Source organism: Mesorhizobium sp. B2-4-15 (assembly GCF_006658505.1).
Classification (GTDB): domain Bacteria; phylum Pseudomonadota; class Alphaproteobacteria; order Rhizobiales; family Rhizobiaceae; genus Mesorhizobium.
The window spans coordinates 229450-283889 of record NZ_VFUZ01000003.1 but is presented as its reverse complement, the minus strand read 5'-3'; the positions used below and the strand labels follow the sequence as shown (position 1 = coordinate 283889).

General features: G+C 62.2%; 60 protein-coding genes and 1 tRNA gene (2 of these 61 only partly in view). 29 read left to right on the top strand and 32 right to left on the bottom strand.

Annotated features, from left to right (window positions below; translation table 11 throughout):
* From FJ930_RS05600 to ptsN, 5 genes are all read left to right on the top strand, one after another.
* On the top strand, positions 1 to 516 hold the 3' portion of the coding sequence (locus tag FJ930_RS05600; RefSeq protein WP_141835704.1) for an LptA/OstA family protein. The gene continues 75 nt to the left of window position 1, outside the view; only the last 516 of its 591 coding nucleotides appear in the window; the start codon falls outside the window, past its left edge; the stop codon is at positions 514 to 516.
* A complete protein-coding gene (lptB, locus tag FJ930_RS05595) occupies positions 516 to 1334 on the top strand; it encodes an LPS export ABC transporter ATP-binding protein (protein ID WP_141835701.1) in 819 nt (272 codons plus the stop codon). Before FJ930_RS05600 ends, lptB begins: the two co-directional genes overlap by 1 nt.
* A 298-nt stretch (positions 1335 to 1632) precedes the next feature.
* Entirely contained in the window at positions 1633 to 3165 is a 1533-nt protein-coding gene (gene rpoN, locus FJ930_RS05590) for an RNA polymerase factor sigma-54 (RefSeq protein ID WP_141835698.1), read from the top strand.
* 266 nt (positions 3166 to 3431) lie between these two features.
* Positions 3432 to 4016: a ribosome-associated translation inhibitor RaiA gene (raiA, locus tag FJ930_RS05585; RefSeq protein ID WP_140744888.1), complete on the top strand. Its 585-nt coding sequence runs from the start codon at positions 3432 to 3434 to the stop codon at positions 4014 to 4016.
* 82 nt (positions 4017 to 4098) lie between these two features.
* Positions 4099 to 4563, top strand: a complete 465-nt coding sequence (gene ptsN, locus FJ930_RS05580; RefSeq protein ID WP_140744887.1) for a PTS IIA-like nitrogen regulatory protein PtsN — start codon at positions 4099 to 4101, stop codon at positions 4561 to 4563.
* Positions 4564 to 4636: 73 nt separating this feature from the next.
* Here ptsN and FJ930_RS05575 read toward each other — a convergent pair whose 3' ends face one another.
* Complete coding sequence (locus FJ930_RS05575; protein WP_140609171.1) at positions 4637 to 4894, bottom strand: DUF1150 family protein; 258 nt, start codon at positions 4892 to 4894, stop codon at positions 4637 to 4639.
* A 121-nt stretch (positions 4895 to 5015) separates the two neighbouring features.
* Positions 5016 to 5441, bottom strand: a complete 426-nt coding sequence (locus FJ930_RS05570; protein WP_096450220.1) for an Hsp20 family protein — start codon at positions 5439 to 5441, stop codon at positions 5016 to 5018.
* Positions 5442 to 5813: 372 nt separating this feature from the next.
* Here FJ930_RS05570 and FJ930_RS05565 point away from each other — a divergent pair, with 372 nt between their 5' ends.
* Positions 5814 to 6755 (top strand): nucleoside hydrolase, encoded by a 942-nt coding sequence (locus FJ930_RS05565; RefSeq protein WP_140744886.1) that lies wholly within the window; start codon positions 5814 to 5816, stop codon positions 6753 to 6755.
* Positions 6756 to 6895: 140 nt separating this feature from the next.
* Here FJ930_RS05565 and FJ930_RS05560 read toward each other — a convergent pair whose 3' ends face one another.
* The 8 genes from FJ930_RS05560 to FJ930_RS05525 all read right to left on the bottom strand — a co-directional run bounded on the left by FJ930_RS05560 (position 6896) and on the right by FJ930_RS05525 (position 12994).
* A complete protein-coding gene (locus FJ930_RS05560) occupies positions 6896 to 7510 on the bottom strand; it encodes a LysE family translocator (RefSeq protein ID WP_141835695.1) in 615 nt (204 codons plus the stop codon).
* A 112-nt stretch (positions 7511 to 7622) separates the two neighbouring features.
* A complete protein-coding gene (locus tag FJ930_RS05555; protein WP_141835691.1) occupies positions 7623 to 9065 on the bottom strand; it encodes an amidase in 1443 nt (480 codons plus the stop codon).
* A 9-nt stretch (positions 9066 to 9074) separates the two neighbouring features.
* Positions 9075 to 9977 carry a ribokinase gene (locus FJ930_RS05550; protein ID WP_140744883.1) on the bottom strand — a complete coding sequence of 301 codons (903 nt, stop codon included), beginning with the start codon at positions 9975 to 9977 and terminating at the stop codon, positions 9075 to 9077.
* A gap of 87 nt (positions 9978 to 10064) precedes the next feature.
* A complete protein-coding gene (locus FJ930_RS05545; protein ID WP_141835688.1) occupies positions 10065 to 10544 on the bottom strand; it encodes a hypothetical protein in 480 nt (159 codons plus the stop codon).
* Positions 10519 to 11046, bottom strand: coding sequence for a hypothetical protein (locus FJ930_RS05540; RefSeq protein ID WP_141835686.1), 528 nt, complete (start codon positions 11044 to 11046; stop codon positions 10519 to 10521). The genes FJ930_RS05545 and FJ930_RS05540 overlap by 26 nt, the downstream gene beginning before the upstream one ends.
* Positions 11013 to 11405, bottom strand: a complete 393-nt coding sequence (locus FJ930_RS05535) for a hypothetical protein (RefSeq protein ID WP_141835683.1) — start codon at positions 11403 to 11405, stop codon at positions 11013 to 11015. Before FJ930_RS05535 ends, FJ930_RS05540 begins: the two co-directional genes overlap by 34 nt.
* Positions 11406 to 11425: 20 nt before the next feature.
* Positions 11426 to 11896 (bottom strand): hypothetical protein, encoded by a 471-nt coding sequence (locus FJ930_RS05530; protein WP_141835679.1) that lies wholly within the window; start codon positions 11894 to 11896, stop codon positions 11426 to 11428.
* A 219-nt stretch (positions 11897 to 12115) separates the two neighbouring features.
* Positions 12116 to 12994 (bottom strand): bifunctional helix-turn-helix domain-containing protein/methylated-DNA--[protein]-cysteine S-methyltransferase, encoded by an 879-nt coding sequence (locus FJ930_RS05525; RefSeq protein WP_141835676.1) that lies wholly within the window; start codon positions 12992 to 12994, stop codon positions 12116 to 12118.
* Between the two features lie 113 nt (positions 12995 to 13107).
* Between FJ930_RS05525 and FJ930_RS05520 the strand changes: the two genes are divergently transcribed.
* Positions 13108 to 13923, top strand: a complete 816-nt coding sequence (locus FJ930_RS05520) for a class I SAM-dependent methyltransferase (RefSeq protein ID WP_141835671.1) — start codon at positions 13108 to 13110, stop codon at positions 13921 to 13923.
* Positions 13924 to 13970: 47 nt separating this feature from the next.
* Here FJ930_RS05520 and FJ930_RS05515 read toward each other — a convergent pair whose 3' ends face one another.
* Entirely contained in the window at positions 13971 to 14465 is a 495-nt protein-coding gene (locus FJ930_RS05515; RefSeq protein WP_140744876.1) for a DUF2244 domain-containing protein, read from the bottom strand.
* 22 nt (positions 14466 to 14487) lie between these two features.
* On the opposite strand from FJ930_RS05515, the gene nth reads away from it, so the two are divergent.
* Entirely contained in the window at positions 14488 to 15294 is an 807-nt protein-coding gene (gene nth / locus FJ930_RS05510; RefSeq protein WP_141835668.1) for an endonuclease III, read from the top strand.
* Here nth and FJ930_RS05505 read toward each other — a convergent pair.
* A complete protein-coding gene (locus tag FJ930_RS05505; protein WP_141835665.1) occupies positions 15288 to 15743 on the bottom strand; it encodes a DUF2214 family protein in 456 nt (151 codons plus the stop codon). The genes nth and FJ930_RS05505 overlap by 7 nt on opposite strands.
* A 288-nt stretch (positions 15744 to 16031) precedes the next feature.
* On the opposite strand from FJ930_RS05505, the gene FJ930_RS05500 reads away from it, so the two are divergent.
* Positions 16032 to 16571 carry a GNAT family N-acetyltransferase gene (locus FJ930_RS05500; RefSeq protein WP_141835662.1) on the top strand — a complete coding sequence of 180 codons (540 nt, stop codon included), beginning with the start codon at positions 16032 to 16034 and terminating at the stop codon, positions 16569 to 16571.
* 7 nt (positions 16572 to 16578) lie between these two features.
* On the opposite strand, the gene FJ930_RS05495 is transcribed toward FJ930_RS05500, so the two are convergent.
* The 3 genes from FJ930_RS05495 to FJ930_RS05485 all read right to left on the bottom strand — a co-directional run bounded on the left by FJ930_RS05495 (position 16579) and on the right by FJ930_RS05485 (position 20328).
* Positions 16579 to 19071: an EAL domain-containing protein gene (locus FJ930_RS05495; RefSeq protein WP_141835660.1), complete on the bottom strand. Its 2493-nt coding sequence runs from the start codon at positions 19069 to 19071 to the stop codon at positions 16579 to 16581.
* A gap of 364 nt (positions 19072 to 19435) precedes the next feature.
* Positions 19436 to 19912 (bottom strand): NUDIX hydrolase, encoded by a 477-nt coding sequence (locus FJ930_RS05490; RefSeq protein WP_141835657.1) that lies wholly within the window; start codon positions 19910 to 19912, stop codon positions 19436 to 19438.
* Positions 19913 to 20040: 128 nt separating this feature from the next.
* A complete protein-coding gene (locus tag FJ930_RS05485; RefSeq protein WP_246676810.1) occupies positions 20041 to 20328 on the bottom strand; it encodes a hypothetical protein in 288 nt (95 codons plus the stop codon).
* 84 nt (positions 20329 to 20412) lie between these two features.
* Between FJ930_RS05485 and FJ930_RS05480 the strand changes: the two genes are divergently transcribed.
* Complete coding sequence (locus tag FJ930_RS05480) at positions 20413 to 21276, top strand: invasion associated locus B family protein (RefSeq protein WP_246676809.1); 864 nt, start codon at positions 20413 to 20415, stop codon at positions 21274 to 21276.
* An 81-nt stretch (positions 21277 to 21357) separates the two neighbouring features.
* On the opposite strand, the gene coaBC is transcribed toward FJ930_RS05480, so the two are convergent.
* The 6 genes from coaBC to ubiE form a co-directional block, all read right to left on the bottom strand.
* Positions 21358 to 22590 carry a bifunctional phosphopantothenoylcysteine decarboxylase/phosphopantothenate--cysteine ligase CoaBC gene (gene coaBC, locus FJ930_RS05475; RefSeq protein WP_141835651.1) on the bottom strand — a complete coding sequence of 411 codons (1233 nt, stop codon included), beginning with the start codon at positions 22588 to 22590 and terminating at the stop codon, positions 21358 to 21360.
* Positions 22591 to 22615: 25 nt separating this feature from the next.
* On the bottom strand, positions 22616 to 23023 hold the full coding sequence (locus tag FJ930_RS05470) for a type II toxin-antitoxin system VapC family toxin (RefSeq protein ID WP_348642709.1): 408 nt from the start codon (positions 23021 to 23023) through the stop codon (positions 22616 to 22618).
* The gene (locus FJ930_RS05465) at positions 23020 to 23274 is read right to left on the bottom strand and encodes a hypothetical protein (protein ID WP_141835648.1); all 255 of its coding nucleotides are present in this window, start codon (positions 23272 to 23274) and stop codon (positions 23020 to 23022) included. The genes FJ930_RS05470 and FJ930_RS05465 overlap by 4 nt, the downstream gene beginning before the upstream one ends.
* A gap of 2 nt (positions 23275 to 23276) precedes the next feature.
* The gene (locus tag FJ930_RS05460) at positions 23277 to 23486 is read right to left on the bottom strand and encodes a plasmid stabilization protein (RefSeq protein ID WP_141835645.1); all 210 of its coding nucleotides are present in this window, start codon (positions 23484 to 23486) and stop codon (positions 23277 to 23279) included.
* A 73-nt stretch (positions 23487 to 23559) separates the two neighbouring features.
* On the bottom strand, positions 23560 to 25134 hold the full coding sequence (gene ubiB, locus FJ930_RS05455; RefSeq protein WP_141835642.1) for a 2-polyprenylphenol 6-hydroxylase: 1575 nt from the start codon (positions 25132 to 25134) through the stop codon (positions 23560 to 23562).
* A 70-nt stretch (positions 25135 to 25204) separates the two neighbouring features.
* On the bottom strand, positions 25205 to 25981 hold the full coding sequence (gene ubiE / locus FJ930_RS05450; protein WP_141835638.1) for a bifunctional demethylmenaquinone methyltransferase/2-methoxy-6-polyprenyl-1,4-benzoquinol methylase UbiE: 777 nt from the start codon (positions 25979 to 25981) through the stop codon (positions 25205 to 25207).
* Positions 25982 to 26115: 134 nt separating this feature from the next.
* On the opposite strand from ubiE, the gene FJ930_RS05445 reads away from it, so the two are divergent.
* The 4 genes from FJ930_RS05445 (at position 26116) to FJ930_RS05430 (ending at position 29310) form a co-directional block, all read left to right on the top strand.
* A complete protein-coding gene (locus FJ930_RS05445; protein WP_141835635.1) occupies positions 26116 to 27090 on the top strand; it encodes an adenosine deaminase in 975 nt (324 codons plus the stop codon).
* 159 nt (positions 27091 to 27249) lie between these two features.
* Positions 27250 to 27879, top strand: coding sequence for a uracil phosphoribosyltransferase (gene upp, locus FJ930_RS05440; RefSeq protein WP_095199484.1), 630 nt, complete (start codon positions 27250 to 27252; stop codon positions 27877 to 27879).
* 83 nt (positions 27880 to 27962) lie between these two features.
* Positions 27963 to 28616 (top strand): hypothetical protein, encoded by a 654-nt coding sequence (locus FJ930_RS05435; RefSeq protein ID WP_141835632.1) that lies wholly within the window; start codon positions 27963 to 27965, stop codon positions 28614 to 28616.
* Between the two features lie 130 nt (positions 28617 to 28746).
* Positions 28747 to 29310, top strand: coding sequence for a TIGR02281 family clan AA aspartic protease (locus FJ930_RS05430; protein ID WP_141835629.1), 564 nt, complete (start codon positions 28747 to 28749; stop codon positions 29308 to 29310).
* Here the strand turns inward: FJ930_RS05430 and deoA are convergent, their stop codons facing one another.
* From deoA to FJ930_RS05400, 6 genes are read right to left on the bottom strand one after another with little or no spacing between them, the layout of a single operon-like run.
* Complete coding sequence (deoA, locus tag FJ930_RS05425; RefSeq protein ID WP_141835625.1) at positions 29311 to 30630, bottom strand: thymidine phosphorylase; 1320 nt, start codon at positions 30628 to 30630, stop codon at positions 29311 to 29313. It lies immediately after the preceding gene.
* A complete protein-coding gene (locus tag FJ930_RS05420) occupies positions 30630 to 31439 on the bottom strand; it encodes a purine-nucleoside phosphorylase (RefSeq protein WP_141835622.1) in 810 nt (269 codons plus the stop codon). The genes deoA and FJ930_RS05420 overlap by 1 nt, the downstream gene beginning before the upstream one ends.
* A gap of 46 nt (positions 31440 to 31485) precedes the next feature.
* Positions 31486 to 31878: a cytidine deaminase gene (gene cdd / locus FJ930_RS05415; protein WP_141835619.1), complete on the bottom strand. Its 393-nt coding sequence runs from the start codon at positions 31876 to 31878 to the stop codon at positions 31486 to 31488.
* A gap of 59 nt (positions 31879 to 31937) precedes the next feature.
* Entirely contained in the window at positions 31938 to 32909 is a 972-nt protein-coding gene (locus tag FJ930_RS05410; RefSeq protein WP_140749413.1) for an ABC transporter permease, read from the bottom strand.
* A 1-nt stretch (position 32910) separates the two neighbouring features.
* Complete coding sequence (locus FJ930_RS05405; RefSeq protein WP_141835616.1) at positions 32911 to 34050, bottom strand: ABC transporter permease; 1140 nt, start codon at positions 34048 to 34050, stop codon at positions 32911 to 32913.
* Entirely contained in the window at positions 34047 to 35576 is a 1530-nt protein-coding gene (locus FJ930_RS05400; RefSeq protein ID WP_141835613.1) for an ABC transporter ATP-binding protein, read from the bottom strand. Before FJ930_RS05400 ends, FJ930_RS05405 begins: the two co-directional genes overlap by 4 nt.
* A gap of 213 nt (positions 35577 to 35789) precedes the next feature.
* Between FJ930_RS05400 and FJ930_RS05395 the strand changes: the two genes are divergently transcribed.
* Both FJ930_RS05395 and FJ930_RS05390 read left to right on the top strand, forming a co-directional pair.
* Positions 35790 to 35999 (top strand): SlyX family protein, encoded by a 210-nt coding sequence (locus tag FJ930_RS05395; RefSeq protein WP_140609592.1) that lies wholly within the window; start codon positions 35790 to 35792, stop codon positions 35997 to 35999.
* 14 nt (positions 36000 to 36013) lie between these two features.
* On the top strand, positions 36014 to 36430 hold the full coding sequence (locus tag FJ930_RS05390) for a hypothetical protein (RefSeq protein ID WP_141835610.1): 417 nt from the start codon (positions 36014 to 36016) through the stop codon (positions 36428 to 36430).
* 120 nt (positions 36431 to 36550) lie between these two features.
* Here FJ930_RS05390 and FJ930_RS05385 read toward each other — a convergent pair whose 3' ends face one another.
* The 3 genes from FJ930_RS05385 to FJ930_RS29975 all read right to left on the bottom strand — a co-directional run bounded on the left by FJ930_RS05385 (position 36551) and on the right by FJ930_RS29975 (position 38391).
* Positions 36551 to 37540, bottom strand: coding sequence for a BMP family ABC transporter substrate-binding protein (locus FJ930_RS05385; RefSeq protein WP_140749425.1), 990 nt, complete (start codon positions 37538 to 37540; stop codon positions 36551 to 36553).
* 206 nt (positions 37541 to 37746) lie between these two features.
* Positions 37747 to 38070 (bottom strand): hypothetical protein, encoded by a 324-nt coding sequence (locus FJ930_RS05380; protein WP_141835607.1) that lies wholly within the window; start codon positions 38068 to 38070, stop codon positions 37747 to 37749.
* A 150-nt stretch (positions 38071 to 38220) separates the two neighbouring features.
* Complete coding sequence (locus FJ930_RS29975) at positions 38221 to 38391, bottom strand: hypothetical protein (protein WP_181763289.1); 171 nt, start codon at positions 38389 to 38391, stop codon at positions 38221 to 38223.
* 273 nt (positions 38392 to 38664) lie between these two features.
* On the opposite strand from FJ930_RS29975, the gene FJ930_RS05375 reads away from it, so the two are divergent.
* From FJ930_RS05375 to FJ930_RS05355, 5 genes are all read left to right on the top strand, one after another.
* Positions 38665 to 38754 (top strand) — tRNA-Ser (locus FJ930_RS05375).
* Between the two features lie 423 nt (positions 38755 to 39177).
* Positions 39178 to 39825 (top strand): hypothetical protein, encoded by a 648-nt coding sequence (locus tag FJ930_RS05370; protein ID WP_141835604.1) that lies wholly within the window; start codon positions 39178 to 39180, stop codon positions 39823 to 39825.
* Positions 39826 to 40055: 230 nt separating this feature from the next.
* A complete protein-coding gene (locus FJ930_RS05365) occupies positions 40056 to 41318 on the top strand; it encodes a hypothetical protein (RefSeq protein ID WP_141835601.1) in 1263 nt (420 codons plus the stop codon).
* Complete coding sequence (locus FJ930_RS05360; RefSeq protein WP_141835599.1) at positions 41318 to 42400, top strand: hypothetical protein; 1083 nt, start codon at positions 41318 to 41320, stop codon at positions 42398 to 42400. The genes FJ930_RS05365 and FJ930_RS05360 overlap by 1 nt, the downstream gene beginning before the upstream one ends.
* A 386-nt stretch (positions 42401 to 42786) precedes the next feature.
* Entirely contained in the window at positions 42787 to 44112 is a 1326-nt protein-coding gene (locus tag FJ930_RS05355; RefSeq protein WP_246676808.1) for an acyltransferase, read from the top strand.
* Positions 44113 to 44506: 394 nt separating this feature from the next.
* On the opposite strand, the gene FJ930_RS05345 is transcribed toward FJ930_RS05355, so the two are convergent.
* Positions 44507 to 44743: a hypothetical protein gene (locus FJ930_RS05345; RefSeq protein WP_141835596.1), complete on the bottom strand. Its 237-nt coding sequence runs from the start codon at positions 44741 to 44743 to the stop codon at positions 44507 to 44509.
* A 220-nt stretch (positions 44744 to 44963) separates the two neighbouring features.
* On the opposite strand from FJ930_RS05345, the gene FJ930_RS05340 reads away from it, so the two are divergent.
* From FJ930_RS05340 to FJ930_RS05305, 8 genes are all read left to right on the top strand, one after another.
* Complete coding sequence (locus FJ930_RS05340; RefSeq protein ID WP_141835593.1) at positions 44964 to 45683, top strand: Crp/Fnr family transcriptional regulator; 720 nt, start codon at positions 44964 to 44966, stop codon at positions 45681 to 45683.
* Positions 45684 to 46107: 424 nt separating this feature from the next.
* Positions 46108 to 46197, top strand: coding sequence for a K(+)-transporting ATPase subunit F (kdpF, locus tag FJ930_RS05335; RefSeq protein ID WP_081609884.1), 90 nt, complete (start codon positions 46108 to 46110; stop codon positions 46195 to 46197).
* 33 nt (positions 46198 to 46230) lie between these two features.
* The gene (gene kdpA / locus FJ930_RS05330) at positions 46231 to 47934 is read left to right on the top strand and encodes a potassium-transporting ATPase subunit KdpA (RefSeq protein ID WP_141835590.1); all 1704 of its coding nucleotides are present in this window, start codon (positions 46231 to 46233) and stop codon (positions 47932 to 47934) included.
* 13 nt (positions 47935 to 47947) lie between these two features.
* Entirely contained in the window at positions 47948 to 48163 is a 216-nt protein-coding gene (locus tag FJ930_RS05325) for a hypothetical protein (RefSeq protein ID WP_246676807.1), read from the top strand.
* On the top strand, positions 48160 to 50253 hold the full coding sequence (gene kdpB, locus FJ930_RS05320) for a potassium-transporting ATPase subunit KdpB (protein WP_141835584.1): 2094 nt from the start codon (positions 48160 to 48162) through the stop codon (positions 50251 to 50253). Before FJ930_RS05325 ends, kdpB begins: the two co-directional genes overlap by 4 nt.
* 11 nt (positions 50254 to 50264) lie before the next feature.
* The gene (gene kdpC, locus FJ930_RS05315; RefSeq protein WP_141835581.1) at positions 50265 to 50828 is read left to right on the top strand and encodes a potassium-transporting ATPase subunit KdpC; all 564 of its coding nucleotides are present in this window, start codon (positions 50265 to 50267) and stop codon (positions 50826 to 50828) included.
* A 57-nt stretch (positions 50829 to 50885) separates the two neighbouring features.
* Positions 50886 to 53618, top strand: coding sequence for a sensor histidine kinase KdpD (locus FJ930_RS05310; RefSeq protein ID WP_141835578.1), 2733 nt, complete (start codon positions 50886 to 50888; stop codon positions 53616 to 53618).
* Entirely contained in the window at positions 53615 to 54304 is a 690-nt protein-coding gene (locus tag FJ930_RS05305; RefSeq protein ID WP_141835575.1) for a response regulator transcription factor, read from the top strand. Before FJ930_RS05310 ends, FJ930_RS05305 begins: the two co-directional genes overlap by 4 nt.
* A gap of 24 nt (positions 54305 to 54328) precedes the next feature.
* Here FJ930_RS05305 and FJ930_RS05300 read toward each other — a convergent pair whose 3' ends face one another.
* Positions 54329 to 54440, bottom strand: the 3' end of a protein-coding gene (locus FJ930_RS05300) for an MFS transporter (RefSeq protein WP_141835572.1). 1325 nt of this gene lie beyond the right edge of the window; 112 of the gene's 1437 nt are visible here — the last part of the coding sequence; its start codon lies beyond the right edge, outside the window; it ends in the stop codon at positions 54329 to 54331.

Genomic DNA, 54440 nt, shown 5'->3' with positions numbered 1-54440 from the left:
GCGCAGTCCAGTGCCACCAGTCAGGTGTCAGGCCTCAAACTGGCCGGCGACAAGCCGATCCAGATCGAGAGCGACAAGCTTGAAGTGCGGCAGGCCGAGAATGTCGCCATCTTCACGGGCAATGTCACGGTCGCCCAGGGGCCGACGCTGATGAAGGCCGGCAAGATGATGGTCTATTACATCAAGGATCCCAACGCGGCGGCCAAGGGCACGGAAGCCGCGGGGGCGGCGATGACCGGCTCCGCCAACATCGACCACCTGGAAATCTCCGACAAGGTCTACATCAAGTCGGATCAGCAGGTCGCGACCGGCGATCAGGGTAGCTTCGACATGAAGAGCCAGGTGCTGGTGCTTTCGGGCAAAAAGGTCGTTCTGTCGCAAAACGACAATGTCCTGGTCGGCTGCAAGCTGACCGTGCAGATGAAAAGCGGGCTGGCCCAGGTCGATCCATGCGCTGGGCAACGTGTCCAGATGTCGATCACGCCGCCGCCGAAATCGGGAGCGACGAACCCCTGATGGCCAGCCTGTCGTCGCTGACGGCGCGTCTTCCGGGACGGGCCGCAGGCAAGATTTCGGCTCCGGCCACGATCACTGTCGACAAGGCCAAGTTCAAGGGAACCTTGATCGCCAAAGGCCTGACCAAGAGCTATAAGGGCCGCAAGGTCGTCAGCGGCGTCACGCTGGGCGTGCGTGCCGGCGAGGCCGTCGGGCTGCTTGGCCCCAACGGCGCCGGCAAGACAACCTGTTTCTACATGGTCACCGGCCTGGTGCCGGTGGATGAAGGCACGATCGAGATCGACGGCTTCGACGTCACCTCGATGCCGATGTACCGCCGCGCGCGCCTCGGCATCGGCTATCTGCCGCAGGAGGCCTCGATTTTCCGTGGCCTCAACGTCGAGCAGAATATCCGCGCCGTGCTGGAAGTGGTCGAAAAGGACCGCAAGGTGCGCGAACGCAACCTCGACGAACTGCTCGAGGAATTCCACATCAGCCATCTGCGCAAGGCGCCATCCATGTCGCTCTCCGGCGGCGAGCGGCGGCGCCTGGAAATCGCGCGCGCTCTGGCGACGCGCCCGGCCTACATGCTGCTCGACGAGCCTTTTGCCGGCATCGATCCGATCGCTGTCGCGGATATCCAGCAACTGGTGCGCCATCTGACGGCACGCGGCATCGGCGTCCTCATCACCGACCACAATGTGCGCGAGACGCTCGGTCTGATCGACCGCGCCTATATCATCCATGCCGGCCAGGTGCTGACCCATGGCCGCGCCGACGAGGTGGTGGCGAACCCCGATGTGCGGCGGCTTTATCTGGGCGAGGGTTTTACGCTTTAGGGCTGTTCGGCATCGGTGGAATCGATGAACCGCTCCATCTTCTTTTTCACGCAATTCCGGACGGAAAACCGTTGCACGCTTTTCCTGGAATTGCCTTAGGCGTGAAATTTGTTTGCTGGCCGCGATTTTTGCGTGTGACCACGTGTTTTTCCGCGATTTTGCGCCGGGCTAACGGTCCGGTAAGCGGGTTTTGCTAGCCTTCGCCTTGACAAGCAAAAGCCGGGCCAGTTTCTATGGCCGACCGCGAAATTCATTTCCGGCAGTCCGGACGCGTATAGGAGGCGTTTGAAACCGAACCATGGCGTTGGCGGCGAAACTACAGCTCCGACAGTCGCAGTCGCTGGTGATGACGCCGCAACTGATGCAGTCGATTCGGCTGCTGCAGTTCACTCATGTCGAGCTCGAGCATTTCATCGACGAGGAGATCGAACGCAACCCGCTGCTGGAGCGCGCGGAGCCGCAGGACGACGCCGTCGGCGACCAGGCGCAGAAGAACGAGACGGAGCCGCAAGCGGCCGCCGACGGCGACTGGTTCGAGAACGAAGCGGGATGGAGCGCCGAGGCGATCTCGGAAAAACTCGATACGTCGCTGGAGAACCTCTTTCCCGACGATCCCGGCACCAGCGAGCGGCTCGGACCCGACCTGACGGCACAATGGAAATCGGCCTCGGGCAATGGCGGCGGCTCCGGCTCTTCGTCGGAGGGGCTCGACGCCGGCGACATGGCGGCAAGCGCCATCACGCTGCGCAACCATGTCGGCGAACAGATCGCACTCGCCTTTACCGATCCCGCGGCCCGACTGATCGCCGGGGAACTCGCCGACGGCCTGGATGAAACCGGCTATGTCAGGGTCGATCTCGCCGAGATCGCCACGCGTCTGGGCACTGACGTCGCGGCCGTGGGAAAGGTGCTGGCAGTGTGCCAGACCTTCGAGCCGACCGGCCTGTTCGCCCGCGATCTTGCCGAATGCCTGTCGCTGCAGCTTGCCGTGCGCGACCGTCTCGATCCGGCGATGAAGGCCCTGGTCGCCAACCTCGAACTCCTGGCGCGCCGCGATTTCCACACGCTGAAGCGGATCTGCGGCGTCGACGAGGAAGACCTGCTCGACATGCTCGCCGAGATCCGGGCACTCGATCCGCGCCCGGGCATGGCTTTTTCAGGCGGCGCCAGCGACGCCATTGTCGCCGATGTCGAGGTGCGCGCGGCCAATGACGGCAGCTGGGCGGTCGAGCTCAACGCCGAAACGCTGCCGCGCGTGCTGGTCGACCATATCTATTTCGCCCAGGTCTCGCCGCACGCCAAGAACCAGGCGGAAAAGGACTTCCTGGCCGAGTGCCTGCAAAACGCCAACTGGCTGACGCGCAGCCTCGACCAGCGGGCAAAGACGATCCTCAAGGTGGCCTCGGAGATCGTGCGCCAGCAGGATGCCTTCCTGGTCCACGGCGTGCGCCAGCTGAAGCCACTCAACCTGCGCACGGTGGCTGATGCCATCGGCATGCACGAATCGACGGTCAGCCGGGTCACCGCGAACAAATACATGCTGACCCCGCGTGGCGTATTCGAATTGCGCTATTTCTTCACCGCCTCGATCGCCGCGTCGGGCGGCGGCGACGCGCATTCCTCGGAAGCGGTACGTGACCGCATCAGGCAATTGATCGACGAGGAGAAATCTGTCGACGTGCTGTCCGACGACGCGATCGTCGACATGCTCAGGGAAAGCGGCGTCGATATCGCCCGGCGCACGGTCGCCAAGTACCGGGAAGGCATGAATATTCCGTCTTCCGTGCAGCGCCGGCGCGAGAAGCGGGCGCTCGCCAGCGCCGGCCGTTAAGCCCCTGCGATTTTCCACAGCTTTCGAGCTTTATTGACAAGCCGCGGTGAAGTGGCTAGAAGCCCGCCCGCATGAGACGGGCCCGATGCCCGCTAGCGGATGGTCCGTCACGACAATGGCCTCGGGATGGTCAAGAAGGCGGCTTGTGATCAACCGGAAAGTTCGGATTTAAATCGGCGCGAGCGACGCCGCAAAGCTTGTGCGCACGGACCACGAGTATAAACTCGGGACAGTTTGAAGCCTGAGCAAGGAAGGTCAGTTTTCAGATGAATCTGCGCATATCGGGAAAACACATGGATATCGGCGATGCGTTCCGCACACGCATCAACGATCGTGTCGGCGAAGCGATCGGCAAATATTTCGATCGCGGCTTTGCGGGACACGTCACGGTCATCAAATCGGGTTCGCGCTATTCGGCGGATTGCATGATCCGGCTGGATTCCGGCGCCTCGCTGCAGGCCACCGGCGATGCCCAGGATCCGACGCTCGCCTTCGAGGCCGCGGCCGATCGGCTGGAGACCCGGCTTCGGCGTTACAAGCGCCGTCTCAAATCGCACAATTCGGGCAATGGCAATGGCGAGTTGACCGACATCGCCTATACGGTGATGGCGCCGCTTGCCGACGACGACGAAGAGATCCCGGAGGATTTCGCGCCGGCCATCGTGGCCGAATCAACCATGACGCTGAAGACCATGTCGGTGGCCTCGGCGGTCATCGAACTCGATACCAAGGACAGTCCGGTGTTCGTTTTCCGCAACGCCGGAACCGATCATCTCAATATCGTCTATCGCCGGCCCGACGGAAACATCGGCTGGATCGACCCGTCAACGACCAAGGTCGCACAAGCGTGACGACCGAAGTCGCACAGGGATAAAAGCCGGCCGCACGAGGGGTGGGGACTGGTGACGGCAGGCGAACAAGGGATTTTCAAGCATGGATCTGAGCGATCTTATCAGCGTTCCGGCGATTTTGCCGGCGTTGAAGGCGAACTCCAAGAAGCAGCTTCTGCAATTGCTATCCGAACGGGCAGCGGCGATCTCGGGCATTCCGGAGAGGGAAGTGTTCGACACCATCCTGCAGCGTGAGCGGCTGGGCTCGACTGGCGTCGGCAACGGCATTGCCATCCCGCACGGCAAGCTCGCCGGCGTGAAGCGCATCGCCGGGGTTTTCGCCCGGCTGGAGACCCCCGTCGATTTCGAATCGCTGGACGACCAGCCTGTCGATCTGGTGTTTCTGCTGCTGGCGCCTGAAGGGGCGGGCGCCGATCACCTCAAGGCGCTGTCGCGCATCGCGCGCGTGCTGCGCGATGCCGACACGGTGGCCAAGATCAGGGGGACGCGTGACGCCACGGCGATCCATGCGCTTTTGTCGGACGCGCAGGCCTCGCACGCGGCTTGAGTCTTTTCTGTAGGATTGACGTTTGCGAAGGGCCGCCGGGAGCGGCCCTTTCCAATTGGGACGACGGCCAGGCTCAGTGGATAGCGACCGTGGTCAGGTCGTTTTCCATGGCGCCGGCCAGCGCGCGGTCACGCGCGTCGGAAAGCAGGATCGGCTGGCCGTTGGCGGCAAACAGGGCCCACAGCTCCAGGCCGGGCGCGATTTCACCGATGTTGGGGAAGCGGCCGAGCAGTTCGTCGCTCGAGACCTTGCGCAGGTAAGCGACAGAGCCTTCGCCGAGATGGGCGAATTCGCCGCTGGTCATGGTGATGGTTTCGTCAGTTCTGGTCATTTCAAGCCTCCTTGGCGCGAGGACGCCGCTAAAGGCCATCCCGCATGAGAGCCATTCAAGTTGGTGCATCGTGCTTTCGCAAAATCGGTGCCGACTCTTTCGGCCGATGCAGTGGTAAGGATCAGTCTTTCACCGATATATTTATTTTCCGTACCAGCCGTTCGGACTCCGGCCGATCGAGGTCGATCGACAAAAGGCCGTTCTTCAGCTCCGCCGCGATCACCCGCATGCCGTCGGCCAGCACGAAACAGCGCTGGAACTGGCGCGCGGCGATGCCGCGGTGAAGGAATTCGCGCTCGGTATCGTCGGTCTGACGGCCGCGCACGACCAACTGGTTTTCCTCCGTTGTCACATCGAGATCGCTTTCGGCGAAACCGGCGACGGCGAGCGTGATACGCAGCCTTTCGGCTTTGCCGTCGGTGCCGCTGAGGCGCTCGATGTTGTAGGGAGGGTAGCTGTCACCGGATTTCGCCAGACGCTCCAGGGTCTTTTCCATGGCGTCGAAACCCAGGAGAAGCGGGCTGGAGAAAGGCGTCATTCGGCTCATGTTACACTGTCCTCTCAAGAGCGACATAAACTGGAAAAACCCTGATGGCATTTTTCCCGATGGCCTTGATATGGTCCGCCCCGCGACCAAGTTCAAGCCATCAAAAGACCCGCCCAAAAAGACCAAGTCGTGAGCTCACAGGAACAGCCCAAAAGACCAGGTCGTGGACTCACAGGGGTAGCCCAAAGGATCAGCGTCCTGGACTCACAGGAATAAGCGACATGGCGCTTGAAACGACGCGCGGATGCAAGGAGAAGCGCCAAGGTCGGGGCCATTCCCGGCCAAGCGGTTCGGCAGCTTGCAGCCGGTTCGGCGTCTCTCTGGCGTGCGATCGGTGCAATGAGCTCATGGCCAGCCAAACAAGGAATTGAAATGCCCCAACCACGCAAGATCATCATCGACACGGATCCCGGCCAGGACGACGCCGTCGCCATTCTGCTGGCGCTTGGCAGCCCCGAACTGGAGGTCGTCGGCATATCCGCCGTTGCCGGCAACGTGCCGCTGAAGCTTACCGAAAAGAACGCCCGCAAGATCTGCGAACTGGCCGGGCGGCCGGAGATCAAGGTTTATGCCGGTGCCATCCGTCCCCTGGCGCGCGAACTGGTCACCGCCGAGGAAGTGCATGGCAAGACCGGCCTCAACGGGCCGCAACTGCCCGAACCGACGATGAAGCTGCAGGAGCAGTATGGCGTCGACTTCATCGTCGAGACGCTGATGAGGGAAGAGAGCGGCACCATCACGCTCTGCCTGCTCGGGCCGCTGACCAACATCGCGCTGGCTTTGATCCGCGAACCGCGGATCGCATCGCGCATCAAGGAAATCGTGCTGATGGGCGGTGGCTTCTTCGAGGGCGGCAACGTCACCCCGGCGGCCGAGTTCAACATCTATGTCGATCCGCAAGCCGCCGATCTGGTGTTCAAGTCCGGCATCCCGATCGTGATGATGCCGCTCGACGTCACCCACAAGGCGCTGACCACCGCCAAGCGCATCAAGGCCATTCGTGATCTGGGCAGCAAGGTTGGCATTGCCACCGCCGAGATGCTGGAATTCTTCGAGCGCTACGACGAGGGCAAATACGGCACCGACGGCGGGCCGCTGCACGACCCCTGCGTCATCGCCTATCTGTTGAAGCCGGACCTGTTCAAGGGCCGCAACTGCAACGTCAGCGTGGAGACCGCCTCGGAACTGACCATGGGCATGACCGTCATCGACTGGTGGGGCGTGACCAAGCGGCAGAAGAACGCCATGGTGATGCGCGACATCGACCATGACGGCTTTTTCGCTCTGCTGGTGGAAAGGCTGGGGCGGCTGTAAGTCTACCCCTTCTCCCGTTCACGGAAAGAAGGTCCGGGCAGGGGGTGCAAACTTGATGTTTGCCCGCGCCCTCGGCGCTGTCCTCACTCGATCGCTTCGAGACCACCCTCTCCCCGTAAAAGGGGCGAGGGCAGGGGCGCCTATTTCGACCGTGAAAACGCCAGCCACAGGCCGCCGCCAATCATGAAGCTACCGCTGATCCTGGACAGGAGCTTGATGCGGCTGGCCGAGAGCATGCGGCCGGCGCGGCCGGCGGCCAATGCATAGGTCGAGTCCGACATGGCGGCGAAGATCATGGCGGTGAGGCCCATGACCAAGATCTGCAGCGAATAATTGCTCTGCGGCGCGATGAACTGCGGAAAGAAGGCGCCGAAGAAGATCAGCGTCTTGGGATTGCTCAGCGCCACCAGCAGGCCCTGCAGGAAGAAGCCGCCACGCGGCTTCCTCGCCGTTCCGTCGGCGTTCAGCGTGCCCTTGGAGCGGAACATCTGCACGCCCATCCAGATCAGATAGGCGGCGCCGATCAGCCGCACCCATTCGAACCAGTGGCCCATGCCCGAAATCAGTGTGTTGAGACCGATGCCGACTATGGCGATCATGACGGCAAGGCCGGCCTGCGTGCCGGCGACATTGGCGAGGCCGGCGCGGGAGCCATGGCGGATGCTGTTGGCGATGATCAGCGTGACCGTCGGGCCGGGCACCAGGATGATGACGATGCAAGCGAGGACATAGGCTGCGTAGAGTTCCAGTGACATGATTGTCCCTCAGAATGCCGCTGATGCGGCGCAATGGACGACGATCAATGCATGGCCGCGAAAACGACGCAAGCCGGCTCGCGGGGTGGTCCGCTACGCCGACGCAGCCGGTTCAGGCGCCGGCTGGCCAGGGCAGCACCGCCTCATAGGCAGTCGCGGCCTTGAGCACGGCGAGGTCGCCGCGCGGCCTGCCGATCAACTGCATGCCCATCGGCCTCCCCCTGTCGTCGAAGCCGACCGGAACGTTGACCGCCGGGCAGCCGCCCAGCGTGGCGAAGGCTGAGACCTGCATCCAGCGGTGATAGCTGTCCATCGCGCGTCCCGCGACCTCGCGCGGCCAGTGCATGCCGACTGCGAAGGGGAAGACCTGTGCGGTCGGCAGCGCGATCAGGTCGAAGCGGTCGAAGATCGACAGCAGCGTGCGATGCCAGGAGGTGCGGATGACCGAGGCGGCGCGAATCTGCGGCGCCGTCAGCCGCATCGCGTTTTCCACCTCCCAAATGGCTTCCGGCTTCAGCAGGAGGCGCTTCGAGGGGTCGTCGTAATGGACTTTGAGGGCGCAGCCGCTGCTGGCCTGGCGCAACGTCACGAAAGCCTGCCACAGCGCTTCGAAGTCGAAATCCGGCCGCAAGGGTTCAGCCGGGAAGAATGCTTCGGCGAACCGGCCGAGCGCCGCCTCGCAGAGATCGAGAATGCCCGGCTCGAGCGGCAGGTGACCGCCGAGATCGCCGAGCCAGGCGATGCGGCCGCCGGTTGCTGGTTCTGCAAGCCCTTCGAGGAACGAGCCAGGTTTTTCATAGGATAGCGGTGCCTGCGGATGATACCCCGCCTGCACGTCCAGCAGCAGCGCCATGTCGGCGACGTTGCGGCCCATCGGCCCCTCGACACCCATCTGCGTGTGGAAAACCTCGAAGTCCGGCCCGCCGGGGACAAGCCCCTGGGACGGGCGGAAGCCGTAGACATTGTTCCAGGCCGCCGGATTGCGCAGCGAGCCGCCGAAGTCGCTGCCGTCGGCGACGGGCACCATGTCGAGCGCGAGCGCCACCGCCGCGCCGCCGCTCGACCCGCCGGCGGAGAGCGCCGGATCGAAGGCGTTCAGCGTCGGCCCGAATACGTTGTTGTAAGTGTTTGAGCCGAGCCCGAATTCGGGGACATTGGTCTTGCCGATGATGATGGCGCCGGCGTTGCGGATACGCTCGACGAAGAAATCGTCTTCCTGCGGCACGAAATCAGCGAAGATCGGCGAGCCGAAGGAGGTGCGCAGCCCCGTGGTCGAGGCGAGATCCTTGATGGCGATCGGCAGGCCGAAGAGCGTTTCGGTTTCGGCCGCTTGCCGGCTATCGGCTGCATCGGCCTCGCGCAGGAGATCCGCGCGCTCACGCAACGAGACGATGGCGTTGACCAGCGGGTTGACCGCTTCGATGCGGTCGAGGAAGGCCGTCACCACCTCGCGCACGGAAAGTTTCCTCCGGCGGATCGCGTCGGCGAGGTCGACGGCGGACAGGCGGCAGATGTCGCCGGCCGGCGGCACGGCATGTTTGGTCCGGGGGCGCATTCTTCTATCTCAATGGGATTTCAAGGCTTGGTCGACATCGGCGGCCAGCGGGATCGCCGGTTGGGCGCCGGGCTTCAGGCAGGCCAGCGAGCCGGCCGCGCTGGCGCGCGCCAGCGCCTTGTCGAGCGCGAGGCCGGACGAGAGACAGGCAGCGAAGTACCCGCAGAAGGTGTCGCCGGCGCCGACCGTGTCGACAGGTATGATCTTCATTGCCGGGACGGTCAGGAAGTCGGTCGGCGTTGCTGCCATCACGCCATCGCCACCGAGTGTGACCACGACGGTGCGCCCTGTCTTGCCGGCAAAATCGCGCATGCGCGCCGCACGGTCGCGCCCGCCGAGCGCCAGTGCCTCGCCATAGAGATCGAACTCGGTCTCGTTGGCAACAACATAGTCCGCCTTGCCGAGCAAGGCCGCCGCCTCGGCGTGGAACGGGGCGGTGTTGAGCACCGTGACGGCGTCGGCCGCGCTTGCCTGGTCGAGCGCGGCTTCGACGGTCGCCAGCGGAATCTCGTGCTGCAGGAGCACGACGTCCCCCTTTTTCACAAAGGTCTTGGAAAGGTCGCCGGGCACGACGGAGGCGTTGGCGCCGGGCACCACGGCGATGATGTTCTCGCCGTCGTCACCGACCATGATCAGGGCCGTGCCGGTGGACGCAAAGGTTTCACCCACGCCCGACAGGTCGACCTTGGCGTCGCGCAGCAGCGCCAGCGCCTCGGCGGCGAAATTGTCCTTGCCGACGGCGCCGACCATGCGCACCGCGACACCGGCGCGCGCCGCGGCCAGTGCCTGGTTGGCGCCCTTGCCGCCGGGCGCCGTGGTGAAGCCGGAACCGCTCACCGTTTCGCCGGGGCTCGGCAAGCGGTCCACATTGGCGATGAGGTCGAGGTTGATCGAGCCGACAACGATAATCAAGAAATGCCTCCCTGCTGAATGCGGAAAGCTATCCTGCCAAGCCGTTCGACGCCAGACCACGCGAATGGTCCAGCGCTATTTGCCGCGTCACTCACACAGCACTGTGACCATGCCCTGATAGTTGCCGGCCGGGAAGATGCCGCTCGACTTGGTGGCGGTGAGATCGACCTGAACGGTATGGGTGCCGTTGACCAGCTTCTGCGCCGTGCTTCCTGGCGTGCTGACGCCAGAGTCGAGACGATAGGCCGTTGCGAAGGTGACATTGGTGCCGCCGCCGCTCGGCGAAGAAGTGAATGCGGCGGGTGCTGGCGCCGATACCGAATAGCAGTCCAACAAGTTGAGCAAGGAGCACAGCACCGAGTTCGCGGTGATGGTGGCTCCGGCGCTTTGACCGCCGGCCTGCGTGGACCCCAATATGCCAATGGTGGGATTAGCGGTCATCGTTCCCGATGTCCCGATCGTGATGGTGCAGGTGCCGACAATTGCAGCCGGCGCAGACTGGCAGAGGCCGGCAAATGCCGCCATCGTCAGCAGCGCGCGGTTATTTCTTCTTCTTTTTCTTGCCATCGCCGTTTCCGGTCCTGAGGCTCCAGCCTTCGTCGGCCCATCCGGGTGATGCCGCCGCTGGAGCGGGAGCGGAAGCCCTGGCGGTTACGCTCGCCGTCTGGCCGTCGGCGCCGAGGCCCATTTTGAGGAGTTTCAGCTCCATCTGCAGGCGCTCGACCTCAAGCTCGTAGAGACGGCTGCAATCGAGGCGCTTCGGCGTACGCCCGATCGGGATCACCACGCGGCCATAGGTGGCGACGCCATTGTCCGTCTGGTTATTGCCCCTGATAACGCCGAGGTCGAGATAGGCGCCGCTGCCGGAGACCGCCGAGCGGCAGGTGGTGCCGTCGGAAGCGTGGACCTCGTCCTGCCCTTGGGGCAAGGTCACGCCAGGCAGATTGAAGCCGTTCTCGTTCTGATTGAGATTGTAAATCTGTTCCTGGGCCGCGGTTGGAGCCGTGCTTGCCGCGGCAATCGCAAGCGCGATTGTCAGGGCTTGCGGTGCGCAAAAAACTTTCCGCATATCTGTGCCCTTATCTGCGTCTGTTGATTGGGGAAGGGGATGCTCTCGGTACAGATACGCACTTTACGCTCGACAGCGCCCCCGAAGGGCACGACCACAAGGACGGGACGGGAAGCCTGGGAAGCGAGTTGGAAGACACTTGGAGAGATCCTGGCGTCCACCGGCTGAAAATCCTGATCGTAGACGTGGATTTCGACCTTGATCTTCTGGTCGTATGGATTGGCCGGGAAGACGCGGATCGCGAAGGCGTCGGTGAAGCTGTTGACCTCACCCCTCATCGGTGACATCGACTGAGCCGCGGCGGCAACAGATATCAGGCCGGCGGCCAGTGCCGCCGCCAGGGTTCGAAAAAGTCTCAAGGATGCCTCCTTCCCGAGGGCTACTCGCAGCGCAGCGTTACCGTTGCCTGATAATTTCCGGAGGCGAAGCGATTGCTGCCGCCCTTTGTGCCGGCGAGGTTGACCGCGACGAGGTCGGCGCCGGGGACGGTGAGGGCGGTGGCGGACCCCGTTTCCGCGATCGTGTGGGCGCCGCTGGCCGAATAGGTCGGCGTCCAGGTGGTGGCCGTGCTATCGGCGGCCGGCACGGTGGTGGTGGTCACCGGATCGACGCTGAGCGAGACACCTCCGGTGGTGGTGAGCGTGACCGTTCCCGCCGAACCGCCGCTGTTGTGTGAGCTCAGCGACTGAAGATCTGGGCTCACCGTCATCGTGCCATTGGTGGCGACAACAAGCGCGCAGGTCGCGGTGATCGTGCCATTGAAGATGACATTCTGCGTCGTGGCCAATGCGGCCCGGTCGAGGCACGCAACCAGCACTGCCGCGCCGAAGACGGGGCGAAACAACTTCATCGAGACCCTCCTATTAAGTCGGATCACCCGAATTAACTGGAGTCATCATCACTTTACCATAGTTAATTTAGAGTTAACTTAAATAATCGCGCAGAAATAATACCGTTGAAGACCGAAGGTTGTCCTCGGTTGTATCCAATAATACGGTAAGGCTGAACGGAATACTTTCTGTCTCCGGGATTTATATATTTTCGGGCCAGAAATTAAAAAATCGATATTTCAGGACGACACTTGCCCGGCTTCCCAGCCCAGGATGGCGCGCTTGCGGGTCAGGCCCCAGTGATAGCCGGTAAGGTCGCCGGACTTGCCGATCGCGCGATGGCAAGGCACCACGAAGGAGAGCGGGTTGGCGCCGTTGGCGGCGCCGACCGCCCGGCTGGCGCTTGGCGAGCCGATGCTGGCGGCGATGGAGGAATAGGTGCGAGCCTTGCCCATGGGTATCTTGAGCAGCGCCTCCCAGACACGAACCTGGAAGTCGGTGCCGATCATCACGACATGCAGCGGCTGGTCCGGCCGCCACAGCGTCGGATCGAAAATACGGGCGGCGTAGGGACCGGTCGCGGCCATGTCCTCGACATAGAGGGCGTTCGGCCAGCGGCTGGACATGTCGGCGAAAGCGGCGCGCTCCTCGCCGGGGTCGCTGAAGGCGAGGCCGGCCAGCCCACGATCGGTGGCCATGATCAGGGCGGTGCCGAAAGGCGAGGAGTGATAGCCGTAGCGGATGGTCAGGCCTGCGCCGCGCGTCTTGTAGTCGCCGGGCGACATCGCTTCATGGGTGACGAACAGATCGTGCAGCCGGCCGGGACCGGACATGCCCAGTTCGAACGAGGTTTCGAGCAGCGGCATGCCGGAATCGAGCAGTCGGCGCGCGTGGTCCAGCGTCACCGCCTGCAGGAAGGCCTTTGGCGAAAGGCCGGCCCAGCGGGTGAAGAGTTTTTGCAGGCCGGTCGGCGTCTCGCCGACCTCTTCAGCCAGTTCTTCCAGCGATGGCTGATCACGGTAGTCGAGGCTGATCTTCTCGATGGCACGGCGAACGATCTCATAATCGCTGCCTTCGGGCGTGATGTCCTTTTTGAGGACTGCTGTCTGTGTGCTCATGGAACTGTCTCCTTGGCTTGGAATATCGCCCCTTGGGGCGCCGACCGCCACCCGAAACTTGCTTTCTCGCCACGCGTCCCAGATAGACTCGCATGTCCTGCCTGGAGGCGCAGATGGCTGGTGAAAAAGTAAATCTGACGGGGGCAAGAGAGACCCTGCTGATGACGCTCTACGGCAAGGCGCTGGAAAGCCGGCTGCCCAATTCGCTGCTGGACGATCATTTCGCCGACGAGGCGGTGCGCAAGATCGATTATGATTTTTCCAGGCTCAAGGTCGATGACAATCTCGGCATCGGCCTGGCGATCCGGGCCAAGACATTGGACGTCCGTGTCGAGGATTTTCTGGCCAGAAATCCTGGTGCCATCGTGCTGCATCTGGGCTGCGGACTTGATACGCGCATCTTCCGTGTCGACCCGCCAGCCGGCGTGGACTGGTTCGATGTCGACTATCCGGAGGTCATCGAACTCAGGCGGAAACTCTATCCGTCCCGAGACCATTATCATCTCATCGCTTCGTCGGTGATCGAGCCCGGCTGGCTGGCCGAAGTGCCCCGCAACCGTCCGGCCATGGTGGTGGCGGAGGGGCTGACGCCCTATCTCCCCGCCGACGAAGGGCTCCGCCTGCTTTCGCGGCTTGTTTCGCATCTTGCCAGTGGCGAACTGATGTTGGATGCCTACAGCAGTTTCGGGCTGAAGCTGCTTCGTCTCCATCCATCCCTGAGGGCGACTGGCGCCGAGGTTCACTGGTCAATAGAGGATCCGCACGAGTTGGAACGGGCGGTCCCGAAGCTGCGGTTCGTCGAGGATATTTCCGCCTACAAGCCCGAACACGCCGCCCGCATGGGCTGGTCAGCCAAACTGTTCGTCCGCCTTTGGAGACACATTCCGGCGTTACGCAAGATCGGCAGGCTCCTGCGGTATCGCTTTTAGGGCATGATCCCAAAAAAAACGGGAACCGGTTTCGCAAAAAGGTGGGTTCAGCGCGTCTTGGCGGTCGCCAGCGCCCGCGAAAAGGCGGTGGCAAAACTTTCGCGGGAATCGGGATCGAGGAAGCCGCCGATCGCCACGTTCTGGCCTTGTGCTTCCACCGTCATCCTGGTGATGCCGATTTCCGCGTGACGGGCGACCGAAAACCGCGCCCAGAACGGGTTGAAGCGATGCGCTTCCGATTTCCCCGAAGGGGCTGTCTTGCGGATATCGAGGCTGGTGCGGGAGACCGAAACCTCTTCGCGGGCGCGGGCGGCCCGGTAGTTGACACGGAAGGCGATATAGACGGCGACCACGTCAAGGCCGAAGAAGCCGAACACCGGCCAGGCGCCGCGTGACAGGAAAAACGCGCCTGTCACCAGCCAGCCGAACAGCAGGGCGCCCATCAGAACGAAGAAGCCTGTCCTGCCCAGCGACCGGTGTGGTGTCAGCAGCGCATGAAAGAACGGCTCGTCGGCCTGGAATGAGGCGTTTGTTTCGCTCATGGCTGGATATTATAGGAAGGGAATGGCGAGCCCCAAGTCCAAAGAGTCTCCAATGCCGAAAAAAGAGCAGCCGGCCGGCCGGCGTGACGGCTCGAACACCAAGCCGCGCCCCAGAACGGCCAGGTCCAGGTCACTCTACAGCCCGGCCGAGGTGCACGAGATTTTCCGGCGCTTTTCGGTGCAGCGGCCGGAGCCGAAGGGCGAGCTCGAGCATATCAACGCCTTCACGCTTCTGGTGGCGGTGGTGCTTTCGGCGCAAGCGACCGATGCCGGCGTCAACAAGGCGACGCGGGCGCTGTTCAAGGTTGCCGACACGCCGCAAAAGATGCTGGCGCTCGGTGAAGCCAAGGTCGGCGACCATATCAGGACCATCGGGCTCTGGCGCAACAAGGCCAAGAACGTCCTCGCGCTATCGGAGGCGCTGATCCGCGACCATGGCGGCGAGGTGCCTGATAACCGCGATGAGCTGGTCAAGCTCCCTGGTGTGGGGCGCAAGACCGCCAATGTCGTGCTCAACGTGGCGTTCGGCCATCATACGATGGCGGTCGACACGCATATTTTCCGCATCGGCAACCGGCTGGGCATGGCGCCCGGCAAGACGCCGGAACAGGTCGAGCAGGAACTGCTGAAGATCATCCCGGACGAGTATATGCGCCACGCGCATCACTGGCTGATCCTGCATGGCCGTTACGTCTGCAAGGCGCGCAAGCCGGATTGCCCGGCCTGCGTCATCGCCGATATCTGCAAGGCGCGGGAGAAGACCACCAGCATTCCGGCACCCCTGGTGCCGATCGCTCCGCTAGGGACCGTGGCCGCCGAGGATCAGTAGCCGTAGCCGCGCGCCATCGCCGCAGCGAAGACGGGGATCAGCAGGAAGACCAACGCCTCGGCGCGGACATAGGTCTTCACCGAGGCCAGTTCGCTCGTCGGCACGGCAAAGGAGGGGTTGGCGCTGGCCTGCCTGTTCCAGGAAATGAAGCGCACGGTCGGGATGATCGACAGCAGCCCGACAATGCCAAACGCTGCCATCTTGGCCCAGAACACCCAGTTGTGGACGTAGAATTCCCAGCCCTTGAGGCCCCAGACGACGCGGCCGATGCCGACAATGATGATGAGTGCGGCGATGGCGCCATAGTGGCGGTCGATGCCGGCGAGCCGCTTGAGCGTGCCGGCGGGCAAGTCGCCACGGATCAGCACGAATTCCGCGCCGATGATCCCCGCCAGGGAAAACACCAGCAGATGATGGCCCATTGCCAGCACCAGGTCAGTCGTGTCCATGCTCTTTCCCTTTGCTCGAGCGGCGCCGCTTGCGAGAGAGATCCGCTGGCCGCATAGCTAAACCGGTACGCCGCTACGGTAGCATCCTTGACGGGAAATCCCATGCCAAAGCAGGCTGGGCGAATTGCAGCGCGCCGGCGTATCCATGAATATGACCTGGCACGGCTGGAGTTCGGCTCAGGTCACCGTGGAACATTGCACGACGCCCCAGGATGATGGCGCGTGTCGCGCTGGCCCTTGCAAACCGGGGGCGATTTGCTAAGCGCGGACAACATCAGTGAGGCATCCATGGACAACCCGCAAGCGACCGTTGCCCCCGTGATCGAGACGCAGCGAACCATTCTGAGGGCACACCGACTGGAGGATTTCGACGCCTATGCGGAGATGTGGGCCGACCCGGGCGTCACCCGCTTCATTGGCGGCAAGCCGCGCACGCGCGAGGAGAGCTGGATGCGCTTCCTGCGTCACGCCGGCCTGTGGTCGCTGCTCGGCTATGGCTTCTGGGCCATCGAGGAGAAGGCGACCGGCCGTTTCATAGGCGAGGCCGGGTTCCACGACCTGAAGCGCGATATCGAACCGTCGATCGAAGGCATTCCCGAAGCGGGGTGGGCGTTGGCTCCGGCCGCCCACGGGGCCGGCCTTGCCTCCGAAATCGTCAGCCGCGTCCACGGCTGGGGTGATGAGACGTTCGGACGGGCCAAGACCGCCTGCATCATCGATCCACAAAACACCGCCTCGTTGAACGTCGCGACAAAGTGCGGCTACCGCGAAGTGACGCGTACCACCTATCACGACACGGCGACAATTTTGCTGGAACGGCTGACCTGAGGTGTTTTCAGCCGGCTCTGCGGTGCAGTTTCTGCGCTAGATCGGCCCACGGATCTGTCGCAGCCGCCGCGGCTGAAGCGATGCCCGGGCCACGCAGCACTGTCGAGCTGTCGAAAGGCTGCGGCCTGGCGATCCCATAGCCCTGGGCATAGTCGACGCCGATCGTCTTCAGGGCCGCGACGATGCCGTCGCTTTCGACGAACTCGGCGATGGTGCGCTTGCCCATGACCTTGCCGATGTGATGGATCATCTCGACCATGGCGCGGTCGATGCGGTCGTCCAGCATGTCCTTGACGAAGCTGCCGTCGATCTTGAGGTAGTCGACTGGCAGGTGCTTCAGATAGGCGAAGGACGACATGCCGGAGCCGAAATCGTCGAGCGCGAAACGGCAGCCCAGACCGCGCAGATCGGCAATGAAGCGCATGGCATTGGTGAGATTGGCGATGGCGCTGGTTTCGGTGATCTCCAGGCAGATCATCGCAGGCGAGATGCGATGGACGAGGAACTGCTCGCGTAGGAAATCGAGGAACGTTTCGTCGCCGAACGTCTGTCCGGAAAGATTGATGGCGCATGTAGCGATCGGCGCCATGCGCGCATCGGCTTGCCGTGCGGCCAGAATGCGGAACGTGTTGCGCACCACCCAGCGGTCGATCGACGGCATCAGGCCGTAACGCTCGGCCGCGGGAATGAAGTTTTGCGGGGTGACGAGGCCGCCGTCTTCGTCGGTCAGCCGCAACAGGATCTCGATATGCGCGCCAGCCTCGGCGACGTCGTCGTTGAGCGGCCAGATCTCCTGGGCATGAAGCCTGAAGCGATTTTGCTCCAGGGCGGTGTGCAGGCGCTGCACCCAGGCCATCTCGCCAAAACGCTCGCGCAAGGCCATGTCACCGTCGCTGTGGATCTGGACACGGTTGCGGCCTCTCTCCTTGGCCATGTAGCAGGCGACATCGGCGGCCCGCAGAACCTCCTCGATCGTCACTTGCGCATTGGCGATCTGCACCATGCCGACGCTGACGCTGGTGTTGAAGGGCCTGTTATCCCAGGCGAAATGCAGATCCTGCACGGCAGCACGCAGCCTTTCGGCGATGTCGGCCGCACTGTCGGCCTCGCAATCGATCAGCAGCACGCCGAATTCGTCGCCGCCCAGCCGGGCCAGCACATCGCCGGACCGCAATTCGTTGGTCAACAGCGCGGAAATCTGGCGCAGCAACTGGTCGCCGGCGGCATGACCACAGGTATCGTTGACCAGCTTGAACTGGTCGAGATCGAGATACATCAAGGCGTGCTGCCGGGCCTGCCCTTGCAAGTCGACGATGGTCCTTTCGAGCCGGCTTTCAAAAGCGCGACGGTTGGCGAGCCCGGTCAGTGCGTCATGCGAGGCCTGCCATGAAAGCCGCTCGATATAATCCTCTTCCCGCGTCATGTCGTGGAAGGCGAGCACCGCGCCGACCACTTCGCCGGAAACGAGCAGGGGCGCGCCGGTCAGTGCGACGGGAACGACGGAGCCGTCGGGCCGCCGCAGCAATTGCGGACGGGCGCTGGAACGACGCAGTTCACCGGCCAGAAGGTGCTCGATCAGTTGGGATTCTTCAGCGCTGGTGTCCTTGTCCACCAGACGAAACAAGGATGCGATCGGTTTGCCCTTGGCTGTGCCCAACGGGCAAGCCAGCAGCTTCTCGGCAACCGCGTTCATGTAATCCAGCCGCCCGTCAGGGCCGGTGCTGATGACGGCCTGGCCAATCGAAGCCAGGGTGATCTGGGCGCGCTCGCGTTCGGTATTGAGCGCCAGCTGGAAGGCCTGACGCTGCGCGAGCAGTTTGCGCGTGCGCCACACGGCAAGCAGTATCAACAAGGCGGCGGTGACGAGATTGGCAAAGGTGAGCAGCATCTTGATGAAGCGCGAACCTTCGCCGAGGCTGTCCGAAAAGGCCTTGGAAAGCGGGCCGATCTCACGGTCGAGCTGGTGGATCTGCGTTTTCCAGGCGCTGATCTCGGCCAAAGATGCCGGCCCCTTGCTCAGCGTCTCATGCATCGTGTCACCGAGCCGCTGTATGGCGAGGATCATGGTGTCGGCGGCCGTCCAATGGCGGATGGCGGCATCGAGATAGCTGAAGCCACGGAAATCCCGGAACAGCCAGATCAGTCCGGGGACATCGTCGACGTGATTTCCACCCTGCAGGAAGCCGGCGCGCGCCGCCTCGATATCGGGCTGAGGTTGCTCGAGTGCCAGGCGGGCCGACCGATCAGCCAGCGGAACGGCGACCGCCGCGCGATACTCGCTGAAGAAGTCTTCGTTGCCGGTGTCGGCATAAAGGCTGAGAAAATAGATGGCATGCTTTTGGCCCTTCGACCACTGGCTCTCGCCGCCGACATAAGCACGAACCGCCGAAAGGGTGTAGAGGCTGAGGCTGGCCACCAGCGCCTGGATGAGCACGACGGCGACGAAGGGCCATACGAGTCCGAGAAGACGGGAACTCGCATCAATGGATGACAGCTTCATCGAATCCTCATGGGCTTGCCATGATCCTGTCAGCGCCTGTCCGACTTTTTCATCCACCGGTTGAGACGATGTTGTTTCCCGCATATCGCTCGGCTGGCGACAACGATCCGGTTATCATGGCGGGCTTAACAGCAAATAAATACTTTCGCTGTTTGTGGCCGCGATTCTTGCGACGGCGGCCGAATATTACGCAACGTCAGGCAACTGCTTCGAATTGAATCAGTTTGTATTTGAGGCTTATCGGGCTTCTTGCCTGGGTCGCACCGTACGACCTAGGCAGAGCCTCCGCCGCGAGGCTGGCTTGGCTTATGCCGGCACACCGGCGCGGCCGTTTCCGGAGGAGGACGCGACTGGCGCGTGAAGCCTATACCTGGTCGAGTGGCGCGGGCTCGGGAAGCTTCAAGGCCTTCACCAGCGTCGACAGATCCGGTTCATCGATAAGCATCGCCGCGTCGGCCGGCGCCAGCCATGCCCGTTGCCGCCGCTTGGCTTCCTGCCAGTGGGCAAGCTCTTCCGTCACTTCAAGCAGGTAGACGATGACGTCGACCCGGACAAAGTGGCTGGCCAGCCGCTTCCAGTAGGAATAGGTGCCTGCCGGCTCTCTCAGCGTCTTGCCGAGCACGCCGGCTTCCTCCTGCGCTTCGATGGTGGCTGTCTTGCGTCCGCTCTTGCCTTTCATCGGCCAACCCTTGGGCACGATGAAGCGTCTCGTCGTTCTCGACGTGACCAGCATCACCTCGATATCGCCATGCGCGTTCCGCCGAAAGGGGACCGCGGCGACCTGGCGGATTCTCTCGCCTTTCTTGGCCTTGCGCACGGCCTTTTTCTTGGTGGCTGCCATTCGTAAAAATCCAGTCGGTGCAGTGCCCCATAGCGTGATGCGGCGCCTTTGCAAAACCCAAACTGCCGCAGGGGCACTAGAACGCCCCTATCATGTAAGTCGGCTAAGTAAAGGGAGATGCCGGCCTGTCAGCGGCAAGTGCTCACGGCTGTGTTGCCGATTATCTGCGTCTGGCAGGTCGGTCCGACCTTCGGCACGACCGGCGGCGGCTGCTGGACGATTACGCGGTCCTGGGCCCGATACTGCTGTTGCTGCTGCTGAAATTGCTCCCGCTGAACCCGGTTCTGCAAGATCTGCAGATCGTTCTGCTGGATCAGCGCATTGCCGTTGGCAGCGGGGTTGAGTGCTTGCGCGGAAGCAGGCACGGCAATGCCGGCCAACACCGCTGCGGCCAGCACCGCCGATGCAAAAACCATCGATGGTCGACGTACTGACATCCGCTCATTCCTGCCAAAGATGCTATTCATCCCTTGTATATAGGACGTTTGTCCGGCGATGCCATGGCCGGGGTGGAGTTCTCGAACAAGGAATGGGAGATCGAAGGCCGCTTTGCCGCGGCGGAGAATCTGCCCGGCAACCCCGCATTGCACTTGACGGAAGCGGTCGATTCGCCGCTCTATCGGGCCGGCGCCGGCCTCGAACTGAATGGCGTCAATGGCGTCGGCCTGTCCGTGAGATACAACGGCGCCTTCGGCGAAACGGTGAAACAGAACGCAGTCAGCGCGTCTCTCAAGGTCAGTTTCCAGGCTGGCTCGAGACGGGGCCGGGCGGGAGGGGTCTTGATGAGAAAGTACGCTTATCTTGTGGCGATGCTGGGTGCGGCCTGCATCGCTGGTCTGCCGGCCATGGCGGCGCAAACGAAGGGCGACAAGGCAGCTCCGGCAGCAAATGCCGCCGCCAGTGCGCCGCAACTGCCTGGCGGCGCGTCGGCCTTGTCTGAAACCCATGGCGACTGGACGGTCAATTGCCAGATATCGGGCACCGCCAAGGTATGCAGCCTGTCGCATCAGCAGTTCAACAAGCAGAGCAACCAGCGTCTGCTGGCGATCGAGCTGTCGAGCAAGAGCGGCGACGACGCGAGCGGAACCCTTGCCCTGCCATTTGGCCTCGCTCTCGCCAAGGGCGTCACATTGACCGTCGACGACCAGAAACTCGATGGCAGCCTGCCGTTCAATACATGCCAAGTGGTCGGTTGTCTGGTCCCGGTGGCGTTCGACGCCAGTGTCACGCCGCTGCTCAAGTCGGGCACGACGCTCAAGATCGACGCTTTCGCGTCCGACACGGGACAGCAGGTGAGCTTTTCCATTCCGCTCAACGGCTTCGGCGGGGCGCTTACCCGCACCGCGGAGCTTTTGGCCAACTGAACGTAAAAGTTTTCCGCCGGAGAAGCCGAAGCATCGCCTGGCCACCATCGAGCGGCAGGCAATGCGTGCGTCGCGTCCTGGTTAGACGACGATCGTTGTGAGGCGTTCGGCGATCAGGGCGGCGAGCCGTGCCGCCACCTCGTCCTTGGTCATCTCGGGCCACTCATCGACGCCGGTCTTGGAGACGATCCGGACCCGGTTGCGATCGCCGCCCATGACGCCTGAAGGGCCGATGCCGCTTTGGTGCGAGACGTCGTTGGCGACGATAAAATCGGCGCCTTTCTTCTTCAGCTTGGCCTCGGCATTGCGCAGGAGGTCCTGCGTCTCGGCGGCGAAGCCGACGACCAGGCCGGGCCGGTGCTTGTGGTGGCCAACCCCGGCAAGGATGTCGGGGTTCTCCACCATGCGCAGCATCGGCGGGCCTTCGCCCGCCACCTTCTTGATCTTCTCGCCGGCCGAATTTTCGGTGCGCCAGTCGGCAACAGCGGCGACGAAGACCGCGGCGTCGGCAGGCAAAAGCTGTTCCACCGCGTCGCGCATCTCTTGCGCGCGCTGGACGTGAATGGTCTTCACGCCGGCCGGATCGGCAATGCCGACCGGGCCGGAGATCAGCCGCACATCGGCGCCCAGTCTTGCCAGTGCCGCCGCGATGGCGTGGCCCTGCTTGCCGGACGAACGGTTGGCGATGTAGCGCACCGGGTCGATCGGCTCGTGCGTCGGGCCGGAAGTGACGATGATCTTCCTGCCAGCCAGCGGTTTCGGGCCGGCATCGACCAGTGCCTCGATCGCGGCGACGATCTCCAGCGGTTCGGCCATGCGGCCTTCGCCCGCTTCGTTGCTCTCAGCCATCTCGCCCTTCGCCGGGCCGACAAAGGCAACGCCGTCCTTGGCCAGTGTGGCGCGGTTGCGCCGGGTTGCCGGATGCGACCACATCCTCGGGTTCATGGCCGGGGCCATCAGCACCGGTTTGTCGGTGGCGATCAGCACGGTGGATGCGAGATCGTTGGCATGGCCATTGGCAAGCTTGGCCATCAGGTCGGCGGTGGCGGGAGCGACCACCAGCAGGTCGGCTTCACGCGACAGCCTGATATGGCCGACATCGTGTTCATCATTGCGGTCGAACAGTTCGGTGAAGACATGATCCGCCGAAAGTGCGCCGACCGACAGCGTGGTGACGAACTCCTGGGCGGCTGACGTCATCACCACCCGCACCGCGGCACCGCGCTCGCGCAGCCGCCGGATCAAGTCCAGCGCCTTGTAGGCTGCAATGCCGCCGCCAATGATGAGCAGGATGCGCTTGCCGGAAAGGATCATGCCCGAGACCAGTTCTTGTCCAGTGTCATGCCAGCTTCAGTGCCGGTTCGATGTCGGTATGGATGAAATCATCCCCCTTGAAAAGCAGCGGCATGTTTCTGGTCTTGGCCAAGGCATAAGCAAAGCAGTCACCCATGTTGAGGTTAGCCGGATGGCCAGTGCCGCGTCCGTAGAGTGCATAGGCCTCAATTCCAGCCTGCGCATGTTCGGCCGAGAGCGCGACGATCGTGACTTTCAGTCTGGCGAGAAGACCCGTCAACTCGGCCATACCGGCGGCGCCGTAGCGCCTGACGATAACCGTGCCGCATTCCATCAGAGTCGCGGCGCTCATCAATATCAGCTGTTTTCCGGCCAGGCGTTCGGCGATTGCCGGCGCTTCAGGTTCCTGCTTCAGGATGGCCACAATCGCTGAGGTGTCGACCACCACGGTCATTCATCCTCTATGAAGGACCAGAGATCATCAGCGACTTTCTTCTGATCGAAATCCACTCTTTGTAAGCGTCGGCCGAATTCAAGGATTTCCTTCGCCGTAACGACATCCTCGTCATTTTCGCTGGACGGCGCCACCTCCTGAAGCAACAGGCGTCTCGCCTCCTGCTCCATCGACACGCCATGTCTGGCGGCTCGCTCGCGCAGCTTTTGCTTCAGTTCTTCGTCGAGATTGCGAATGGTCAGGACGCCCATGATTATTTTCGCAATCCAGTTGTCGGTTGAACTCTGATCTTGTCCTTGAATGTCAGGCCCTGGCGGTCGAAGCCTTTGGTGGTCGGAAGCCCAACGGATGCCGCCAGTACATCCCGTGCTTCCTGTTCCATGGAAACGCCACGCGCGGCGCCGCGCTCGCGCAGGCGCTGCATGATATGGTCATCCAGATTGCGCACCGTAATCCTGGCCATATGAGCACTCCACGCGCAATATAGTCTGGTCGGCAGTTGACTTCAATGACAGCATTGCTGTCATTGCATGCACTCAGACCAGCTTCCAGGTGATATAGACCAGTGTCAACGCGATCACCCACAGAGCGACGCGGCCGGAACGGCTGTACCGGGCTTCGGCCTTGCCGATGGCGCGCGCCGTCGTCTCGTCGAAGCGCAGCCCGTGCTCGGCCATCAGGTCTATCTCTCGCGACAGCCGATCGGTGCGCGCCGCAAGCTCCGGCGCCTGGCGGGCGAGCGTCAGCAGCGCCTTGGCGCCATCCCGCGCATCGAGCATCATGCCACGCGGGCCGAGGTTGCCGGCGATCCAGCCGCTGACCACCGGCTCGGCCGTCTTCCACATGTTGAAGACCGGATCGAGCGTACGCGCCACGCCCTCGACCACAACCATGGTCTTCTGCAGCAGGATCAGTTCCGGTCTTGTCGCCATGTCGAAGAGTTCGGTCACCTCGAACAGCAGCGTCAAAAGCTTGGCCATCGAAATGGTCTCGGCCGGCTGGCCGTGGATCGGCTCGCCGATGGCGCGGATCGCCTGCGCGAAGGCCGCGACATTGTGCTGGCGCGGCACATAGCCGGCCTCGAAATGCACCTCGGCGACGCGCAGATAGTCGCGCGTGATGAAGCCGTAGAGGATTTCGGCGAGGAAGCGGCGCTCCTTCTTGCCGAGCCTGCCGGCAATGCCGAGATCGACGGCGACGATGGTGCCGTTCGCTTCGACGAACAGGTTGCCGGGATGCATGTCGGCATGGAAGAAGCCGTCGCGCAGCGTGTGACGCAGGAACGACTGGACGAGATTGGCGGCGATCGCCTTCAGGTCATGGCCGGCGGCTTCGAGGCCGGCGATGTTGTTCATCTTGACGCCTTCGACCCATTCCATGGTCAGCACGTCACGGCCGGTGCGTTCCCAGTCGACATAGGGTACGCGAAAGCCGGGATCATCCCTGGTGTTTTCGCCAAGTTCGGAGAGTGCCGCGGCTTCGAGGCGCAGGTCCATCTCGATCTTGGTGGTCTGCGCCAGCGTCTCGGTGACCTCGACCGGCCGCAGCCGGCGTGACGAAGGGATGTATCTTTCCTGCAGGCGGGCGGCGAGGAAATAGCTTTCCAAGTCGTGAAAAAAGCGGCGGCGCACACCCGGCCGGATCACCTTCACCGCCACCTTGCTGGCGGTACCTTCGTGGAGGGTTTCGGCGGCGTGGACCTGGGCGATGGAAGCGGCGGCGACCGGGTCGCCGAATTGCGCGTAGAGATCGGCCACCTTGCGCCCGAGCGACGCTTCGATGGCCGCGATCGCCTCGGACCTCGGGAAGGTGTGCATCTTGTCCTGCAGCATGGCAAGGTCGAGCGCCATGTCATTGCCGACGACGTCGGGCCGTGTCGCCAGGAACTGGCCAAGCTTCACATAGGACGGGCCGAGCCGGACCACGGCCTTGGCCAGCCGGTCGCTGCGCTCATAGGCGAGCGCGCGGCGACGGGTGAACAGCCGCGCCAGCCGCCAGCCGAATTTCGGCAGGCCGGACAACTCCTCGCCGGGCAAGGCGGCGACGACACCCTCGCGTACCAGCACCCAGCCGGCCCGCATGAGCCGAAATCCTGCGCTGACCGTGGTCATGGCTGCGCTCGCCCCGCCGATCCGTTGAACCGGCACAGAGCGCATCGAGCGGGGTAGATATGCGACGGCCTCAAAGCTTCCAGCCCGAATGCAGGGCCGCTATGCCGCCGGAATAGTTGCGGAAGGAAACACGCTCGAAGCCGGCGCGGGAAATCATCGCCGCGAAGTTGAGCTGGTTGGGGAATTTCGCGATCGATTCGACCAGATAGGAATAGGGCTCCCCGTCGCCGGTGACCATCTTGCCGATCCTGGGAATGGCGTTGAACGACCAGGCTTCGTAGGCCTTGTCGAGCAGCGGCATCTCGACCTCGGAAAATTCCAGGCACAGGAACCGGCCGCCGGGCTTCAGCACGCGGAACGCTTCGCTCAGGGCGACATCGATGCGCGGCACGTTGCGGATGCCGAAAGCAATCGTGTAGGCGTCGAACGTGGCATCCGCGAAGGGCAGTTCCTCGGCATTGGCCTCGACGAAATCGGTGTTGCCGGACAGGCCTTTCTTCTCGGCCCGGTCGCGGCCTACGGCGAGCATCGAACCGTTGATGTCGAGCACGGTGGCATGGGCATGGCCATGGCTGGCAGCGACGATGCGGAAGGCGATGTCGCCGGTGCCGCCGGCGACATCGAGCACACGCCAGCCCGGCCGCTTGGGCGGATTGAGCCAGGTGACCATGGCATCCTTCCACAGCCGGTGCAGGCCGCCCGACATCAGGTCGTTCATCAGGTCGTAGCGGTTGGCGACCTTGTGGAAAACATCGTTGACCAGGGACTGCTTCTCGCCTTCCCCTATACGTTTGAAACCATAGGAGGTTTCCATGGCGCCCGCGGCCGTGGTTCTCTCAACTGACATTTTTTTGATCCGTCATAAAACCGGCGGGACCATAGCCGATCGATGGTGCGGGCGCTATTGTTTAAGGCGCGGTGTTCAGCCGCGCTTCCAGGTGGTGGGTTTTCAAGACCTGGACTGACCGACGGGATGTTTGAATGCCTTTGAAAGCGGAACTGCACTGCCACATTGAAGGGGCAGCGGCGCCCGAACTCGTCATCCGCCAGGCGCAGAAATACGGCAAGGATACCTCGCCCTATATCCAGAACGGTTCCTTCGTCTGGCACGATTTCACCTCCTTTCTCGCCGCTTACGACTTCTCCTCCGATCTGTTCCGGACCGAGGAGGACTATGCGCGGCTGGCCGACCACTATCTGACCAGCCTCGCCCGCGATGGGGCGATCTATTCCGAGATATTCACCTCGCCCGACCATGCGACCAAAGCCGGGCTGTCGCCCAAGGCCTATACCGACGCGCTCGGCGAAGGCATGCTGCGCGCCAAGGCCAAGACCGGCATAGAGGGCCGCATGATCGTCACCGGCGTGCGCCATGTCGGTGTCGAGTCGATCGAGCGGGCAGCACGTTTCGCGGCGCGCTGCGGGCATCCGCTGGTCACCGGCTTTGGGGTCGCGGGTGATGAACGCATGGGCGACATGGAAGACTATGTCAGGGCTTTCGAGATCGCCCGCGAGGCCGGGCTCGGCATAACAGTCCATGCCGGCGAACTGACAGGCTGGGAGACTGTGCAGGCAGCACTCGACCATATCCGCCCCTCCCGCATCGGCCACGGCGTGCGCGCCATCGAGAACCCGGACCTTGTCCGGCGCATCGCCGACGAAGGCGTCGTGCTGGAATGCTGCCCCGGTTCCAACGTCGCGCTCAAGGTGTTCGACAGTTTCGCCGACCATCCGTTTCCCGCCCTGCGGGCCGCCGGCTGCAAGGTGACGCTCAATTCCGATGACCCGCCCTATTTCTGGACCTCGCTGAAGCGCGAATACGATATCGCCGCCGAGCATTTTTCAATGAGCGAAAAGACGCTGGCGGCCGTCACCAGAACCGCTATCGAAGCGGCCTTCGTCGACAGGAAGACCAAGGCGATGCTGCTGGGCCGGCTGGACGCGAAGGTTCGGTGATCGCGATAGTGAGTAGTCAGTAGTCAGTAGTGGGCAGTTTGGCCATGCACGCATAGAGCGGTTGAAGGCCGGCGCTTTCCCTCAGGCAGGGACTCGCAAATCGGCTCACTATTCACTACTCACTACTGACCACGAACCATCACCACGTCGGAGCACATCATGAAGGGCGTCACCGTCGTCGATCATCCGCTTGTCCAGCACAAGCTGACCATCATGCGCAAGAAGGAGACCTCGACGGCCGGCTTCAGGCGGCTGCTGCGCGAGATATCGCTGTTGCTCGGCTACGAGGTCACGCGCAACCTTGAACTGACCACCACCACCATCGAGACCCCGATCGAGGAGATGGAAGCGCCGACGCTGGAGGGCAAGAAGCTGGTCTTTGCCTCGGTGCTGCGCGCCGGCAACGGCTTGCTGGAAGGCCTGCTCGACCTGGTGCCGGCGGCTCGCGTCGCCCATATCGGCCTCTACCGCGACCACGAGACGCTGGAAGCGGTCGAGTATTTCTTCAAGGCGCCGAGCGATCTCGCCGACCGGCTGGTGATCGTCGTCGATCCGATGCTGGCGACAGCCAATTCGGCGATCGCGGCGATCGACAAGTTGAAGGGGCGCGGCGCCACCAACATCCGCTTCCTGTGCCTGCTGGCGGCACCCGAAGGCATCGAGCGCTTCACCAAGGCGCATCCGGACGTTCCGGTCTTCACCGCCTCCATCGACCGCCAACTCAACGAGAAGGGCTATATCATGCCGGGCCTCGGCGATGCCGGCGACCGTATGTATGGGACGAAATAGCCTACAGTCTCCAGAGCTATAGAACGCCTGGGCGTATCGGGTAGAGCAGTACTTCTGGGGCTTCCAATGGAGATCTGGTTGTTATGGCAGCTAAGCTCGGATTCTTGTCTCGATTCAGACGCCATAGGGAAGACGTCAGACGGATTATCATCAGCGGAACCGGAAGGGCCGGAACCACCTATCTTGTCGAACTGCTTACAGAGCTTGGTCTGGATACCGGCGAATGGTCATCGAACGATTATTTCCCGGAAGCCAGAGCCGGCTTGGAGAGAGGGATTTTTGACCCAATAGGCCCGCGGATAATCAAGAGCCCGTTTTTATGTGAGAACGTGGATGCAGTTCTGGCTGCCGGCATAAAGATAGATCACGTGGTCATACCGGTTCGGAGGTTCGAGGATGCCGCTGCCAGTCGAGTTTATGTGCAGGAGGCAACAACTGGCTCGGCAGACGGCACCCCGGTAGAGGGAGGACTGTGGGAAACAGGCCATGCGAACGAGCAGATTGCGATCTTGTATCGTAAATTCGCAAACCTGATTGAATCGTTGTTGCGAAATGACATTCCAATGACGCTGATTTCCTTCCCCCGTAGCGCTATAGATCCCCAGTATCTGTTTGGCAAACTGTCGCCGCTGATACCTGGCACCAGCCAATCCAGATTTCAGGAAGCATTTTCCCGCATATCGAAGCCGTCATTGATTCATCAATTCGAACACGTAAGCCAGAAGCAAGGCGCTTGATACTCCTGCGGCCCCTATGCGTCTCGTATGGCGCGTACACAGTTCGTTTACGAAAACCTGCGGTTTCGGAGAGCGTTAAAGCGCCAAACACCATGTCCGGACTAAGGATCAGCCCTCAAAAGGTTGACCCATGCTGCGTACACTTCTCATTTTTGGTGCGTCTGCCGGAATAGCCGTATCCATCCCGATGATCTATCAGTCAAATCCCCAGCTTATCGAGGGATTGCTGAAATCGGCGATTACCGCCAAGCCGGCCACGGAAACCCAGCCGGACCTGAAGCTGGCGGCGCTGCCGGACAAGCCGGCTGTAGCGCAACCGCTGGGCCGCAAGTTCGTGGTCGAGGCGGACGCGCGCGGACACTTCACTTCGCAGTTCAAGCTTAACGGTCGTCAGGTCGACGGCATGATCGACACCGGTGCGACGCTGGTTGCCATCAACACCTCGACGGCCCGCCGGATCGGCCTGTCGCTGAGCTCTTCCGATTTCACGCGCCAGGTCAACACCGCCAACGGCACGATCAAGGCTGCCGTGGTCACGGTCGATCGGCTGCAGATCGGCGCCATCCAGGTGGAAGACGTCCAGGCGGTGGTGCTCGACGACAAGGCGCTTCAAACCAATCTCATCGGCATGAGCTTCCTCACGCGGCTCCAGAAGTACCAGGTCGAAAACGGCTCGCTGCTGCTTGTCCAGTAATCAACCGCGCGGCAGGATCCGCCGCATGATGGTTTTATCCGCCGGCGGCTTGGAGGCACCGATCGCATAGGCTGAAAGCACGGCTGCGCCTGCGGCCTCGGCATCGGAGGGCGAGCGGGCGTGCACCAGCGCCAGGGCATCTCCGGGTTTTACTTCCGCGCCTATCGGGAGCAGCCTGGTGATGCCGACGGCGGGATCGATCTTGTCGTCGGGCCGGGTGCGCCCGCCGCCCAGGCCAACCACCGCAAGGCCAATGTCGCGGGCGGCTATGCTTGTGACGAAACCCTGTGTCGTCGCCTTGACCGCGAATTCCGTTGCCGCCTCCGGCAAATATTTTTCCGGCCTCTCGATGAAATCCGCGGGGCCGCCGAGCACCGTCACCATGCGGGCGAAGGTGGCGGCGGCGCGGCCGCTGGCGAGCGTTTCCGTGGCGCGCCGCATGCCGTCCTGGTTGGACGACACCAGTCCCGCCGACTGCAGCATCTCGGCCGCCAGCGCCAGGGTCACGTCCTCCAGCCGTCGGTCGCGAAGACGGCCGGTCAGGAAGTCGACGGCGTTGCGCACCTCGACGGCGTTGCCGGCAGCCGAGGCCAGTGGTTCATTCATGCCGGTGATCAGCGCCGAGACCTTCAGCCCGGCGCCGCTGGCGACCTCAACCAGGCTGTTGGCGAGCGCGGTGGCATCACGCGACTTCTCCATGAAGGCGCCGTTGCCGACCTTGACGTCGAGCACCAGGGAGCCCAGGCCGGCGGCGAGCTTCTTCGACAGGATCGAGGCGGTGATCAGCGGCACCGATTCCACAGTGGCGGTCACGTCGCGGATCGCATAGAGCCGGCGGTCGGCCGGCGCGAGGTCGGCGGTCTGGCCGATGATGGCACAGCCCGTTTCCAGCACCGCCTGGCGAAACAATGCAATGTCGGGCTGGCTGATATAGCCGGGGATCGCATCCATCTTGTCCAGCGTACCGCCGGTATGGCCAAGGCCACGCCCCGAGATCATCGGCACATAGGCGCCACAGGCGGCGACGATCGGCGCCAGCATCAGCGAGACATTGTCACCGACGCCACCCGTCGAATGCTTGTCGGTGACGGGACCGGGCAGGTCCGACCAATCGAGCACGTCGCCGGAATCGCGCATGGCAAGCGTCAACGCCACGGCTTCGTCCCGGTTCATGCCGTTGAAGAACACCGCCATCGCAAAAGCAGCGGCCTGGCCGTCGGTGACGGCACCTGACGTCACGCCGTCGATGAAGGCCATGATTTCGCGAGCCTCGAGCCTCTGGCCGTCTCGCTTGTGGCGGATGATTTCCTGCGGAAGCATCAGTTCTCCAGGAGCCCGTCGCGGAACACGCGTTGAAGGACCGTTGCCAGCCGTGATCCGCCAACCGGCGCCATATCCTTGGTCTCCTGGTGCGAAAGCTCGGCTCCGGTCATGCCGGCGGCAAGGTTGGTGATGACCGAGCAGGCGGCGACCCGCAGCCCAAGGAAGCGGGCCAGAATGACTTCCGGCACGGTCGACATGCCCACCGCGTTGGCGCCCATGGCGCGCGCCATACGGATTTCGGCCGGCGTTTCGAAACACGGGCCGGAAAACCACATATAGACGCCCTTGTGCAGCGCGGTGCCGGTCGCTTTCGCCGCGCGCTCGATCGCCTCGCGGATGCCGGCATCATAGGCTTCGGTCAGGCCGACGAAGCGGCGGTCGCTCGGCTCGCCGATCAGCGGGTTGGTGCCGGAGAAGTTGATGTGATCGGTGATCAGCATGACGGAGCCCGGCGGCATGTCCGGATCGACCGAGCCAGCGGCATTGGTGAGGATCAGTTTTGTGATGCCGATGCCGGCAAGCACTTCCAGCACAGGCCGCATGGCCGCAGCGTTGCCGTGTTCGTAGTAGTGGGCGCGGCCGGACAGCATCAGCACCGGCATGCCGGCGAACAGGCCGGCCACCACTTCACCGGCATGGCCGCTGACGCCGCTCCTGGGAAAGCCGGGCAGGTCGGCATAGGAGACGCGGATCGGGTTCTCGATCCGGTCGACAAGGCGGCCGAGGCCCGAGCCCAGCACCAGCGCGGTCGACGGCGCCAGCCCGTCCAGCTTCTCGATGAGATGGTCCAGCGCCTTTTCCATCATTTCAGCCAGCCCGTCGTTTCAGCCAATGCTTCATTTCAGCCAGCCTTCATTTCAAAATGTCGCCGGCGAAGCCGTAGGGGAATATGTCACCCATGGTCACGGTCTCGGCCACACCCGTGTCGTCGCAGAGATAGAGCTTGGTTTCAGGGCGGCAGAATTCGGCCAGCCGCTGACGGCAGCCGCCGCAAGGCGAGCATTTGGCCATGCGTTCGGCAAGGATGGCGATTTCGACGATCTTGCCGCCGCCGCCCATGATGTAGTGGCCAAGCGCGGTCGTCTCGGCGCACCAGCCCTCCGGATAGGAAGCGACCTCGACGTTGGCGCCGGTGAAGACGCGCCCATCTTCGGTGCGCAGGGCGGCGCCAACGGGAAACCTGGAATAGGGCGCATGGGCCTTGGCCATGGCGGTCTTGGCCGCTTCGAACAGATCATGCGACATTCAGTTGTACTCTCCCACGATCTTGTTCAAAAGCCTTCCGCCCAGTGGATTCCGTTCGCTCAGCGCTCCTTGACATAGGGCACGCCGCCGGCGCGGGGCGGGATCGCCTTGCCGATGAAGCCGGCGAGCAGGACGACGGTGAGAATATAGGGCAGGGCTTGCATGAACTGCACCGGCACTTTGCCGATGATGGGCAGCGGCGAGCCCTGCAAACGGATCGACAGCGCGTCGAGGAAGCCGAACAGAAGGCAGGCGAACATGGCGTTGACCGGCTTCCATTTGGCGAAGATCAGCGCGGCCAACGCGATGTAGCCCTTGCCGGCGGTCATATCCTTCACGAAGCCGCCATTCTGCACCATCGACAGATAGGCGCCGGCGACGCCGGTCAGGATGCCGGTGCAGATGAGCGCCCTGTAACGCAGCCAGGCGACGGAAATGCCGGCGGTGTCGACGGCAGCCGGATTTTCGCCGACGGCGCGCAGCCTGAGGCCGAAGCGGGTGCGAAACAGCACCCACCAGGTGAAGGGCACCATAAGGAAGGCGAGGTACACCAGCAGCGAATGACCGGAGATCAACTCCGCGTAGATGGGGCCGATGATCGGCACGTCCCTGACGGCATCGGCGCCGGGCCAGGTGATCGCTTCGAACCGTTCGCCCGGCTGCAGCGCCGGCGTGCGTCCGCCCTGCTGGAACCAGGCCTGGCCGAGGATGATGGTCGAACCGGCGGCGACGAAATTGATCGCCACGCCGGAAACGATCTGGTTGCCGCGATGGGTGATCGAGGCGAAGCCATGCACCATGGCAAAGGCGACCGAGACCAGGATGGCCATGCCGAGGCCGAGCAAGGCCGAATGGAAGACCGACGCCGCGGCGGCCCCCGCGAATGCGCCAACCAGCATCTTGCCTTCGAGCCCTATGTCGAAGATACCGGCGCGTTCCGAATAGAGGCCGGCAAGGCACGCCAGCAGAAGCGGCACCGAGAGGCGGATGGTCGAGTCCAATGTCTGGACGATCGCGTTGAACACATCCATCTCAGGCGCCCTTTCCCTTGACCGCTTCCATGCCGACCGACCGTGGGCTGAACGAGGCGAACAGCGCCTGGATGTAAGGCCTGAACATATGTTCGAGCGCGCCGGCGAACAGGATGACCAACCCCTGGATGATGACGATCATGTCGCGGCTGATCGCCGGCATCTCGAAGGCGAGTTCGGCGCCGCCCTGGTAGAGCATGCCGAACAGGATCGCCGCCAGCACGATGCCGACCGGGTGCAGGCGCCCCATCAGCGCCACGGCGATGCCGACGAAGCCGGCGCCGGAGACGAAGTCGATCGCGACATTGTGCTGGTCGCCCATCACCGGATTGAGCGCCATCATGCCGGCGAGCGCGCCCGAGATCATCATGGCTGTGATGATGATGCGGGTTTCCGAAATGCCGGCATAGCGCGCCGCCTTCGGGCTGTGGCCATAGGTGCGCATCTCATAGCCGAGCTTGGTTCGCCAGATCAGCAGCCAGACCAGGAAGGCCATGACCAACGCCAGCAGGAAGGTGACGTTGAGTGGGGCCGAACGGATCTTGGCGCCGAACAGCTCGATGATCCAGTTGAGTTTGGGCAGTTCGGCTCCGGCAAGGAAGTTCCGGGTCTGCGGGGCTTGCGACCCGGCCGGCTTCAATGGCCCCACCAAGAGGTAGACCATGATCGAGGCGGCGATGAAGTTGAACATGATGGTGGTGATGACGATGTGCGAACCACGCTTGGCCTGCAGATAGGCCGGGATCAGCGCCCACAATGCGCCTACAAGCGCGGAAGCGACGATGGCCAGCGGAAATGTCAGCCACCAGGGCAGCACGCTGTCGAAGGACAGGCACACGATGGCGATGCCGAGGCCGGCGATGTAGGCCTGCCCCTCGGTGCCGATGTTGAACAGGCCGCAATGCGCCGCCACCGCCACCGAAAGCCCGGTGAAGATGAAGGTGGTGGCATAGAAGAGGGTGAAGGCGATGCCTGTTCCCTTGCCGAAGGCTCCCTGGACCAGGATGACGGCGGCACGGAACGGATTTTCGCCGACCAACAGCACGACGAAGCCGGCGACGATGAAAGCCACGGCCAGATTGATCAGTGGGATCAACCCATAATCGGCCCATGCCGGCAATTTGGCGTAAGGCGTGCTCATGCGGCGGCCTCCTGCTCGACCCCAGCCATGAGCAGGCCGAGCTCGCCTTCGGTAGCTTCGGGGCCGCGCTCGCCGACGATGCGGCCGGCAAACATCACCAGGATGCGGTCGGAGAGCGAGCGGATTTCGTCGAGCTCGACAGATACCACCAGCACGGCCTTGCCCTGGTCACGCATGGCGATCAGGCGCTTGTGGATGAATTCGATGGCGCCGACATCGACGCCGCGCGTCGGCTGGCCTACGATCAGCACGCCGGGGTCCTGTTCCATCTCCCGCGCCAGCACGATCTTCTGCTGGTTGCCGCCGGAGAAATTGGCGGTCTTCAGGCGCGGATTGCCGGGACGGATATCGTATTTCTCGATCTTGTCCTTCGCATCGGCCATGATGGCGTCGACATTGAGGAATGGCCCTATGAGATAGCGGGGGTCGTCGTGATAGCCGAGGATGGAGTTCTCGTTCTCCTCGAAGGCCAGCACCAGCCCGACATGATGACGGTCCTCCGGCACATGGGCGAGGCCGCGGTCGCGCAACTCACCGGGATCGGCCTTGCCCGTCAGGTCGATCGGCTTGCCGTCGAGCATGACCGAGCCCGAAACGGCATGCCTGATGCCGGAAATCGCCTCCAGCAGCTCGGATTGCCCGTTGCCGGCAACGCCGGCGATGCCGACGATCTCGCCGGCGCGCAGGTCGAAGGAGATGTCGTCGACCATGGTGACGCCACGGGAATCCCTGACCGTCAGGTTCTTGACCGCGAGCTTGACGGCACCGGCTTCCGCTTCGCCCTTTTCGACCCTCAGAAGCACGCGGCGCCCGACCATCAGTTCGGCCAGTTCCTCGACGGTGGTTTTCTTCGTCTCCCGGGTCGCCACCATCGTGCCCTGGCGCATGACCGAGACGGTGTCGGTGATGGCCATGATCTCGCGCAGCTTGTGGGTGATCAAAACCACCGTCTTGCCCTGTTCCTTCAGCTGCTTGAGGATGCGGAACAGATGGTCGGCCTCGGCCGGCGTCAGCACGCCCGTCGGCTCGTCGAGGATCAGGATCTCGGCGCCGCGATAGAGCGCCTTGAGAATTTCGACACGCTGCTGCAGGCCGACCGGCAGTTCCTCGATGATCGCGTCGGGATCGACTTCCAGCCCATATTCGCGCTCCAGCCGCTCCAGCTCGGAACGCGCCTTGGCGATGCTGCTCTTCAAGAGCGCATCGTTTTCGGCGCCGAGAATGATGTTCTCCAGCACCGAGAAATTGTCGACCAGCATGAAATGCTGGTGCACCATGCCGATGCCAAGCGCGATCGCGTCGTTGGGCGTCTTGATCGACGCCGGCTTGCCGCCGACGCGGATTTCGCCGCCGTCGGCCTGGTAGAAACCGTAGAGGATCGACATCAGCGTCGACTTGCCGGCGCCATTTTCGCCGACGATGCCGTGGATGGTGCCGCGCGCGATCTCCAGATTGATGTCGCGGTTGGCACGCACGGCGCCAAAACTCTTGTTGATGCCGATCAGTTCGATTGCGGCTTGCGCCATGCAGCCTGTCCCACTCTTATTTTTTTATCGCTTGGTCAAAATGCCTAGCATGACGCTCCGCCCATGCCAATTGGCCGGAGCAGCGTCCACTCTCGACAAATCCCTGCGCGCTTGTCAATTTCGAACGTGTCCGAAGCTCTCACATTCGCTAGTATGGCGAAGCCGAATTGAAACCGCGGCGCAAGGCGTCGCGGTAAAAACTGAGGACTTTGCATGACTACGCCTGCCGACCGGCTGACGACGCTGGAAATCCGCGCCGCCGAGCAGGAAAAGACCATCGAGGAACTGTCGGGCCAGATCGCCGAGCAGTGGACGGTGATCGAGCGCATGCAGCGCAAGCTCGACGCGCTGACCGAGCGTTTCCTGGCGCTCGAGGAGCAAGCGGGGTCAGACGTGCCGGTGACCAAACCGCCGCACTGGTAGGATGGAGGGGAGCCATGGCCGGGGAGGGCGACCGCATGGCAAGGGCTGGGGACTATGTGCTTGGCCTGATGAACGACGCGGAGCGCCAACGGGCCGAGCGTGACCTGGAGATCGACCCAGCCTTCCGCGATGCGGTGATACGGCTTGCCGAACGCATGCACATCTTCGACCGTGCCGTGCCGTCGGGCGGCGACGATCGGTGGCGGCTGATCTCGCAACGCATCGCCGAACTGCCGCAGATGCGCTTACCCGGCCATGATGAGGCAAGACCTTCGGTGGTGATCCGCAAGCTGGAGCGCTGGCCTTACGGCGTCGGCGTGCATTCGCTGGGCAGTCGGCGCGGCACCGTCATCGCCATCGTGCTGATCGCGACCTTCGCGCTCGGCTATTTATTGGGCTTATGGTCGACCGGCGGCGCACATCTGCCCTGACCTCCAGGACAATCCCATGCGCGCTCCCGGCGCTGTCCTGCTGGCCTGCCCCGATCTCCGACCCCCGAAAACAAAACCGCCGGGCTTTCACCCGGCGGTTCGAAATCTAGTGCTTATCGATCAATACGGGCAGGCGTTGTCGGCGGTGTAGTCGTGCACCTGGATCTTGCCGGCGATGATATCTGCCTTAGCCTTTTCGACAGCGGCCTTCATGGCGTCGGTCACCAGCGCTTTGTTGTTGTCGTCCATGGCGTAGTCGACGCCGCCTTCCTTGAGGCCGAGATTCTCGACGCCACCCTTGAAAGTGCCGTTCTTGCCGTCCATGAAGGCGGTGTAGACGGCGACGTCGACGCGCTTCATCATCGAGGTCAGCACCTTGCCGGGCTGCAGGCCGTTCTGGTTGGAATCAACGCCGATGCCGAGCTTGCCGGCATCAGCCGCCGCCTGCAGCACGCCGACGCCGGTGCCGCCGGCCGCGGCGTAGACCACGTCGGAGCCCTGGTCGATCTGCGTCTTGGCGATTTCGCCGCCCTTGGCCGGATCGTTCCAGGCGGCCGGCGTGTCGCCGGTCATGTTCTGGATCACTTCCGTCGCACCGGCCGCCTTGGCGCCACCGACATAGCCGCATTCGAACTTGCGGATCAGCGGAATGTCCATGCCGCCGACGAAGGAGACCTTCTTCGACTTCGATGCCATCGCCGCCATGATGCCGACGAGGTAGGAGCCTTCATTCTCCTTGAACACCAGCGAGCGGACATTGGGCAGGTCGACGGCATCGTCGATGATGGCGAAGTTGAGATCGGGATATTCGGCCGCGATCTTCTTCAGCGCATCTTCCCAGGCGAAGCCGGCCATGACGATCGGGTTGTGGCCGTCCTCGGCGAAGCGGCGCAGCGCCTGCTCGCGCTGCGAGGCATTGGACACCTCGAATTCGACATAGGGCGTGCCGGTCTCGGTCTTGAACTTCTCGGCGCCGTGATAGGCCGCTTCGTTGAACGATTTGTCGAACTTGCCGCCCAGATCATAGAGGATGGCCGGCTGGACATCCGCGGCAAAAGCCGGAAGAGCCATTGCGGTTGCGGCCAGGAGGCCGAGAACGATACGTTTCATGTGATCCACACCCTGTCGGTTATTTTTTCCGTTACGCCCCGCCCGCCTGTCCGGTTCTGCGGCAGGCATGCGACGTCAGCCAGGAGTGTATTGACCTCCCGCTCGGCGGCAATCTGGCACGGCCCGAAACAAAATTCACGCGGAATTTTGACCCTTTGGAAAAGCGTGCCAAGGGCAAGCCGTGCCGGCAGTTTGGTCCTTGCGGATCAGTTGGCGGCGAACTGGCCTGTGCGCCGCTGCCGCTTGTAGCCGAGGGCGTAGAGCAGGAAGGCCAGCACCGCGAACACGGCAAATCCCGGCTGGTTGAGCACCCAGGCAATGGCGCCATCCCACAGCAGCGGACTGGCCTTGGCACGGACGAAGGTTTCGAAGGCCGCCCTTGTGTCAGGCGAGACGGCCAGCCAACTGACGTTGAGCGGGGTCAGCACAAGGGCCGAAGCCGCCACCGTGCGCGTGGTGTCGAGCACCGCCATGATGACGGAGACCGACAGCGCGACCATAGCAGCAAGACGAAAGATGAAGCGAAACATCAAGGCTCTCCCCCGGCCGATCCTGGACGCTTCCCAGGGACCTCCGGCACGTATCCCGAAACGAGAAATAGAATGGGTATGGCTTGCCCGCAACCGCGATACGCGAAATTTGAAAGTTCGGGCTTTCTCCTCCTATGCAGCCACCTGGCCCTATGCGGCCGGTCGACGCCTATGCCGGTGAGCGAGCCAGACGGCAAGAATGCCGCCGGCGATGGCGCCGACCACCAGCCCGGCCAGGCCGATGAAGGCGGCGAAATAGCCGCAGCCGTCCTTCAAGGGGTTTATCTCGGTGACGTCGGTCCAGAAGACGAAATCGGGCATGCTTCGAAGCGTAGGGCGCGGCAAAACCGGCGCGACAGCCGTGGCGTGAACGCTACATGGCCGGCAAAGCGAATTGACTGCCGTTATGGCTTGGCATTCGGCGCGGGATCGACTAGATGAGCCCCGCGCCTGTTGCTTTGACGGCTCAGGTGCCGGGGAAGGATGCCCGCTGGTTGGGCGGCATCCATGGCGCGGAAACTCCGCTTCGCAGCCCCAAGGGAGGTGCATCTCCCCAACCCGCACGGCGAAACCGGCCGGCGCGAAGGCAAGGACGGAGAGGTGGCCGAGTGGTTGAAGGCGCACGCCTGGAAAGTGTGTTTACGGGAAACCGTAACGCGGGTTCGAATCCCGCTCTCTCCGCCAGTTTCCAGCCAACTTTCTGATAACGCTGGATTTTTCAAGAACGTTGGACCGACGCTTTCTGCTCTGTGACACTTTCGTGGGACAGTGGGGTCAATTTTGGTACGTCGAAAGTCGGATTTTTTACTTCAGGGGCGTTATCCCTTTGAAATTGCGAAAGCCGCTACTGCGGCGGGAGATTAGGTTTTCGCTCTCAACCTCGGCAAGATCGGTAGCTGTGCTAAGGTGCAGACATCTTAGCAACCGCTTTGATCAGTTTGTCGCGGGTTTCGAGATGCTCCAATCCCTGTCGCCCGTCGAAATCCATCTGTCTGAACCAAGCTCTTGAGTAAAGAGACCATTCATTTGAGACGCTTCGAGGGGCCATTTGGGAGACTCACAAGCTGAACTCGTGATAGAAGCAACTTGATGAGCAGGGGGGCGGGGATGTCATCAGCGAACATTGGCGACATGGCAACTTGGGCCGCGGCATTCGTCGCGCTGTTGGCGTTGCTAGTTGCAATTGCCGAACGACGTGGGGCAGATCGCGCCAATTTGGAGAACCGTGAACTCGCTCGACAGAACGCCGACTTGCTCAAACAACAACATCGGCTGGAGCAGCGAGCCTGGACGGATACGCATTTCGATGCTGTGCGTGACTGGTCCCAGCAAGTCTGCTTCACGGTTGCCGACGCGATGCATGTTAAGGAGGAGCAGCGGGGTGCAGTGCTCAGCAAGCTGAGCGCCTTGATCGACATTGGGCGGTGGTATTTTCCCAACCAGTGGTCCGAAAAGTACGGAATCGACAAAGAGCCTGCGTACCGAGGGCTTAGACAGCCTGTATTGGATTGCTTGGTTGCGGCTTACGATGGTCTGTCAGACCGAACGCCTAATGCTGAGCTCAGATCGCAGTTGGAAGCTTGCCAACGACATTTCGTCAGCCAGATTCAGCTAGTCATCGATCCGCGCCGTCGCGAGAAGCAAATCGCTCGCATCCTTGACGATTGGGAACAGTCAGAACGGCTCCGCGATCTACCAGCTAACAATGAAAAAGCTGGCACTAAGCCGAACAGCAAAAAAGTAGGCAACCAATAGGTCGTTTAAAGGCGAGCACGAAGCCCGCAAAACGGAGCGCCGGCAGAGGGCACAGGGAGAAAGCTCGCCGCGGCGCTCACGAGATAGGTCTCACATTTTTTAACCCTGAAATCCTTTGGCTTAGCCCCAAAAATTGGAGTGTTGCAGACTGCTAGAATCATGAAACAGTCTCTTTGTTTGAGTACCACAATATTGCTATCGCACTCTGCGTACTGCCAACTCCGGTTCCAATGCCCCAACTGACCTCTGAAATCGCATTCGATCTGCATTCCGGCCTTACGGACTTCGATGTGCCGGAATTGGCAGAACTTCGGATGATCGGGATGGCAGCCACGCTTGCAATTCATATCAAGGGCCTCGCTTCCATACCGATTGAAGTCCTACGGGGCGTCTGCAATATCTATTGGGGGATACCGTCTTTTGCTCTGGAAAAGGTACTTGAAATTCTGCGAGACGCAGGCTTCGTCCGGTTAGTTGGAAGCCCCCGAGTTGAACGTGTCATTCCCGAAATCCCGATATTTGAGACCGTATACGGAACCCTGGACAGCTACGCACAGTCGGAAATTCACCTAAATGAGCATGAAGAGACGGCAATCTCCATACTCAGGCATCTGCACGATGCGCCGAGAAATCGAGATACGGTGTTCAACGACTTGGGAGCCGACAAGCAAGTATTTGCTCGTACCCTACAAATTGGAAAGCGCAGTGGAATCATTAGCGAGCACACAGCGCGTGGTCGCCCAATTCTAATTAGCCCATTCTACTTCACCGACAACCTCGATGGTTTAGCGGACTTGGCTGCTTCCCACGGAGCGACCACGATTGCCGAGACCCTTAAACGTGTGAAATCGGCTCAAGGGTGGCCATTGTCGTTGGTTCGAAAAAGGAAAGAGATAGGACACAGTTCGCTTTCAACAGACCAACTCGCCGTGGTCGAAAAACTTGCAGCCGAGGGGATTATTAAACCTCCTACGGTGACATTCGGCGCGTCTGCAGAGTCTTTCGTGTTCACCCCCCAACCAGGCCCGACCCGCCTTAACGCCTCGAAGAAACAGATTTACGAGCGTGCTATGGCGCTCATTTCGGCCGTTCGTAAAGGCCAGCTCATGGCCACACGGTACCCAATAAGGTTCCCGGTGACGCTGCTCTCGCGCCTCAGAGATCGTGGGTACGTCGCAGCGAACTCCGAAGCGCAATTACAGTATGCCAATCTTGTAACTTTGCTTGTAGGGAAGCTCAGACCGTCGGGAACTGGTCACATCTTCGAGCTGAACAAGACTCCTGAAAATTTGGAGGCACTTAACTTGGCGATCCGGCTGCTGAGGACAGGGGATTTGTCGGGGGCAGAGATAGACGATGATGCGCGGTTGGCCCTTACGAAGGATGAGCGATACATCCAATCCCTTCAGGCGTCCCGTGATCTCAGAAAAGCTCCAATTTCCATTCGGAGCGAGGAGATTGAACATGAATTTCAGTTGCTGCTGAACATCTAATGGGACGCCTTGATAAAGACCGATTCCAAAAAGAACTTGCGATCCGATACTGTCTGTCGGCGGGTCTCCTACCATTCTTGGAGGTGCTTGTTGTTAGTTCGGCTGAAGTAACAGATCAGGTTGAGGTTCTCACTGACGTTGATGTCCTTGGGGTTTCCGCACTCGATGACGGCCGGCTTCACAAGACAATTTTCGATTGTAAATCCTCCACGCGCATGAGCCCAATCAATCGGGCCTTTTGGACTGCTGGCTTGAGGCAATATATTGCGGCGGATTCCGCGTTCGTACTCATGGGCAGCCGATCATCTCGAAACCACCGGCTAGCAGCCTTGGACATGAATGTTGATCTTCACGACGAAGACTCCTTCACGGCCCTCGGACGGAGCCTTGATCCCGTTTTCCCCAACATAGAGGCCTATCAAGCTTCAATTGATCGATGGCAGAGCCTTGAAGACGTCTACTCTGCCAACCAATGGTCATCCGGATTGCGGGAGCAGATAGCTTATGCAGTCCCGCTTGCCGACGACCCCAAAGCAGTTTTCCGCCGCATAATAGCCAGCCTTCGGTCCGCGCGTGGAAATTTTGACCCTAAAAAACCTAAGCATCTCGCAATAATTTTCGATGTAATGTCTGCAACATTTGTGTCTTTGATCAAGATAACACGGGATTTGCGTAGAATATATGACCCCAAGATGGACAAGAGGGAGTTCGAGAATACGCTTCGGTATTACATGTGGGGAGGAAAGGAGGCGTTCAATATTAGGCAGCAGCTCGCCAGTCGTAGTGATGCTTCAAGGGACAATTTTGTTGAACTCCCAGCTTGGCCGAATCTAGTCAATTTTATGGGCATCACATTGGACGCTCCAGGGGCGATTTTAGATTGCGCAATCGCCTGTAAGGAAATTTCACTAAGGTTTGCGTCAGGATCCACACCTATTTTAGATGCTCTGCTGTCCGAGCGACTAGAATCGGAAGGACGAACCGTTCAATTCTCTGTTGCTTTGGGCGAATACCTAACGAAAGGCGGCAACTTACCCACCGATATGCAGCGAGAAATAGAGGCGACGCTGTATGCATTCTAGTGGCGTATGGCTTTGCTCGCAGGAAGCCTTACTGCCTCCACAAGCGCCCTCTTGGCCTTCTTCGGGGCCTGTCCCGCGTAACCATGCTGGCTCAGGTCAGGGCTCTTGGCGCGTTCGCTGTCCGTATGCCCCAGCACCCACGTGATGGTCCTCGTCAAAGCCCTCTGCACCCGCAAGCATGGCTTCACGCGCCTTGCGGATGAACCATCGGCGGAACGAGTGGAAATCCACATTGCTCTTGGGGTTCTCGTTTGGCCGCTCATCCACCCCACCTTGCGGCGATACCGGGTGAACTGCTTTGCAGCAGGATCGGAACGCCTCTCACGTGACTTTGGGATGGGGGGCGAAGTCGTTAACAGATAGTTGCTGTCCTTCTTGCCTTCCCTATGGCGCTTGACGATCTCTTTTGGTTGCATAAGGAGATCGAGAAGCATGGCGTTGCGCGCAAGGATCGGTTCGGAGCGGAAATGATCGGACTCTATGATCTGTGGCCCGCCTTCGCGGTCGTAGCGATGCTTTGGCCACTTGACGGCATGCCGCTGTTTCAGCGCGTGGGCTTCGAATCGAACTCTGCCAGGATCCGGGCAATAGATGGAATGCGAGGATATCTCGCGCTTGCCGTCGCGCTTCATCACGCCGTCATTTACCATGAATTCCTGACGACCGGCGCATGGAAGTATCCGCCCTCGGCTTTCTATGGCTTGCTGGGGCAGGCGGGAGTGTCCTTCTTCTCCGTCATCTCCGCCTATCTGTTCTGGGGAAAACTGCTGTCGGCGAAGTCCTCCGTCGACTTTCCGACTTTGTTGCTCAAGCGGGCTTTCAGGATCGGGCCGCTCTACATTTTGGCGGTAGGCCTGGCGATGGGTTTGGAGATCGTCGAGGCGCGGATCGACTATTCAACCTTCGCGACTTACGAGCGGGCATTGTTCAATCTTCTGGTTGGTGTCTTCGGCTACGTCCCGCTTTCGAGTTCACGCGTCTGCGCATTGGCTTGCGTGACCTGGACCTTGCCCTATGAGTGGATGTTCTATTTCAGCCTGCCGATCGCGGCCATATTCAGCCGGCACCCGGTTGCGCGCCTGGGCCTGCCGGTCGTCCTCCTGGTCTTTTCCACAATCGGGTCGGCGAGCCGAGGGAGCGCCACCTACATCTATCTGGGGCTTTTCGCTGGCGGAATGTTGTGCGCAACGCTCGAAGCAAACGCCTTGCTGCTGAGAGTGCATCGACACGCCTTGTCCGCAATCGCTCTGGCCATACTGATCTATCTCTTTGCCACCTATGACATTGCCTACGCGCCGGGGCCGATGCTGCTCTGCACCAGCGTCTTCTTCCTGATCGTGTCCGGTGCCGATTTCTTCGGTCTACTGACCGCAACCCGCTCGGTACGACTGGGCGAAATCAGCTATGGTATCTACCTGTTGCAGGGGCTTGCTTTCCTGATGCCGTTTTCCATTGTGTCGGTGCGGAACTTCGCCTTGGCAAATGCCGCTCAGTATTGGCTTGTGATCCTGATGACGATGGCGCTGCTCGTCGTGATGGCGCTGATTGCACATCTCGTTGTCGAGAGGCCCGGCGTCTCGCTGGGAAATGTTCTTGCAACAAAGCTTCGCCTGTCGGCGAAGCGCGAGACAGCCGAGAATGAGACATCCGGCAACGCGGCGCAGTCCTGGATGATGCCGAATTTCAAAACACAGTCGGCGGATCGCTCATAGCAACCGCAACATAGCCCTTTCATAAGTCGGGCACGTGTCTTGCCGTCACCCTTTCGAAGGTGCGTGTGGGGATGCCGGCCTGTTGGGGCGCTTTGGTTCAGGTTCATTGATCGCTTGCGCGGCAAGGCGCAGCGCTCTCAGCCTGGCTGTCTTTTCCTCGCGGGCCGCCCGCTCTGCATCGATCACGATCTGCGATTCACGTTTGGCGCGCTCGTTACGCTGGGTGTCGACTTTTGCACGAACCATGTGCCGCTACTCCGTCCTGGGAGGCGTCGTTTTCGATCGCCGCCTCCATCGTCCTCGGGCCCATGGTGCAGCGTTGCGGCGGGTGCGACGATTACAAATGATAATTGGGAAACGTTTGTCATCGCTGATCGCTGCTCGCGTAAAGCCGTCAGTCACACCAGCCGGAAGAGATGACGATCGATGCCTCGAAGATCTGGCGGCCGTCCTCGTCGCGTACCTTGATGGTGATGGCTGTGTGGTCGTTTTCGATCGCTTCGTCACGGACGATGTCGGGCAGCATGCGGATTGCTTCGCGCCGCATGCGCTCGCGCGTTTCGAAGACCTGGCCGTCATCGTCCACCGTCAGCCCATCGCCATTGTAGAGGTCGAGATAGAATCTGGGCATGATGCGGCTGGATCCCACGGACCGGTGACATTGCGCGATATTCCACCGACAATTCGCGGGCTAAGTAGTTGTTCCATCAGCGTTGGTATTTGTCGTGGAACAAGCAGGGGCAACAAATGTTAATGCCATCAGTGGCCAAAGGCCTAGTGCATCCAAAGCCGCCTTGCTTCCGACAGAACACTTGGCGATCGGCTTCTCAAGCCCATTCGCGGAGGTTGCGGTGCTTGAACCCCTCTACCTGAACCTTGGTCAGCACGACGGGCTTTCCGACGCCGAGAAGGCGCTGCTGAGCGGCGCGATGACCTTCGAGCGGCATTTCGCCACCGGCCAGGATATTGTCGCATCGGGATCCCGGCCGACCTACTCGACATTGATCCTCGACGGTCTGGCGGCACGCTACAAGGTGCTGGAGAATGGTGGCCGGCAGTTCACCTCATTGCAGGTGCCCGGCGATTTCGTCGATCTCCACGCCTTCCTGCTTAAGACCATGGATCACGGCATCGTCGCCCTGTCGCCCTGCCACGTCATGTTCGCCGATCACAGCCGGCTTCGCGCCATCACCGAGGAAGCGCCACATCTGACGCGGCTGCTGTGGCTGGACACGCTGGTCGACGGCGCCATCCACCGCGAATGGATCGTGGCGATGGGGCGCCGCTCCAGGACTTCGCATCTGGCCCATCTGGTCTGTGAGCTTTTCGTGCGGTTGCAGGTGGTGCAGCGCACCAACGGCATGAGCTTCCATCTGCCGCTCTCGCAAGCCGAACTTGCCGATGTGCTCGGTCTTTCCGTCGTGCACATGAACCGGGTCATCGGCGCCTTGCGCAGGGTCGGCGTCGTCAGCTGGGCCAATCACACGGTGACCATCCTGGACTGGCACCGGCTGCAGGAAATCGCCGAGTTCGATCCGACCTATCTCAGCATGATGCGGGAGCCGCGCTAGGAGCGGCTCATCGTTTCACGGAACGGCGTCCCCCGCATCTTTTCTTGTTCCGTTCATGCCGCAAGGGCGTGGTTGCGCGCCGCAACCCACCAGATCCAAATCGAAACGCCGGCTCGCTGACGGCGACGAGGCGGCAAAACCTTTATGAAATTCCTATTTCTTTCCGCCTCGCGCCGTCTCGAACCTTTATGGCGACCGGGTCCATATTCCACCTGAGACAAATATTCGAGCCGCCGTTGCGTAAATGCGGAACGGAGCTCTTTTTGGAATATTTCAAACCTTTCGATGAAAGGCGCGAAGTACAAATCTGAAAAAAGGAACCAGCATGATGGACATCATTGTTCTCGGGATAGGGGTTATATTTTTTACCCTGTCCCTCGCCTACATCAAAGCCTGCGCCAGCCTTTAGCCGGAGGACGTCAACATGCTTGTCGATTATATACTCGGTGGCGGCGTGACCCTGTTTCTGCTCGCCTATCTTACATACGCCCTCGTTCGTCCAGAACGCTTCTGACGGCACTGGCGCCGGGCACGGAAAGCTACACCCATGACTGTCTACGGATGGATACAGGTTCTCGTCTACTGCGCGATCATCGCTTCGCTCGTGAAGCCGCTCGGCGGCTACATGTATCGCGTCTTCAACGGCGATCGCACATTCCTCTCGCCAGTTCTCAGGCCTCTCGAACGAGGCCTTTATCGCGTTTCGGGAACCGGTGAAAACGAAGAGCAGCACTGGACCACCTACGCGGCAGGCATCGTGTTCTTCAGTCTCGCCAGCTTCCTGATGCTTTATGTCCTGCAGCGCCTGCAGGGCAGCCTGCCTTACAATCCGATGGGCATGAGCGCGGTCGAACCGGCGCTTGCATTCAACACCGCCGTCAGCTTCACGACCAACACCAACTGGCAGAACTACGGTGGCGAAAGCACGATGTCCTATCTCGTGCAGATGGCTGGTCTAACCGTGCAGAACTTCGTGTCCGCCGCGGTCGGCATTGCCATCGCAGTCGCACTGATCCGCGGCTTCGCCCGCGCCTCCGGCAAGTCGATCGGCAACTTTTGGGTCGATATGACCCGATGCACGCTCTATGTGCTGCTGCCGCTCTGCATTGTGCTGACCGTGGTCTATGTCTGGCTCGGCATGCCGCAGACGCTTGGGCCCTATGTCAGCGCCACCACGCTGGAGGGTGCGCAGCAGACCATCGCCGTCGGCCCGGTCGCCTCGCAGGTCGCGATCAAGATGCTCGGTACCAATGGCGGCGGCTTCTTCAACGCCAATGCCGCGCATCCGTTCGAGAATCCGAACGCCATCTCCAATCTGATCCAGATGGTGACGATCTTCGCGCTCGGCGCTGCTCTCACCAACGTCTTCGGCCGAATGGTCGGCAACCAGCGCCAGGGCTGGGCGATCCTGACGTCGATGGGCGTGCTGTTTATCGCCGGCGTTGCGGTCTGCTACTGGGCCGAAGCCGCGGGCAATCCGCTTGTCCATGCGCTGGGCATCGATGGCGGCAATATGGAAGGCAAGGAAACCCGCTTCGGCGTCGTGCTCTCGGCGCTGTTCGCGGTCATCACCACGGCGGCGTCCTGCGGCGCGGTCAACGCCATGCACGACAGCTTCACCGCGCTCGGCGGCATGATCCCGATCATCAACATGCAGCTCGGCGAAGTCATCGTCGGCGGCGTCGGCGCCGGTTTCTACGGCATCTTGATGTTCGTCCTGATCGCCGTCTTCGTCGCCGGCCTGATGGTCGGGCGCACACCCGAATATCTCGGCAAGAAGATAGAGGCCAAGGAGGTCAAGATGGCGATGCTGGCGATCCTGTGCCTGCCGCTGGCAATGCTTGTCTTCACGGCCACCGCGGTGGTCCTGCCGAGCGCCGTGGCGTCAACCGCAAATGGCGGCCCGCATGGCTTCTCCGAAATACTCTACGCCTATACTTCGGCGGCGGCGAACAACGGCTCGGCCTTCGCCGGTCTCAACGGCAACACGCCCTGGTACAATATCACGCTCGGCATCGGCATGCTGATGGGCCGCTTCCTGGTCATCATTCCGGCGCTCGCCATCGCAGGCTCGCTGGGGGCGAAGAAGACCGTGCCCGCCTCGGCCGGCACCTTCCCGACCGACAGTCCGCTGTTCGTCGGGCTGCTGGTCGGCGTCATCGTCATCGTCGGCGGCCTGACCTTCTTCCCCGCGCTCGCCGTCGGACCGATCATCGAGCATCTGGCAATGATCCACGGGCAAACCTTCTGAGGCGGACATGTCCATGTTCAACATCAGACGTCCCAATGGCCGGCATCAGCCCGACGGTGAAGGTGAAAGGGACGGCAAGCCTCCTCCCTTTCCAACGGCGTCGACGTTCCTCGGCCTTGCCGCAGTCATGATCGTCCTCTGGCTGTTGGCCTACGGGCTTCCGCATCTTCTTCAGGCACCCGATCGACCGGTGCCCCACAACAACACTGAAGCCGGAGCTTCAAAATGAGCCACGCGAAATCAGCCAGCATCCTGGATGCACGCATCCTGTGGCCCGCCATCGGCGGCGCCTTCCGCAAACTCAATCCACGCACGCTGGCCCGCAACCCGGTGATGTTCGTCGTCGCGGTGGTTACGGCGCTGACATCAGTGCTGTTCGTCAAGGATCTCATCACCGGCGGTGGCGATCCGCGCTTTACGCTGCAGATCATCATTTGGCTGTGGTTCACCGTGCTCTTCGCCAATTTCGCCGAAGCCGTCGCGGAAGGGCGAGGCAAGGCGCAGGCGGATTCGCTGCGCAAGGCGCGCACCGAGACCCAGGCCAAGCTGCTGACCGGCGAGGACCGCACCAAGTTCAAGATGGTGCCCGGCACCAGCTTGAAGGTCGGCGACGCCGTGCTGGTCGAAGCGGACGACATCATCCCATCCGACGGCGAGGTGATCGAAGGCGTCGCCTCGGTCAACGAAGCGGCGATCACGGGCGAATCCGCGCCGGTGATCCGCGAATCCGGCGGCGACCGCTCGGCGGTCACCGGCGGCACCCAGGTGCTGTCCGACTGGATCCGCGTCCGCATCACCGCCGCCGCCGGACACACATTCCTTGACCGCATGATCTCGCTTGTCGAAGGCGCCGAGCGCCAGAAGACGCCGAACGAGATCGCGCTCAACATCCTGCTCGTCGGCATGACGCTGATCTTCGTGCTGGCCACGGCGACCATCCCGAGTTTCGCGTCCTATTCGGGCGGCTATATTTCGGTCACCGTGCTTGTCGCTTTGTTCGTGACCCTGATCCCGACCACGATCGGCGCGCTGCTGTCGGCCATCGGCATCGCCGGCATGGACCGGCTGGTGCGCTTCAACGTGCTGGCCATGTCCGGACGCGCCGTGGAAGCGGCGGGCGACGTCGACACGCTGCTGCTCGACAAGACCGGCACCATCACGCTCGGCAACCGCCAGGCGACCGAGTTCCGCCCGGTCAAGGGCGTGACCGAGCAGGAACTGGCCGACGCGGCGCAGCTTGCCTCGCTGGCCGACGAAACGCCGGAAGGCCGCTCGATCGTCGTGCTGGCCAAGGAAAAATACGCCATCCGTGCCCGCGACATGGCAACGTTGCATGCGACCTTCGTGCCGTTCACCGCGCAGACCCGCATGAGCGGTGTCGACATCGACGGCTCCTCGGTGCGCAAGGGCGCGGTCGATTCCGTGCTCGCCCATGTCAACCAGTCGACTGTCGCCGCCCATGGCGCGCGCCCCGGCAGCGACACCGTGCGCGACCTGCAGGCGATTGCAGACGAGGTCGCAAAGTCCGGCGGCACGCCGCTGGCGGTCGAGCGTGACGGGCGCCTGCTCGGCATCGTCCACCTCAAGGACATCGTCAAGGGCGGCATCCGCGAGCGTTTCGCCGAGCTGCGCAAGATGGGCATCCGTACGGTGATGATCACCGGCGACAACCCGATGACGGCGGCGGCCATCGCGGCGGAAGCCGGCGTCGACGATTTCCTCGCCCAGGCGACGCCGGAGGACAAGCTGAAGCTGATCCGCGACGAGCAGGCCAAGGGCAAGCTGGTCGCCATGTGCGGCGACGGCACCAACGATGCGCCGGCGCTTGCCCAGGCCGATGTCGGCGTCGCCATGAACACCGGCACGGTCGCCGCCCGCGAGGCCGGCAACATGGTCGATCTCGACAGCGACCCGACCAAGCTGATCGAGATCGTCGAGATCGGCAAGGCGCTGCTGATGACGCGCGGCTCGCTGACCACTTTCTCCATCGCCAACGACGTGGCCAAATATTTCGCCATCATCCCGGCGATGTTCGCCGTCTTCTACGTCGCGCCGGGCCAGACCGCCGGCCCGCTGCAAGCGCTCAACATCATGCATCTGGCGACACCGCAGAGCGCCATCCTGTCGGCCATCATCTTCAACGCGCTGATCATCATCGCGCTGATCCCGCTGTCGCTGCGCGGCGTCAAATACAGGGCGATCGGCGCCGGTGCGCTGCTCGGCCGCAACCTCCTCGTCTACGGCCTTGGCGGCATCATAGTGCCGTTCGCCGGCATCAAGCTAATCGACCTGGCCGTCACGGCCATCGGCCTTGCATAAGGACAATTCCGATGCTCAAGCAAATCAGACCCGCGATCGTCATGATCGTTTTCTTCACGGTGCTGACCGGCCTGGCCTATCCGCTGGGCATGACCGGAATCGCGCAGGCGCTGTTCCCGAATCAGGCCAATGGCAGCCTGATCGAGAAGGACGGCAAGGTGATCGGCTCCGAACTGATCGGCCAGGCCTTCGCCAGCGACAAGTATTTCCACGGCAGGCTTTCGGCCGCCGGCAATGGCTATGACGCCAGCGCCTCCGGCGGTTCCAATCTCGGCCCGACCAACCCCAAGCTGATCGACCGCATCAAGGGCGATGCCGAAAAACTGAAGGCGGAGAATCCGAACGCGCCGGTGCCGATGGATCTCGTCACGACGTCCGGCAGCGGGCTCGATCCGCATATCAGCCCGGAGGCCGCCTATTTCCAGGTTCCCCGCGTGGCCAAGGCCAGGGGCATCGATGAAGCCAAGGTCAAGGCGCTCGTCGACGGTCAGGTCGAGAGCCGGGAACTCGGTTTCATGGGAGAGCCTGTGGTCAACGTGCTGGCGCTCAACATGGCGCTGGACGCCGCGAAATAGTTGATGGCAGGCGCCGGGGATCGACAGCATCCCCGGTGCCATACATGATCGGTTCCGATGCCGGAAGACAGAAGCAGCGAAAACAGACCTTCTCCCGACGCGCTGCTCGAGCATGCCGAGCGGGAGGGGCGTGGTCGTCTGCGGATATTCCTTGGCGCCGCGCCTGGTGTCGGCAAGACTTACGAAATGCTGATGTCGGGCCGTGCCAGGCTGGCCGATGGCATCGATGTGGTGATCGGCGTCGTCGAGACGCATGGCCGCCGGGAAACCCAGGCCCTGGTCCAGGGCTATGAAGTCATTCCGCGCCGCAAGGTCGACTACAAGGGACGCATTCTCGACGAGATGGACATCGACGCCATCCTTGCCCGCCGCCCGGCGCTGGTCCTCGTCGACGAGCTCGCCCATACCAACGCGCCCGGCAGCCGCCACCCCAAGCGCTATCTCGACGTCCAGGAGATCCTGGCGCGAGGCATCGACGTCTACACGACCCTCAACATCCAGCATGTCGAAAGCCTGAACGACGTCGTCGCCCAGATCACGCGGGTCAGGGTTCGCGAGACGGTTCCCGATTCCATCATTGACCAGGCCGATGACGTCGAAATCATCGATCTGACCCCCGATGACCTGATCAAGCGGCTGGAGGAAGGCAAGGTCTATTTCCCCAACACCGCGCAACGCGCCATCGAGAACTATTTCTCGCCGGGCAATCTGACGGCACTGCGGGAGCTGGCGCTGCGCCGCACGGCCCAGCGCGTCGACGAGCAATTGCTCAATCACATGCAGGCGCACGCCATTTCGGGGCCGTGGGCCGCCGGGGAACGGGTTCTCGTCTGCGTCGACGCGCGTCCGGGTGGTGCTGCCCGCATCCGCTACGCCCGCAGGCTGGCCGACCGGCTTCGTGCGCCATGGACGGCGCTTCATGTGGACACGCCTCGCTCGGCCGGCATGTCCGAGGAAGACAAGGACCGCCTCGCCGCGCTGCTGCGCCTTGCCGAGCAGCTGGGCGCCGAGGTGACAACCATTCCCGGCCAGAACGTCGCGCAGGACATTGTCCGCCACGCGACGGCGAACAACTTCACCCATATCGTGGTCGGCAGGCCGACCCGGTCGCGCTGGCGCGAATTGATCGAGGGTTCGCTCACCTATGACCTGATCCGCAATGCCGGCGACATCAGCGTGCATGTGATTTCCGGAACGGAGCGGGATACCGAGGCAGGTTCGAGAAGCGTCAAAGCGGCCGACGAGCAATGGCAATTCCAGATCCGGCCCTATCTCAAGGCCACGGCTTTTGTTGCCGGCTCGCTCGCCTTCGCCGTCCTGCTGGACCAGTTTCTCGACGTTCGCAACCTCGCGATCATCTTCCTCATCGGGGTGCTGACGTCCGCCGTCGCCGGTGGTCTCTGGCCGGCCCTGTATGCCTGTGTCGTCAGCGCCGTTGCCTTCAACTATTTCTTCCTGGAGCCGCGCTACACGCTGACGATCCGGGATCCGGAGAGCATTGTGGCGCTCGGCGTGTTCCTGGTCGTCGCCGTCATCGCCAGCGACCTGACGGCACGCGTGCAGCGCCAGGCGGTCGCTGCCCGCTCGCGGGCGCGGGCCACGGAAGACATCTACCTGTTCTCCAAGAAGCTCGCCGGCGCCGGTACGCTCGACGACGTTCTCTGGGCCACCGCCTTCCAGATCGCCTCGATGCTGAAGCTGCGCGTGGTGCTGCTTCTGCCCGAGGACGGCACCATCACCGTCAAGGCCGGTTATCCGCCCGACGACACGCTGGCGGAGGCCGACATCGCCGCCGCCCGCTGGGCCTGGGAGCACAACCGTGCCGCCGGGCGCGGCGCCGACACGCTGCCCGGCGCCAAGCGCCTCTATCTTCCCTTGCGCACGGGGCGCACCGCGCTCGGCGTCGTCGGCCTCGACAACGACAAGCAGGGCCCGCTGCTGACGCCCGAGCAACAGCGCCTGCTCGACGCGCTGGCCGACCAGGCGGCGGTGGCGATCGAGCGTGTCCAGCTGGTCGCCGATGTCGACCGGGCCAAGCTCGCCGCCGAAGCCGACCGCCTGCGCTCGGCCCTGCTGACCTCGATTTCCCATGATCTGAAAACGCCGCTCTCGGCCATCATGGGGGCGGCCGGCACGCTCAAGGAATTCGCGCCTGATCTGCCCGAGCAGGATCGGGCGGAGCTTCTGTCGACGGTGGTTGACGAGTCGGAACGGCTCAACCGCTTCATCGCCAACCTGCTCGACATGACCAAGATCGAATCCGGTGCGATGGAGCCGAACCATGCCCTCCATTATGTCGGCGATATCGTCGGCACGGCGCTCGACCGTGCCCGCAAGATCACCAGCGAACACAGGATCGAGGTCGATATTGCGCCTGACCTGCCGATGCTGAAGCTCGATCCCGTGCTGTTCGAACAGGTTCTGTTCAACCTCCTCGACAATGCGTCGAAATACTCGCCGCCCGGCTCGGCGATCCGTGTGCAGGGATGGACCGACAATGGGTCCGTCGTCGTGCGGATCATGGATGAGGGACCTGGCATTCCGGCGCAGGACCTGGAACGCGTGTTCGACACCTTCTACCGGGTGCGCAAGGGCGATCAGGTGCGCGCCGGCACCGGGCTCGGCCTGTCGATCTGCCGCGGCTTCGTCGAAGCGATGGGCGGCACGATTTCGGCCGCCAACCGGACCGACCGCCCCGGTGCTGCTTTCAGCATCAGGATGCCGGTGCCGACGGAAGCGCCCGATGCCGACAATCGTGGCGACGGGCCCAGTATGGATCAGCTCCGATGACGAATTCGAACGTCAGGATACTGGTTGTCGATGACGAGCCGCCGATCCGCAAGCTGCTGCGGGTCGGCCTCGCCAGCCAGGGTTATGCGGTTAGCGAGGCGCCGAACGCCAAGGTGGCGATCGAATTGATGGAACAGGAAAAGCCCGACCTGGTGCTGCTCGATCTCGGCCTGCCGGGCATGGGCGGCCATGAACTCCTGCGCAAATGGCGTGACGAAGGCGTGGACGTTCCCGTCGTCATCCTCTCCAGCCGCACCGACGAGGCGGGCATCGTTAACGCGCTCGAACTCGGCGCCGATGACTACGTCACCAAGCCGTTCGGCATGAACGAACTGGTGGCGCGCATCCGCGTGGCGCTGCGGCACAAGTTCCAGCAGCAGGGCGAGAAGCCGGTTTTCCAGAGCGGCGACCTCTCGGTCGACCTGGTCAAGCGCATCGTCAAGGTCGAGGGCAGGGAGATAAAGCTCTCGCCGAAGGAATACGACATCCTTCGCATCCTGGTGCAGCATGCCGGCAAGGTGCTGACCCACCACTTCATCCTCAAGCAGATCTGGGGAGATTCCACCGACGTGCAGTATCTCAGGGTCTATGTCCGGCAGCTGCGGCAGAAGATCGAGAAGATCCCCGACCAGCCGCGCTACATCACCACCGAAACCGGTGTCGGCTACCGCCTGCGTGTCGAGTGACACGACCCTTCGATTGAACCCGCGTCAGCCGATGGCTCCCAGCGGCCGGTTCGCGGCCGCCGACGTCCGCATGGCAGCGAGACAGCCGAGCAGCCCAAGCGGCACGAAAGCAAGGAACAGCCAGCTCGCGACATTG

Bases quoted from the DNA above. Each gene is read 5' to 3' on its own strand.
- lptB (WP_141835701.1), top strand. From the start codon at position 516: ATGGCCAGCCTGTCGTCGCTGACGGCGCGTCTTCCGGGACGGGCCGCA.
- rpoN (WP_141835698.1), top strand. From the start codon at position 1,633: ATGGCGTTGGCGGCGAAACTACAGCTCCGACAGTCGCAGTCGCTGGTG.
- raiA (WP_140744888.1), top strand. From the start codon at position 3,432: ATGAATCTGCGCATATCGGGAAAACACATGGATATCGGCGATGCGTTC.
- ptsN (WP_140744887.1), top strand. From the start codon at position 4,099: ATGGATCTGAGCGATCTTATCAGCGTTCCGGCGATTTTGCCGGCGTTG.
- FJ930_RS05575 (WP_140609171.1), bottom strand. From the start codon at position 4,894: ATGACCAGAACTGACGAAACCATCACCATGACCAGCGGCGAATTCGCC.
- FJ930_RS05570 (WP_096450220.1), bottom strand. From the start codon at position 5,441: ATGAGCCGAATGACGCCTTTCTCCAGCCCGCTTCTCCTGGGTTTCGAC.
- FJ930_RS05565 (WP_140744886.1), top strand. From the start codon at position 5,814: ATGCCCCAACCACGCAAGATCATCATCGACACGGATCCCGGCCAGGAC.
- FJ930_RS05560 (WP_141835695.1), bottom strand. From the start codon at position 7,510: ATGTCACTGGAACTCTACGCAGCCTATGTCCTCGCTTGCATCGTCATC.
- FJ930_RS05555 (WP_141835691.1), bottom strand. From the start codon at position 9,065: ATGCGCCCCCGGACCAAACATGCCGTGCCGCCGGCCGGCGACATCTGC.
- FJ930_RS05545 (WP_141835688.1), bottom strand. From the start codon at position 10,544: ATGGCAAGAAAAAGAAGAAGAAATAACCGCGCGCTGCTGACGATGGCG.
- FJ930_RS05540 (WP_141835686.1), bottom strand. From the start codon at position 11,046: ATGCGGAAAGTTTTTTGCGCACCGCAAGCCCTGACAATCGCGCTTGCG.
- FJ930_RS05530 (WP_141835679.1), bottom strand. From the start codon at position 11,896: ATGAAGTTGTTTCGCCCCGTCTTCGGCGCGGCAGTGCTGGTTGCGTGC.
- FJ930_RS05525 (WP_141835676.1), bottom strand. From the start codon at position 12,994: ATGAGCACACAGACAGCAGTCCTCAAAAAGGACATCACGCCCGAAGGC.
- FJ930_RS05520 (WP_141835671.1), top strand. From the start codon at position 13,108: ATGGCTGGTGAAAAAGTAAATCTGACGGGGGCAAGAGAGACCCTGCTG.
- FJ930_RS05515 (WP_140744876.1), bottom strand. From the start codon at position 14,465: ATGAGCGAAACAAACGCCTCATTCCAGGCCGACGAGCCGTTCTTTCAT.
- nth (WP_141835668.1), top strand. From the start codon at position 14,488: ATGGCGAGCCCCAAGTCCAAAGAGTCTCCAATGCCGAAAAAAGAGCAG.
- FJ930_RS05505 (WP_141835665.1), bottom strand. From the start codon at position 15,743: ATGGACACGACTGACCTGGTGCTGGCAATGGGCCATCATCTGCTGGTG.
- FJ930_RS05500 (WP_141835662.1), top strand. From the start codon at position 16,032: ATGGACAACCCGCAAGCGACCGTTGCCCCCGTGATCGAGACGCAGCGA.
- FJ930_RS05495 (WP_141835660.1), bottom strand. From the start codon at position 19,071: ATGAAGCTGTCATCCATTGATGCGAGTTCCCGTCTTCTCGGACTCGTA.
- FJ930_RS05490 (WP_141835657.1), bottom strand. From the start codon at position 19,912: ATGGCAGCCACCAAGAAAAAGGCCGTGCGCAAGGCCAAGAAAGGCGAG.
- FJ930_RS05485 (WP_246676810.1), bottom strand. From the start codon at position 20,328: ATGGTTTTTGCATCGGCGGTGCTGGCCGCAGCGGTGTTGGCCGGCATT.
- FJ930_RS05480 (WP_246676809.1), top strand. From the start codon at position 20,413: ATGGCCGGGGTGGAGTTCTCGAACAAGGAATGGGAGATCGAAGGCCGC.
- coaBC (WP_141835651.1), bottom strand. From the start codon at position 22,590: ATGATCCTTTCCGGCAAGCGCATCCTGCTCATCATTGGCGGCGGCATT.
- FJ930_RS05470 (WP_348642709.1), bottom strand. From the start codon at position 23,023: ATGACCGTGGTGGTCGACACCTCAGCGATTGTGGCCATCCTGAAGCAG.
- FJ930_RS05465 (WP_141835648.1), bottom strand. From the start codon at position 23,274: ATGGGCGTCCTGACCATTCGCAATCTCGACGAAGAACTGAAGCAAAAG.
- FJ930_RS05460 (WP_141835645.1), bottom strand. From the start codon at position 23,486: ATGGCCAGGATTACGGTGCGCAATCTGGATGACCATATCATGCAGCGC.
- ubiB (WP_141835642.1), bottom strand. From the start codon at position 25,134: ATGACCACGGTCAGCGCAGGATTTCGGCTCATGCGGGCCGGCTGGGTG.
- ubiE (WP_141835638.1), bottom strand. From the start codon at position 25,981: ATGTCAGTTGAGAGAACCACGGCCGCGGGCGCCATGGAAACCTCCTAT.
- FJ930_RS05445 (WP_141835635.1), top strand. From the start codon at position 26,116: ATGCCTTTGAAAGCGGAACTGCACTGCCACATTGAAGGGGCAGCGGCG.
- upp (WP_095199484.1), top strand. From the start codon at position 27,250: ATGAAGGGCGTCACCGTCGTCGATCATCCGCTTGTCCAGCACAAGCTG.
- FJ930_RS05435 (WP_141835632.1), top strand. From the start codon at position 27,963: ATGGCAGCTAAGCTCGGATTCTTGTCTCGATTCAGACGCCATAGGGAA.
- FJ930_RS05430 (WP_141835629.1), top strand. From the start codon at position 28,747: ATGCTGCGTACACTTCTCATTTTTGGTGCGTCTGCCGGAATAGCCGTA.
- deoA (WP_141835625.1), bottom strand. From the start codon at position 30,630: ATGCTTCCGCAGGAAATCATCCGCCACAAGCGAGACGGCCAGAGGCTC.
- FJ930_RS05420 (WP_141835622.1), bottom strand. From the start codon at position 31,439: ATGATGGAAAAGGCGCTGGACCATCTCATCGAGAAGCTGGACGGGCTG.
- cdd (WP_141835619.1), bottom strand. From the start codon at position 31,878: ATGTCGCATGATCTGTTCGAAGCGGCCAAGACCGCCATGGCCAAGGCC.
- FJ930_RS05410 (WP_140749413.1), bottom strand. From the start codon at position 32,909: ATGGATGTGTTCAACGCGATCGTCCAGACATTGGACTCGACCATCCGC.
- FJ930_RS05405 (WP_141835616.1), bottom strand. From the start codon at position 34,050: ATGAGCACGCCTTACGCCAAATTGCCGGCATGGGCCGATTATGGGTTG.
- FJ930_RS05400 (WP_141835613.1), bottom strand. From the start codon at position 35,576: ATGGCGCAAGCCGCAATCGAACTGATCGGCATCAACAAGAGTTTTGGC.
- FJ930_RS05395 (WP_140609592.1), top strand. From the start codon at position 35,790: ATGACTACGCCTGCCGACCGGCTGACGACGCTGGAAATCCGCGCCGCC.
- FJ930_RS05390 (WP_141835610.1), top strand. From the start codon at position 36,014: ATGGCCGGGGAGGGCGACCGCATGGCAAGGGCTGGGGACTATGTGCTT.
- FJ930_RS05385 (WP_140749425.1), bottom strand. From the start codon at position 37,540: ATGAAACGTATCGTTCTCGGCCTCCTGGCCGCAACCGCAATGGCTCTT.
- FJ930_RS05380 (WP_141835607.1), bottom strand. From the start codon at position 38,070: ATGTTTCGCTTCATCTTTCGTCTTGCTGCTATGGTCGCGCTGTCGGTC.
- FJ930_RS29975 (WP_181763289.1), bottom strand. From the start codon at position 38,391: ATGCCCGATTTCGTCTTCTGGACCGACGTCACCGAGATAAACCCCTTG.
- FJ930_RS05370 (WP_141835604.1), top strand. From the start codon at position 39,178: ATGTCATCAGCGAACATTGGCGACATGGCAACTTGGGCCGCGGCATTC.
- FJ930_RS05365 (WP_141835601.1), top strand. From the start codon at position 40,056: ATGCCCCAACTGACCTCTGAAATCGCATTCGATCTGCATTCCGGCCTT.
- FJ930_RS05360 (WP_141835599.1), top strand. From the start codon at position 41,318: ATGGGACGCCTTGATAAAGACCGATTCCAAAAAGAACTTGCGATCCGA.
- FJ930_RS05355 (WP_246676808.1), top strand. From the start codon at position 42,787: ATGGCGCTTGACGATCTCTTTTGGTTGCATAAGGAGATCGAGAAGCAT.
- FJ930_RS05345 (WP_141835596.1), bottom strand. From the start codon at position 44,743: ATGCCCAGATTCTATCTCGACCTCTACAATGGCGATGGGCTGACGGTG.
- kdpF (WP_081609884.1), top strand. From the start codon at position 46,108: ATGCTTGTCGATTATATACTCGGTGGCGGCGTGACCCTGTTTCTGCTC.
- kdpA (WP_141835590.1), top strand. From the start codon at position 46,231: ATGACTGTCTACGGATGGATACAGGTTCTCGTCTACTGCGCGATCATC.
- FJ930_RS05325 (WP_246676807.1), top strand. From the start codon at position 47,948: ATGTTCAACATCAGACGTCCCAATGGCCGGCATCAGCCCGACGGTGAA.
- kdpB (WP_141835584.1), top strand. From the start codon at position 48,160: ATGAGCCACGCGAAATCAGCCAGCATCCTGGATGCACGCATCCTGTGG.
- kdpC (WP_141835581.1), top strand. From the start codon at position 50,265: ATGCTCAAGCAAATCAGACCCGCGATCGTCATGATCGTTTTCTTCACG.
- FJ930_RS05310 (WP_141835578.1), top strand. From the start codon at position 50,886: ATGCCGGAAGACAGAAGCAGCGAAAACAGACCTTCTCCCGACGCGCTG.
- FJ930_RS05305 (WP_141835575.1), top strand. From the start codon at position 53,615: ATGACGAATTCGAACGTCAGGATACTGGTTGTCGATGACGAGCCGCCG.